General features: G+C 54.0%; 48 protein-coding genes and 1 tRNA gene (1 of these 49 cut by a window edge). 25 read left to right on the forward strand and 24 right to left on the reverse strand.

Annotated features, from left to right (window positions below; translation table 11 throughout):
• On the forward strand, positions 1–6004 hold the 3' portion of the coding sequence (locus tag HW115_RS08665) for an alpha-2-macroglobulin family protein (protein ID WP_178932227.1). 107 nt of this gene lie to the left of the window's left edge; 6004 of the gene's 6111 nt are visible here — the last part of the coding sequence; the start codon falls outside the window, past its left edge; the stop codon is at positions 6002–6004.
• Positions 6005–6187: 183 nt separating this feature from the next.
• Complete coding sequence (locus HW115_RS08670) at positions 6188–7603, forward strand: B12-binding domain-containing radical SAM protein (protein WP_178932228.1); 1416 nt, start codon at positions 6188–6190, stop codon at positions 7601–7603.
• 427 nt (positions 7604–8030) lie between these two features.
• Here HW115_RS08670 and atpC read toward each other — a convergent pair whose 3' ends face one another.
• The 9 genes from atpC to HW115_RS08715 form a co-directional block, all read right to left on the reverse strand.
• Positions 8031–8447, reverse strand: a complete 417-nt coding sequence (gene atpC, locus HW115_RS08675) for an ATP synthase F1 subunit epsilon (RefSeq protein ID WP_178932229.1) — start codon at positions 8445–8447, stop codon at positions 8031–8033.
• A 108-nt stretch (positions 8448–8555) separates the two neighbouring features.
• Positions 8556–9977, reverse strand: coding sequence for a F0F1 ATP synthase subunit beta (atpD, locus tag HW115_RS08680; RefSeq protein ID WP_178932230.1), 1422 nt, complete (start codon positions 9975–9977; stop codon positions 8556–8558).
• An 80-nt stretch (positions 9978–10057) separates the two neighbouring features.
• Entirely contained in the window at positions 10058–10939 is an 882-nt protein-coding gene (atpG, locus tag HW115_RS08685) for an ATP synthase F1 subunit gamma (RefSeq protein WP_178932231.1), read from the reverse strand.
• A gap of 66 nt (positions 10940–11005) precedes the next feature.
• Entirely contained in the window at positions 11006–12538 is a 1533-nt protein-coding gene (atpA, locus tag HW115_RS08690; protein ID WP_178932232.1) for a F0F1 ATP synthase subunit alpha, read from the reverse strand.
• A gap of 57 nt (positions 12539–12595) precedes the next feature.
• Entirely contained in the window at positions 12596–12988 is a 393-nt protein-coding gene (locus HW115_RS20060; RefSeq protein ID WP_178932233.1) for a F0F1 ATP synthase subunit delta, read from the reverse strand.
• 39 nt (positions 12989–13027) lie between these two features.
• Positions 13028–13576: a F0F1 ATP synthase subunit B gene (atpF, locus tag HW115_RS08700; protein WP_178932234.1), complete on the reverse strand. Its 549-nt coding sequence runs from the start codon at positions 13574–13576 to the stop codon at positions 13028–13030.
• An 87-nt stretch (positions 13577–13663) separates the two neighbouring features.
• Positions 13664–13861 carry an ATP synthase subunit C-like protein gene (locus HW115_RS08705; protein WP_178932235.1) on the reverse strand — a complete coding sequence of 66 codons (198 nt, stop codon included), beginning with the start codon at positions 13859–13861 and terminating at the stop codon, positions 13664–13666.
• Positions 13862–13962: 101 nt separating this feature from the next.
• Positions 13963–14850 (reverse strand): F0F1 ATP synthase subunit A, encoded by an 888-nt coding sequence (gene atpB, locus HW115_RS08710; RefSeq protein ID WP_178932236.1) that lies wholly within the window; start codon positions 14848–14850, stop codon positions 13963–13965.
• A 121-nt stretch (positions 14851–14971) separates the two neighbouring features.
• A complete protein-coding gene (locus tag HW115_RS08715) occupies positions 14972–16375 on the reverse strand; it encodes a YiiX/YebB-like N1pC/P60 family cysteine hydrolase (protein WP_178932237.1) in 1404 nt (467 codons plus the stop codon).
• Positions 16376–16565: 190 nt separating this feature from the next.
• Here HW115_RS08715 and HW115_RS08720 point away from each other — a divergent pair, with 190 nt between their 5' ends.
• The 3 genes from HW115_RS08720 (at position 16566) to msrB (ending at position 18525) form a co-directional block, all read left to right on the forward strand.
• Positions 16566–16841 (forward strand): HU family DNA-binding protein, encoded by a 276-nt coding sequence (locus HW115_RS08720; protein ID WP_178932238.1) that lies wholly within the window; start codon positions 16566–16568, stop codon positions 16839–16841.
• Positions 16842–17128: 287 nt separating this feature from the next.
• Positions 17129–17920, forward strand: coding sequence for an MlaE family ABC transporter permease (locus HW115_RS08725; RefSeq protein WP_178932239.1), 792 nt, complete (start codon positions 17129–17131; stop codon positions 17918–17920).
• Positions 17921–17970: 50 nt separating this feature from the next.
• Positions 17971–18525, forward strand: a complete 555-nt coding sequence (gene msrB / locus HW115_RS08730; RefSeq protein ID WP_227021384.1) for a peptide-methionine (R)-S-oxide reductase MsrB — start codon at positions 17971–17973, stop codon at positions 18523–18525.
• A gap of 52 nt (positions 18526–18577) precedes the next feature.
• Here msrB and HW115_RS08735 read toward each other — a convergent pair whose 3' ends face one another.
• Positions 18578–19495, reverse strand: coding sequence for a sugar phosphate isomerase/epimerase family protein (locus tag HW115_RS08735; RefSeq protein ID WP_178932240.1), 918 nt, complete (start codon positions 19493–19495; stop codon positions 18578–18580).
• Between the two features lie 373 nt (positions 19496–19868).
• On the opposite strand from HW115_RS08735, the gene HW115_RS08740 reads away from it, so the two are divergent.
• Together HW115_RS08740 and HW115_RS08745 are read left to right on the forward strand one after the other, a co-directional pair.
• Complete coding sequence (locus tag HW115_RS08740) at positions 19869–21923, forward strand: DUF1549 domain-containing protein (RefSeq protein WP_178932241.1); 2055 nt, start codon at positions 19869–19871, stop codon at positions 21921–21923.
• A 36-nt stretch (positions 21924–21959) separates the two neighbouring features.
• The gene (locus HW115_RS08745; protein ID WP_178932242.1) at positions 21960–23288 is read left to right on the forward strand and encodes a DUF1501 domain-containing protein; all 1329 of its coding nucleotides are present in this window, start codon (positions 21960–21962) and stop codon (positions 23286–23288) included.
• A gap of 62 nt (positions 23289–23350) precedes the next feature.
• Here HW115_RS08745 and HW115_RS08750 read toward each other — a convergent pair whose 3' ends face one another.
• A complete protein-coding gene (locus HW115_RS08750) occupies positions 23351–23929 on the reverse strand; it encodes an ArsR/SmtB family transcription factor (RefSeq protein ID WP_178932243.1) in 579 nt (192 codons plus the stop codon).
• A gap of 128 nt (positions 23930–24057) precedes the next feature.
• Between HW115_RS08750 and thrC the strand changes: the two genes are divergently transcribed.
• The 5 genes from thrC to HW115_RS08775 all read left to right on the forward strand — a co-directional run bounded on the left by thrC (position 24058) and on the right by HW115_RS08775 (position 30677).
• The gene (gene thrC / locus HW115_RS08755; protein ID WP_178932244.1) at positions 24058–25347 is read left to right on the forward strand and encodes a threonine synthase; all 1290 of its coding nucleotides are present in this window, start codon (positions 24058–24060) and stop codon (positions 25345–25347) included.
• 88 nt (positions 25348–25435) lie between these two features.
• On the forward strand, positions 25436–26932 hold the full coding sequence (locus HW115_RS08760; RefSeq protein ID WP_178932245.1) for a sulfatase: 1497 nt from the start codon (positions 25436–25438) through the stop codon (positions 26930–26932).
• A 128-nt stretch (positions 26933–27060) separates the two neighbouring features.
• On the forward strand, positions 27061–29010 hold the full coding sequence (locus HW115_RS08765; protein ID WP_178932246.1) for a DUF1549 domain-containing protein: 1950 nt from the start codon (positions 27061–27063) through the stop codon (positions 29008–29010).
• Positions 29007–30329: a DUF1501 domain-containing protein gene (locus tag HW115_RS08770; protein WP_178932247.1), complete on the forward strand. Its 1323-nt coding sequence runs from the start codon at positions 29007–29009 to the stop codon at positions 30327–30329. Before HW115_RS08765 ends, HW115_RS08770 begins: the two co-directional genes overlap by 4 nt.
• A gap of 262 nt (positions 30330–30591) precedes the next feature.
• Positions 30592–30677: transfer RNA gene (locus HW115_RS08775), tRNA-Tyr, on the forward strand.
• 593 nt (positions 30678–31270) lie between these two features.
• On the opposite strand, the gene HW115_RS08780 is transcribed toward HW115_RS08775, so the two are convergent.
• The 5 genes from HW115_RS08780 to HW115_RS08800 all read right to left on the reverse strand — a co-directional run bounded on the left by HW115_RS08780 (position 31271) and on the right by HW115_RS08800 (position 37711).
• Positions 31271–32734 (reverse strand): tetratricopeptide repeat-containing sulfotransferase family protein, encoded by a 1464-nt coding sequence (locus HW115_RS08780; protein ID WP_227021385.1) that lies wholly within the window; start codon positions 32732–32734, stop codon positions 31271–31273.
• A gap of 164 nt (positions 32735–32898) precedes the next feature.
• The gene (locus HW115_RS08785; protein ID WP_178932249.1) at positions 32899–33648 is read right to left on the reverse strand and encodes a PEP-CTERM sorting domain-containing protein; all 750 of its coding nucleotides are present in this window, start codon (positions 33646–33648) and stop codon (positions 32899–32901) included.
• A 288-nt stretch (positions 33649–33936) separates the two neighbouring features.
• A complete protein-coding gene (locus HW115_RS08790) occupies positions 33937–34533 on the reverse strand; it encodes a PEP-CTERM sorting domain-containing protein (protein WP_178932250.1) in 597 nt (198 codons plus the stop codon).
• A gap of 268 nt (positions 34534–34801) precedes the next feature.
• Positions 34802–36241, reverse strand: a complete 1440-nt coding sequence (locus tag HW115_RS08795) for a Gfo/Idh/MocA family oxidoreductase (RefSeq protein WP_178932251.1) — start codon at positions 36239–36241, stop codon at positions 34802–34804.
• Between the two features lie 180 nt (positions 36242–36421).
• Entirely contained in the window at positions 36422–37711 is a 1290-nt protein-coding gene (locus HW115_RS08800) for a Gfo/Idh/MocA family protein (RefSeq protein WP_178932252.1), read from the reverse strand.
• A 386-nt stretch (positions 37712–38097) separates the two neighbouring features.
• On the opposite strand from HW115_RS08800, the gene creC reads away from it, so the two are divergent.
• Entirely contained in the window at positions 38098–39558 is a 1461-nt protein-coding gene (gene creC / locus HW115_RS08805) for a two-component system sensor histidine kinase CreC (RefSeq protein WP_178932253.1), read from the forward strand.
• A gap of 106 nt (positions 39559–39664) precedes the next feature.
• Here the strand turns inward: creC and HW115_RS19770 are convergent, their stop codons facing one another.
• Positions 39665–40405: a PEP-CTERM sorting domain-containing protein gene (locus HW115_RS19770; protein ID WP_227021386.1), complete on the reverse strand. Its 741-nt coding sequence runs from the start codon at positions 40403–40405 to the stop codon at positions 39665–39667.
• 99 nt (positions 40406–40504) lie between these two features.
• Here HW115_RS19770 and HW115_RS08815 point away from each other — a divergent pair, with 99 nt between their 5' ends.
• Positions 40505–41560, forward strand: a complete 1056-nt coding sequence (locus HW115_RS08815) for a GntR family transcriptional regulator (protein ID WP_178932254.1) — start codon at positions 40505–40507, stop codon at positions 41558–41560.
• Between the two features lie 24 nt (positions 41561–41584).
• Here the strand turns inward: HW115_RS08815 and HW115_RS08820 are convergent, their stop codons facing one another.
• Positions 41585–42799: an MFS transporter gene (locus HW115_RS08820; RefSeq protein ID WP_178932255.1), complete on the reverse strand. Its 1215-nt coding sequence runs from the start codon at positions 42797–42799 to the stop codon at positions 41585–41587.
• Between the two features lie 165 nt (positions 42800–42964).
• Here HW115_RS08820 and HW115_RS08825 point away from each other — a divergent pair, with 165 nt between their 5' ends.
• Complete coding sequence (locus tag HW115_RS08825) at positions 42965–43303, forward strand: hypothetical protein (RefSeq protein WP_227021387.1); 339 nt, start codon at positions 42965–42967, stop codon at positions 43301–43303.
• 66 nt (positions 43304–43369) lie between these two features.
• Here HW115_RS08825 and HW115_RS08830 read toward each other — a convergent pair whose 3' ends face one another.
• The gene (locus HW115_RS08830; protein ID WP_178932257.1) at positions 43370–43828 is read right to left on the reverse strand and encodes a hypothetical protein; all 459 of its coding nucleotides are present in this window, start codon (positions 43826–43828) and stop codon (positions 43370–43372) included.
• Between the two features lie 39 nt (positions 43829–43867).
• Here HW115_RS08830 and HW115_RS08835 point away from each other — a divergent pair, with 39 nt between their 5' ends.
• The 4 genes from HW115_RS08835 to arsJ all read left to right on the forward strand — a co-directional run bounded on the left by HW115_RS08835 (position 43868) and on the right by arsJ (position 48136).
• On the forward strand, positions 43868–45466 hold the full coding sequence (locus HW115_RS08835) for a cation:proton antiporter domain-containing protein (RefSeq protein ID WP_178932258.1): 1599 nt from the start codon (positions 43868–43870) through the stop codon (positions 45464–45466).
• Positions 45467–45528: 62 nt separating this feature from the next.
• Positions 45529–45840, forward strand: a complete 312-nt coding sequence (locus HW115_RS08840; RefSeq protein WP_178932259.1) for an ArsR/SmtB family transcription factor — start codon at positions 45529–45531, stop codon at positions 45838–45840.
• Between the two features lie 72 nt (positions 45841–45912).
• A complete protein-coding gene (locus HW115_RS08845; RefSeq protein WP_178932260.1) occupies positions 45913–46920 on the forward strand; it encodes an ArsJ-associated glyceraldehyde-3-phosphate dehydrogenase in 1008 nt (335 codons plus the stop codon).
• 22 nt (positions 46921–46942) lie between these two features.
• Entirely contained in the window at positions 46943–48136 is a 1194-nt protein-coding gene (arsJ, locus tag HW115_RS08850; protein WP_178932261.1) for an organoarsenical effux MFS transporter ArsJ, read from the forward strand.
• A gap of 87 nt (positions 48137–48223) precedes the next feature.
• Here arsJ and HW115_RS08855 read toward each other — a convergent pair whose 3' ends face one another.
• Positions 48224–49477 carry an alginate export family protein gene (locus HW115_RS08855; protein WP_178932262.1) on the reverse strand — a complete coding sequence of 418 codons (1254 nt, stop codon included), beginning with the start codon at positions 49475–49477 and terminating at the stop codon, positions 48224–48226.
• A 250-nt stretch (positions 49478–49727) separates the two neighbouring features.
• On the opposite strand from HW115_RS08855, the gene HW115_RS08860 reads away from it, so the two are divergent.
• The 3 genes from HW115_RS08860 (at position 49728) to HW115_RS08870 (ending at position 52152) form a co-directional block, all read left to right on the forward strand.
• Complete coding sequence (locus HW115_RS08860; protein WP_178932263.1) at positions 49728–50171, forward strand: RrF2 family transcriptional regulator; 444 nt, start codon at positions 49728–49730, stop codon at positions 50169–50171.
• A 100-nt stretch (positions 50172–50271) separates the two neighbouring features.
• A complete protein-coding gene (locus tag HW115_RS08865) occupies positions 50272–50739 on the forward strand; it encodes a NanQ anomerase/TabA/YiaL family protein (protein ID WP_178932264.1) in 468 nt (155 codons plus the stop codon).
• A gap of 72 nt (positions 50740–50811) precedes the next feature.
• Positions 50812–52152, forward strand: coding sequence for an NAD(P)/FAD-dependent oxidoreductase (locus HW115_RS08870; protein ID WP_178932265.1), 1341 nt, complete (start codon positions 50812–50814; stop codon positions 52150–52152).
• A 40-nt stretch (positions 52153–52192) separates the two neighbouring features.
• Here the strand turns inward: HW115_RS08870 and HW115_RS08875 are convergent, their stop codons facing one another.
• The 4 genes from HW115_RS08875 to HW115_RS08890 are packed head-to-tail and all read right to left on the reverse strand — an operon-like array spanning position 52193 to position 55369.
• Complete coding sequence (locus tag HW115_RS08875; protein ID WP_178932266.1) at positions 52193–53293, reverse strand: hypothetical protein; 1101 nt, start codon at positions 53291–53293, stop codon at positions 52193–52195.
• 20 nt (positions 53294–53313) lie between these two features.
• Entirely contained in the window at positions 53314–54126 is an 813-nt protein-coding gene (locus tag HW115_RS08880; RefSeq protein ID WP_178932267.1) for a hypothetical protein, read from the reverse strand.
• Complete coding sequence (locus HW115_RS08885; RefSeq protein ID WP_178932268.1) at positions 54123–55019, reverse strand: ABC transporter ATP-binding protein; 897 nt, start codon at positions 55017–55019, stop codon at positions 54123–54125. The genes HW115_RS08880 and HW115_RS08885 overlap by 4 nt, the downstream gene beginning before the upstream one ends.
• Positions 55016–55369, reverse strand: coding sequence for a GntR family transcriptional regulator (locus HW115_RS08890; RefSeq protein WP_178932269.1), 354 nt, complete (start codon positions 55367–55369; stop codon positions 55016–55018). Before HW115_RS08890 ends, HW115_RS08885 begins: the two co-directional genes overlap by 4 nt.
• A gap of 275 nt (positions 55370–55644) precedes the next feature.
• Here HW115_RS08890 and rplU point away from each other — a divergent pair, with 275 nt between their 5' ends.
• The 3 genes from rplU (at position 55645) to HW115_RS08905 (ending at position 57584) form a co-directional block, all read left to right on the forward strand.
• A complete protein-coding gene (gene rplU / locus HW115_RS08895; protein WP_319609286.1) occupies positions 55645–56034 on the forward strand; it encodes a 50S ribosomal protein L21 in 390 nt (129 codons plus the stop codon).
• Positions 56035–56102: 68 nt separating this feature from the next.
• A complete protein-coding gene (rpmA, locus tag HW115_RS08900; RefSeq protein WP_178932270.1) occupies positions 56103–56357 on the forward strand; it encodes a 50S ribosomal protein L27 in 255 nt (84 codons plus the stop codon).
• A gap of 207 nt (positions 56358–56564) precedes the next feature.
• A complete protein-coding gene (locus HW115_RS08905) occupies positions 56565–57584 on the forward strand; it encodes an AAA family ATPase (protein WP_178932271.1) in 1020 nt (339 codons plus the stop codon).
• Positions 57585–57671: the final 87 nt, after the last annotated feature.

A 57671-nucleotide genomic window follows, 5' to 3' on the forward strand; every position in this document is an offset into this window, starting at 1 on the left:
CCAAAAACAAGGAAACTACAAGGAAGCCTTGGCGATTTATCAAAAGCTCATCAAGCAAGCAGACAACCCGCATCCCGAGCAAGACCTTGAGCGTGCAGAGGTCTGTCTGGACAAACTTAAACGCATCGACGAGTTCGACCAGGTCCGTGAACAAGCGGTCTCCACCCACCCCAATGACCCGAGCTTACTACGTCTGGCAGCCGTCCGCTACCTCTATAACGCCCACGACGGCTCGATCATCGCAGGCGAGTTCAAACGCGGCCCCCATCGAGGTGACCACCTCTATGCCGACGCGACGGAAAGAGATCGCATCCGGGCACTTCAGTTGCTGCTCAGCTCAATCAAACAGGCAGACAAGCCCACTGGGGTCAGCTACCAGCGACTTGCGGAAGCATCCGCCTACAATCGAACCGGGCGGCGATCGTGGAAGCTTCAAGAGCTCAGCAATCTCGATCAACTCCCCGACTACCGAACAGGTGACCGCTGGGGGTATGGTGGCCGTAACCCGGAGGGTGCACCCGTCCGTCCCGATGGAACCCCGCTTTTCTATTCCATCCCCGAATCCTGGCAGGCCGCCACCAACGATGGAGAACGCTGGCGCTGGGCACTCAACCAACAGATCCAGATCAACGCCGGACAAAAAGATATCGTCATCAAACAATGGGCTGATTTCCTCCACAGCCAGTTTGGCGTCCAAACACTCGCTTCCTATTCATGGTTCCACCGAAGCAATGAAGAAAATGAACAGAAAGGCATTCTCCAAGTGCATACGCTCAAGGACGATGAAACCATCGCCAAACTTGCCAGTGGCGTAAAACGCTTCAAGCTGCCTGACGACCAAAATTTCATCAAGATCTATCAAGACCTCAGCACACGCGACCCCTACACCGCTGACCACCTAGTTGGTATTTACCTAAACCGCCGCCAACACGACCGGGCAGCTCAATTGCTCATCGATACCTTGGAACGGTTCCCGAAAAACAACTCAAACAAAACCAGAAAAAAAAGGCTGCAGCACATCACCGGTGACTGGGGACGCTTCGACACCAGCTCTGGCTCATTCGCCGCAGGCAAAGAGGCCAAGCTCGACTATGTTTTCCGCAATGCGAAGTCCGTCACACTCACCGTTCGCCCCATTGACACCCGGAACATGGTGGATAACCTGTGGAAGTACATCGAAGGCAACCCAAGCAAACTCAAATGGGACCTGATGAATTGGAGCAACCTCGGTGAACAGGTCGTCAATGACACCCGCAAAAAATACGTTGGCAAAGAGATCGCCCGTCGCAGTCATGACCTCACCCCCCGCCCCAAACACTGGGACACCCGCAAAAGCCTCAGCGTGCCCGTCAGCAAACCCGGAGCGTATCTGGTCACAGCGAACCTTGATCAAGGGGTAAGCAGCCACACCGTCATCTGGATCGATTCCCAGGTCATCATCAGTAAAAGCCTAAAAAACGGAACCCTTTACCTTGTCACCGATGCCGTCACCGGCAAGCCGGTTCCTTCAGCGACGCTTGAATTTTTCGGCTATCAACAAAAGTACCGCAAGGAACCCAGTCGATTTCGCAAGTATGACGTCCTCAGCCAGCGTTTCACTAAAACCACAGGCGATGATGGCTCCCTGATGCTGACCAAGACAGATCTTGGGACGAACTACCAATGGATGGTTCGAGGCTCATCCGATCTGGGCACCTGCCTGCTCGGATTCTCGCGTTATCGACAGCACCACTACGGAGAAAGCACCCTCAAGGCGCTCAAGTCTTTTGGCATCACAGACCGACCAGTCTATCAACCGAAACAAACCGTCTTCGGTAAATTCTGGGTGAGAGAAGCTCGCTACGATCTCGGCGACCAATCCACCTACGCCGGAACCAGTTTCACACTGCACATCCGTGACGCCGCCGGAAACGACCTCATCAAAGACCACAAGCTCGAAGCCGATACCTACGGTGGTGTTGAATACAAACTTGACCTCCCCGAAGAAGCCAAACTCGGCACTTACCGGGTCAGACTCACACACAATAAGAGGCACATCGGCTACCACAGCTTTCAGGTGGAAGAATACAAAAAACCGGAATACGAAGTCAGTATCGATGCCCCGACCGACCCCGTCATACTGGGAGAAACGTTCAAAGCAACGGTCAAGGCACGCTACTACCATGGGGCCCCCGTCACTCACGCCAAGGTCAAGGTCAAGGTCACGCGCAACCGCCACAACGACCTCTGGTTCCCTGCCGGACGTTGGGACTGGCTCTATGGCAACGGCTACGGCTGGTTCGATGTCGAACGTCCGTGGTTTCCAGGTTGGAAGTCCTGGGGCTGCTTCTGCCCCCGGCCATCCTGGTGGCACCGAGGTAGTGAAGCCCCGGAAATGATACTCGAGCAAGAGTTCGACATCGGAGCCGATGGCACGGTCAAGGTCGAGGTCGACACCACTCTGGCCAAAACCATGCACAGTGACACCGACCACCGCTACAGCATCACTGCCGAGGTCGTGGATGCCTCACGACGCATGATTGTAGGATCAGGACAGGTTATCGCTGCCCGAAAACCCTACCAAGTCAGCGTCTGGCTTGACCGCGGATACGCCCGCAGCGGTCAAGCTATCCAGGCAAACGTAGCCTGCCGAAGTGCCGATGGAAAAACAGTCAATACCAAGGGCCAATTTGTTCTCTATCAAATCCACATCAAGAAAGAAAAAGTGGAAGAAAAGGAAATTCAACGTTGGCAAACAACCACCGAAGGCGAACGTAACGGCCAGCTCAAGTTTCAAGTCCAACACGCTGGACAATTCCGTCTGGCGGCCATCATGAGAGATGACAAAGGAAGAGAGATCGAAGGCGCTATCCTATTCACGGTCCGCGGAGACAAAGCAGCAAACGAAGCCGGCGGCCCCATTCCTTTCTCCGATATCGAACTGATCACAGATAAGCGCACCTACATCGATGGCGACACGGTTCAATTACTGATCCAAACCAAACGACCAAACAGCACCGTGCTCCTCTCATTGCGCGGTGGGCAGTCCCATCGCTTTGTCAAAGTTCAGGGGCAAAGCAGCGTGGTCGAGATCCCCGTCACTAAAAAAGACATGCCCAATTTCTTTGTCGAAGCCGCCACCGTTTCCAATGCCAAGGTCCACACGGCCGTGCGCGAAATCATCGTACCACCTGAAAAACGCATTCTCAAAGTCGAAGTCATCCCTAACGAATCACGTTACAAACCAAGGGCCAAAGGCAAAGTCAAAGTCCGCGTCACCGATCAAGTGGGCGAGCCAGTCGAAGGATCACTCGCACTCACGATCTATGATAAGTCGATCGAGTATATCTCAGGAGGCAGTAATATCAGCGACATCAAATCTCACTTCTGGAAATGGAAACGGCACTTCCGCGGAGGATTTCACGACTCGCTCTCTCACTACGAACCGAACGTGCTGAAACGAAGAACCGAATCCATGCGCAACCTTGGCGTCTTTGGCCACTCACTCGCGGATGCCGAATTCGGATACTCCAATAGTGCCGGAAGCGGGGGGGGTGGATTCGGGCGCGTCATGAGGAAAAACAATAGCCTGCGTTCTGGAGCAATGCCCCTAGCAGCCCCCGCGCCAGCTGTGGCCATGGAGGCGTCCGCCGACATGGCCTCTGACGACTCCTTTAGTGGTAGCGGGGCAAGCGACGGAGGCGCTGCCGATGCCCCCGCCGTTATGATCCGCAAGGATTTTGCCGATCTGGTCAAGTGGATAGGCGCCGTCGAGACCGATGCCCAGGGGGTCGCCGAAATTCCGGTCACCTTCCCTGACAACCTGACCACTTGGAAAATCAAAACCTGGGCCATGAGCCACGGCACACGCGTTGGCGAAGGGACTGCTGAAGTGATCACCAGCAAGGACCTGATCATCCGCTTGCAAGCACCCCGGTTTTTTGTCGAAAAAGATGAAGTCGTGCTCAGCGCTGTGGTCCACAACGATTTGAAAACCGACCAACAAGCCACGGTCTCACTCGAGTTGGAGGGAGATACCATCCGAAGCGACTCGCCACTGACTCAAAAACAAACCATCAAAGCCGGTGACGAAGCCAGGATCGACTGGCGTTGCCAGGTGCTCAACGAAGGAGAGGCCGTGGTGCGAATGAAGGTCATCACCCCTGACGACTCCGACGCCATGGAGATGCGCTTTCCGGTCTACGTGCACGGCATTCTCAAACAGTCAGCCTGGAGCCGTGTGATCGCCCCCGAAGAAAGCAAGACCAAGATCACGATCGAAGTCCCTGCCGAGCGACGTCCAGATCAGAGCCGACTCGAAATCCGCTACTCACCGACGATTGCCGGAAGTATCGTGGACGCCCTCCCCTACCTCGCAGACTACCCCTACGGCTGCACCGAACAAACATTGAACCGCTTTGTGCCCACCGTGATCACTCAAAAACTGATCCGTGAAATGGGGATCAATCTCGAAGACGTCAAAAACAAACGTGCCAACCTCAATCCGCAGGAAATCGGAGATGACAAAACCCGCATGGCCCAGTGGAAACGCTGGCAACGCAACCCCGTGTTCGATGCTCAGGAAGTGGCCAAGATGACCCGACAAGGTGTCGATCAACTCGGTAAAATGCAGCTCGGCAACGGTGGCTGGGGGTGGTTTTCGGGATACGGAGAACGCGCCTACCCTCATACTACGGCGGTCGTGGTGCATGGCCTGCTTATCGCCAAACAAAACGATGCCAAGATCCCGGAACGTATGCTCAACGACGGCATCCAGTGGCTCCAACAATACGAAGCCACCCAAAGCGAACACATCCGGATGTGGAAAAAGCGGAAGAAACACACCAAACAATACGCCGATGCTCGCGATGCTCTGGTCCGAATGGTGCTTGCCGAAGCTGGCCACGCCAACAAAGAGATGCTGGGCTATCTCTTCCGCGATAAAAATCATCTCTCGGTTTATGCCAAGTCGCTCGCGGGTATGGCTTGCCATCTCGCCAAAGATGAAGCCAAACGAGACGCCCTGATCCGTAACATCATGCAATTTCTCGTCTACGACGAAGAAAACCAATCGGCCCACCTCAAACTCGGCAACGAAGGCTACTGGTGGTTCTGGTATGGATCAGAAATTGAGGCCCACGCCTGGTTCCTGAAACTACTCTCTGCCACCCAAGCCAAAAGCAAAGAAGCTCGAGGGCTGGTGAAGTATCTGATCAACAACCGTAAACATGCCACCTACTGGAAATCCACCCGGGACACCGCCTACTGCATCGAGGCCATCGCCGACTACATGCGGGCCAGTGGAGAAAACCATCCCGAGGCCGAAATCACCGTCAGTCTCGATGGCAAAAAGATCAAAACCGTTTCGATCAACAAAGAAAACCTCTTCAGTTATGACAACAAGGTGGTGATCAACGGTGATGCCCTCAGCGCCGGCACACACCTGGTCGAAGTCAGCCGGAAGGGGCCGGACAATCAAACCGGTCCACTCTACACCAACGCCTACCTCACGGTGTTCACCAAAGAGGACAACATCAAAAAAACCGGACTCGAAGTCAAGGTCGATCGCGCTTACTACAAACTGGAACGCATCGACGCGAGTGAAACCACCGCCGGAACCGAGGGTCAGGTCGTGGAACACAAAATCGAAAAATACAAACGAATCCCACTGAAGTCCGAAGATGTGTTAGTCAGCGGCGATCTCGTCGAGGTCGAGCTGCACATCCACAGTAAAAACGACTACGAATACCTGATGTTTAACGATTGGAAGCCGGCCGGTCTGGAAGCCGTCGAGATGCGCAGTGGTTACACGAACAACGGCATGGGAGCCTACATGGAAATGCATCATGAAAAGACCTCCTTTTTCGTCCGCCGACTACCACGCGGAGAACACAGCCTGAGCTACCGCCTTCGCGCCGAGATCCCAGGCCGCTTCAGCGCCCTGCCCACTCAGGCCGAAGCCATGTATGCCCCCGAACTCAAAGCCAACTCGGATGAGATCAAAATCCAGGTGAAAGATCGGTAAGCTCCTTTCATCGAAAACCAGAAAACAACAAGATTAGCCCGAGAAAACCAAAACGATTGACTCATCCTTGTAAGCCGTTGGTAAATCATTTTGATCTACCGCAAAGGGAGTGAAAATTCATCTAATTTTCACAAGCACCTCATTCCTTCTTCACACTCGGCTGACACCTTATCGGGCAGAACTATGAAATTTAAATTCATCCTTCCTTCGCTGACCGAAGCCGAAAGCCCTTTTTGGCGCCCCATCAAATACTCGCTCTTTCCTCCGCTTGGTCTCGCCACGCTGGCGAGCTATCTCCCCCCTGAGTACGAAGCTGAAATCATCGACCAGCACGTGCAAGCACTCAGTCTGGACGACCGCCCGGATGTCGTTGCCATCCAAGTCTATATCACCAATGCCTACCGCGCTTATCAAATTGCCGATCACTACCGCAATAAAGGATGTTATGTCATCCTTGGCGGACTGCATGTCACCTCACTTCCTGACGAGGCACAACAGCATGCGGATACCATCATTCTCGGCCCTGCTGAGGAGGCATTCCCCCGGTTTTTAGAAGACCTGAAAAACAACCAGCCACGTGAAAGGTATTTTTCAAACAAGAGAACTCTGAACAACACACCACCTACCCGCCGTGAACTCATCGATAGAAAGCGTTACCTCGTACCCAACTCCATCGTTGTTACCCGCGGCTGCCCCCATCACTGCGACTTCTGCTACAAAGACGCTTTTTATCGTGGCGGAAAATCATTTTATACCCAACAACTCGACGATGCACTGCAGGAAATCGAACGCCTCCCCGGCAGACATCTCTATTTTCTCGACGACCACCTACTGGGCAACAAACGATTTGCCAGAGACCTCTTCAACAACATGAAGGGGATGAACCGGATCTTTCAGGGCGCCGCCACCGTCAACTCTATCCTCGACGGCGATCTGATTGATCTCGCCGCAGAAGCCGGATTACGCAGTGTCTTTGTCGGCTTTGAAAGCCTCAACCCTAACAACCTAAAACAAAGCAATAAAAAGCAAAATCTGGGGAGGGACTACAAGCGACTCACGAACAGACTGCATGATCTGGGCATCATGATCAACGGCAGCTTTGTCTTCGGACTGGATGACGACGACCCCAACGTGTTTCAACACACGGTTGACTGGGCTATCGAAGCGGGTATCACCACATCCACCTTTCACATTGCAACCCCGTACCCAGGCACCGCATTTTACCAAAAAATGGAACAGTCCAAGCGCATGCTGACCCATAACTGGGATTTATTCGACACCCGGCATGCAACCTACCAGCCCATGAAAATGAGCTGCCCACAACTCGAACAAGGGTACCGCCAATCTTACCGTGAGTTTTACCGGTGGAGTGCCATCACCAGAGCCAGCCTCTTCCACGGATCAGCAAAACATCAACTTAAACATTTCTTCTACACCAGCGGATGGAAAAAATTTGAGCCACTCTGGAACCTTGCCATCCAAATGAAAAAATTAAACCTCATGACTCCACTGTTAGAAACAGTTCTCGCCAAAGTTACCCCGCGGCAAGCACCAGCGTCAACCCGTCCGATAACCATAACAAGCCCCTCTACCCCGTAAACCCTGACATGGCATCACCCAAGCCATTTCGAACGAGGGCTGGATTCAAAGAGTTATCCCCTTCTCCCAGTTCAATGGTATGACTTATACCATCCTCCCAGTTAAATTGGCAGAATGGTTTGAGTTTAAGATGATGAGTCAGTCAGCAAGCTGAATGGCAAGGGGGCACTGAATCTTTTAGATTTTACCGTTGTTGCGCGTCGGTTGCATAGCCCGCTATGCGCCTTCATTGCGCCTAGTTAAAATCGAAAACCTTCAGTGCCATTCAGCCAATTTAACTGATCAAATGGCATTATGGCTATTTCTGTCATTCCCAATCTATCTACACAATGCAAAGGTCAGTTAGGAATAATACCAATGAGGAAAAACCCTCAAGGGCCGTGAAGCACCTTGAGGGTTTTGAAATCGATCGGGTTGGATGAATCTCCTACTGAAGCCCTTTGTATTTGCCCTTGAGTTTGAGCTGGGCGAAGGACTTGGCCAGAGCGGCTTCGAGCATGGCGACTTCCTCGAGGTCGTGGTCGTGGTCGAGTTGGTCGAGCTGCTGCTGGGCCCGCTCAATCGCAGCCTCGGTGGCGGCTTCATCAATCTCAGCCTCACCTGCTGCCATGTCGGTCAGAACCAGCACCCGCTCCTGAGTGACTTCGGCAAAACCGGTTCCGACGGCAAGCGCCTCGGTTTTACCGTCCACCGTGTAACGCAGTTCGCCAGGAACCAGTGAGGTCACCAGTGCGGCGTGCATTTCGAGCACACCCATCTCCCCTTCGGATCCGGGCAGATAGACATCATGGACCGGACCGGAGTAGATTTTTTTCTCGGGTGTGACGATTTCGAGTTGGAGCATGGTCTTTAAAGTTTGTTCGTTAGAAGTGTTCAGTATTCAGAATCAAATGACATTCAGTGCCCGGCTGGTTTTCTGATTCCTGCCAACTGGGCACGAGCCATCTTCACCTTACTTGGCCTCGCCGAGATCCACAGTGTCGAGTCCGCCCTTCATATAGAAGTTACTTTCAGCAACGTGGTCACAGTTTCCTTTAAGGATTTCGTCGAAACCTTTGATGGTGTCTTCAGTCGAAACGTATTCACCGGGGGTTCCGGTAAAGATCTCAGCCACATGGAACGGCTGGGAAAGGAATCGCTGGATTTTACGGGCACGGTGCACGGTCAACTTGTCATCATCGGAGAGCTCGTCCATACCGAGAATGGCAATGATGTCCTGCAGGTCCTTGTAGCGCTGAAGCACTCCCTGGACACCACGGGCGACGCGGTAATGCTCTTCTCCGACAACGTCGGGAGCGAGCGCGCTGGATACGGATGCCAGAGGATCCACAGCTGGGTAAATACCGATGTCAGCGAGTGCACGCTCAAGCACCACGGTGGAGTCGAGGTGGGCAAAGGTGTTGGCGGGTGCGGGGTCGGTCAAGTCATCAGCCGGCACATACACCGCCTGGAACGAGGTGATGGATCCCTTTTTGGTGGAGGTAATTCGCTCCTGCAGGGCGGCCATTTCCTCGGAGAGGGTTGGCTGGTATCCCACAGCGGACGGGGTGCGGCCGAGAAGGGCGGACACCTCGGATCCTGCCTGGGAGAATCGGAACACGTTATCGACGAAGAGCAGCACGTCCTGGTTTTCTTCGTCACGGAAATATTCAGCCATGGCAAGTGCGGAAAGGGCAACCCGGAGACGGGCTCCTGGAGGCTCGTTCATCTGACCATAGACCAAGGCCACTTTCGACTTGGAAAGGTCATTCTGGTCGATCACGCCGGCCTCGGACATCTCTTCATACAGGTCGTTACCCTCACGGGTCCGCTCACCCACACCGGCAAAGACGGAATAACCACCGTGGCCTTTGGCGATATTGTTGATCAACTCCATGATCACCACGGTTTTACCCACACCGGCACCACCGAAGGCTCCCACCTTACCACCTTTGGTGAATGGGCAAATCAGGTCGATCACCTTGATCCCGGTTTCGAGAATTTCAGCCGATGTCGCCTGCTCAACGAGTGATGGCGCTGGACGGTGAATCGGGTATTTCTTTTCAAAAGTAACGTCACCCCGCTCATCCACAACATCACCGGTGACGTTGAAAATGCGTCCCAGCACGCCACTACCGACAGGCACCGAAATAGGGGCTCCGGTGTCGAGAATTTCCATACCCCGCTTCAGACCATCCGAAGTGCTCATGGCCACGGTGCGGACCCAGCCGTCACCAAGGTGCTGCTGCACCTCAAGTACGAGAGTAGTCTGCTCACCGTAGAGCTCATAGGAGACTTCCAGTGCGTTGTAGATGGCTGGCAAGTGATCTGCCTTGGAGAAATCGGCGTCAATAACAGCACCGATGACTTGGACGATAGTTCCTTTGTTGGACATTAGGTTTGGTGGTTGGGTTGAAGTTGTTATTTAAAAAATGATAGATAAAAATGGGTGAAATAATGGGCTTGGTTCAGCGATTATTCCATGGCTTTCTGGGCCGTTGTGATCTCAAGGAGCTCAGCCGTAATCGCGGCCTGACGCGCCTTGTTGTATTCAAGGGTAAGATCTTTGACGATCTCCTTGGCGTTGTCGGTGGCGGCCTTCATGGCTACCATCCGGGCCGAGTGCTCGGACGCACGGGATTCAAGCAAGACCTGATAGACCATGTAATTAATGAATAATGGCAGCAGGGACTCGAGCACCGAGTCGACATCCGGCTCGAAAACGTAGTCGAAACTGGCAGCCGGCTCCATGTTGTCCGTTTCTTTCTGGTACTTGGCGGAGACAGAAGCGACGAGTTCCTGATCAATCGGCAACAATTGCACGACCCGCGGCTCCTGGGTCAAGGTCGTGACAAAGCGGTTGTAGACGATGGTCACCTTGCCGTAATCCTCGGAAAGGAACTTTTCGGTTAACAGCTTGGCAATGGGACGCGCATCCTGGAAGGGCACGGGGTCCTTGACTTGCCAGTCAGCGGTAATCTCACCACCGGTCCGTTGCAGCTGCTGACGCAGTTTGCTACCGACGGTCACAAAGTGGGCGTCCTCACTGACTTCGGCGCGAAGTTTTTTGAGCAAGTTGGTGTTCAGGCCACCGCAGAGACCGCGGTCGGTACTGACCACAAGCACGAGTTCGCGCCCCTCACCCGGATCACCGAGCAGTGGGTGGCATTCCTCGTCTGCGGTGCCGCGCAAATCGGCGACAAATCGCAGCAATTCAAACGCGTAGTCACGACTGGACAAGGCCTGATCCTGCGCTTTTTTCATCTTGGCAGATGCAACAAGTTGCATCGCCTTGGTGATTTGCGAAGTATTGTTGACCGACTTGATACGTCGGCGGATGTCGCGAAGGTTGGCCACGGTTTCGTTATCAGTTACGAGTTATCAATGATGATGGATTCCGGAAGATTCCGGGAAGTCGGTTCTCTATTTCCAGCTGGTCTTGAAGTCCTTGAGTGCCTGGTTCAAGCCATCAACCACCGCATCGGTGAGAGATTTCTCATCGGCAATCAACTGCAGCAAGTCAGCCTTGCGGTTGGCAAAGAATTCTTCGAGTGCATTCTGACACTCCTTGATACGGTCGACATCGACATCGTCGAAGTATCCGTTCTGCATGGACCAGAGCACGGCCACCTCCACCTCGAGAGGTTTCGGGCTGTATTGACCCTGCTTGAAAAGTTCAACAATCCGCTGACCACGGTTGATCTTGGACTTGGTAGCCTCATCAAGGTCAGAGCCGAAGGCGGCAAATGCCTGAAGTTCGCGGAACTGCGCCAAATCGAGTTTGGTGGTTCCGGACACCTTCTTGATGGCCTTGGTCTGCGCTGCGGATCCCACACGGGAAACCGAAAGACCCACCGAAATCGCAGGACGGATGCCCTGGTTAAACAAGTCGGTTTCGAGGAAAATCTGACCGTCGGTGATGGAAATCACGTTGGTTGGAATGTAAGCGGAAAGGTCACCGGCCTGGGTTTCAATGATCGGCAGAGCGGTCATGGATCCACCACCAGCATCCTCGGATAGGCGGGCGGAGCGCTCAAGCAAGCGGCTGTGCAGGTAGAACACATCACCAGGGAAGGCCTCACGACCGGAAGGACGACCAAGAATCAAGGAAACCTGACGGTATGCCACAGCGTGCTTGGAAAGATCATCAAAGACAATCAACACATCCTTACCCTGATCCATCAGATACTCACCAATCGCACAACCTGTGTAAGGAGCGAGATACTGGTTAGCTGCGGAGTCAGACGCGGAGGCGGCAACAATACAGGTGTTCTCCATGGCCCCGGCATTTTCGAGGGTCTGGATGGTCCGGGCGATGTTGGAACGTTTCTGTCCAACCGCGACATAAATACAGTAAAGTGGTTTGTGATCCTTCAGGCGACCTTCAGCGGCTGCCTTGTTCTGCTGAGCCTGGGCAATCATGGCATCCACAGCAATGGTGGTCTTACCGGTCGAACGGTCACCAATGATCAACTCACGCTGACCACGACCAATCGGAATCATCGCATCAACGGCCATGATACCTGTCTGCACAGGAACCGAAACCGACTTCCGCTTAATGATACCCGGAGCAATTTTTTCCACAGGGTAAACGTCGGCAGCTTCAATTTCACCTTTGCCGTCGATCGGCCGACCAAGGTTGTCAACAACACGACCAAGCATGTTTTCACCAACGGGAACGGAAAGCAGCTTGCCGGTCGTCTTACACTCGTGCCCTTGGGCGACATGAGTCGAATCACCGAGAAGCACCACACCGACCTCACCTTCCTCAAGGTTGAGGGCCAGACCGAACAGGCCGCCGCCGAAGTCGATCATCTCGTTGAGTTGCACATCGCTGAGACCTTCCACGCGGGCGACACCGTCACCAATTTCACGGACCGTTCCGACGTTGCTTTTTTCCACCGACGATGAAACGTTGGCGATTTGTTCTTCGATTTCCTGGAGGATGCTGCTCATGGCTAGTTAATTTAGAAGTTGGCTGTTAAAAATAGGGTAAAATTGAAAAAATGGATTTTAGAATGCTTCAGCGAGGCGGTTGAGGCGCGATTGCACACTGCCATCGAGCACGTCGTTACCGACTCGAATACGCAGACCACCCAAAAGGGAGGCATCGGTGCGGTAAACAAAACTCAAACCTTCACCGTAAGTTTGCGTCAGATCTTTCTCGATCTGAACCCGGGTCGGAGTATCAAGCTCGACCGCGCTTTCAATCACCGCGCGGCGGCTTTCGACGTCCAGACGCACCAGACGCTTCAGGGCATGAAGGATTCCGCGGTAGCCCCGTGGCTTTTGATCCACAATTTTCTGGATGGCTGAACGAAGAAGCTCTTCGTCTACTCTGCCTTCCGCTGTGCAGAGACGGAAAATCCGTCTGGCGTCACGGGCTGCGTCCTTGGAAACTTTCACTGTGCGTTATCCGTTAAATGGTTATCAGTGCGCGGGAGACTAGCTTTCGACAGCAGTGAGGGCCTCGTCGTTGATTCGTTTCTGATCGACATCGGTCAGCACCTTGCCGGTGACATTGGCTGTTGTTGCAGCCACCAATCGACCGAATTCCTGCTTGAGCTCGGCAGACATTGCCTTGCGCTCTGCTTTGGCGGCCTCGTCGGCCTTGGCCAGGATTTGCTGGGCTGAAGCCACGGCCTCCTGGGCCTTCTTCTCGGAAAGGGCCGCAGCGCTCTCCTTGGCTTCGTTGATCAGGCGTTGAGCCGAAGCATTGGCTTCATCCAAGGCTTCCTGGGTGCGCTGCTCACTTTCAGCGAGCTGCTGTTCAATGCGCTTCAGCTTTTCTTCACCTTCAGCGATACGTGCGCGTCGCTGTTCAAGCATCTGCTGGACCGGACCGAAGGCGAATTTCTTCAGCACAAAAATCACGATGACAAAGTTGATGAACTGAGCAGTCAACAAAGCCGGATGCACTCCGAAGGTGTCAAAAAATCCCTGCTCTGCACCGGCGTCCGTGGCCGCTGCCAAAAATGTTGTAAAATTGATCATGTTTTTTGTGGAAGTGGTTTTTAAAGTCGGGGTGCCGCCGCAAAACGGGTGGCGACACCCTGACTGGTGATGTTTTTATCGCTCCTATTAAAGACCGGCGGCGAACACGGTGATAATGAAGAGACCCTCGATGAGAGCGGCCAAAATAATGGCGATGGTCAGAACCTGACCGGAGGCTCCGGGGTTACGTCCGGTTGCTTCAGCGGCCTTGGAGCCGAGAATTCCGATACCGAGTCCGCAACCAAGGGCTGCAAGGGCAACTGCGAATGCTTTAGTGAATCCCATAATATTAGTTGGTTATTTGTTGTTTGTGTTGTTTTCGAAAGCCCCCACCGTCTTTGCTATGGTCAGACTCCAAAAGTGTTGTTGAAGTGTTATTGAAAAATTTAGTGTTCTTCGGCGTGCTCACCGTGGTCGTCGTGTTCGCAGATCAGCTTGAGGAAGACCGCACTCAGCAGAGTGAAGACCAGCGCCTGCACCAGACCGACGAGCAATTCCATGAACATAAAGGGAAGAGCAGGCAGAAATGCCAACCACTCGTGAATCCCCGTCTTACCGAGATACGCCAAACCCTCCAAGGTCTGCTCACCACCATAGATGTTACCAAATAAACGGAAGGTCAACGCAATCGGACGAATACCAATGGAAACCACCTCGAGAATACCCACCAGGAAGAAAATCACAATCATCCCCACCTTCATGGCTCCCTTGAAATCCCCCTTGGGTGCAAAAATGTGGGCGAGGAAATCTTTCAGGCTGTTCTCGGTCAGCGCCCAGTAGAACCAGAGAATTGCAAAGGTAAAGGACATGGCAGCAGTCATATTAAGATCCGCGTTACCACCACGCAACAACCCAACCCAGTGACCATTTTCATCATAGCGACCAATGGTGCCGACACCCGGAATCAATCCCAGATAGTTCACCGTCACGATCAACAAAAAGGTGCCACCGAAAAACCAAAAGGTGCGTTTCACCAGATGATCCCCGAGGATCTTGCCAAAGAAATCATACAGCGACTCAATCAACCACTCGGCAAAGTTCTGAATCCCGGTGGGAATCATCGCCATTTTTTTAGTCGCAGCCTTGCAAAATAGGAAAATCAAAATGGCCGCAATCCAGACCATGATCATCGAGTTGGTCACCCAGAAAAACGGAGTGCCATCAAATGGCGATTCAGCCTTCAGAGGCAACACATGCGCTTCTCCGGCGGCACTTGCTACACCGGGTAGAAAAAGAAGAAAAAAAAGTGTCGATATGAGAGAGCGAAATGCCATGGATCGTGTGCCGAACCTTTGTCGGTGGGCGGGGGCTATATCGTTTTGACCGAGGCTTCGCAAGTCTATTTGTGAAAAAATGTGCGGTGTATTTGTCATAATCCGGTCAGTGCCTGTTTTTCTATTGCAACATTCTAACATCATCACCAGCAACTCCATAATCAAACACCTTTTCAAAATCACCCGAATCCAAGGCCTGCCCGATCAGATCCTCCGCCGATATACACATCCTTCCACTATGCCGCTCCAAGGTAAAACGTATCGGACCGACACTATGAAATCCGCGGTAAATCAGCTCGGTGCAAGCCAAGCGCTCAGCCATACAAAAATCGAAGCTGAAATCGTAGAGTTTTCCCGCATGCGCCATCGCCCGCTGCAAGGCTTCACTCAAATCCTTCCGGCCCAACTTTGGCCGCAACACCATCAAGGCGTCCACCTGCATGGTGTCGTCCATGGGACGGAACAACACGCCATCTTTTTTTGCCTCTAGAAAACAGGTTTCATCCCGGCAACACCAGCATTCACCCACTCGTGACGACACGCATGGCACCCCGAGTTCCTGCCGCTCCTCCACCGAGCCAATATACAGCGCTACATGAGGCCAATAGCCAGGGAGAAACAGATTGCTCATCGCATCATCGTGACGCGTCACCAACACATCCCCAGGCTCCATCAATGGCCGAACCCGCCTCATCACCTCGGGCGTCACCCGCTTCCCCTGCCCCATCGGCTTAACAAAGGGTTGCCTCAACTCCGCTATGGTACTCCCACTCAGCTTGAACATGTGAAACATCACCTGCTGATACCCCGATACGTGACGCCGGACAAACGAGTGAAGACTATAGTCGAGCTTACGTTTGAGGTAATCGCGTTTCCGGTATTGCAAAAACGGCTCTTCCGCACGCAACAGCGGGACCAACTCTCCCACCACCTCATCATCCGCCATCGCGATAATGTCATCCTTGTGGACTTCACAAAACAACAAAGCCTCGTGAAATCTCCACATCCGGCGCGTCGAACCCAGTTTCTTATATACCTCGGTAAAACTCTTACGCGGAATCCCACAGCCCGACTCCGCTTCGTCCAGCTTCTTCCAAACCACCGGCCGTTTCGCCGCCAAATCCACCACATACGTCCCCATGCGAACCAACACCGATGCAGCCGTAAACCCCACCACAAACGCACGCAAACACTGCCGCCAAACCTCCACTCCGAGCTCATCCGCATCCCCCGTCCGACCATCCACCATGCCATACACCGGCTGCATCGCATCAATCGCCTCCAACATCAACACCCGCACCCCCAAATACCGCGCAAACATCGCCCGCACCCGCTCATCCTCATCAGGTAAAAAATACCCCCGCTGCTGCGCAGCCTCGGCATCCCGTAACTCACGATCAATCATCTCACGCGTCGGCGCCGCCATCACCAACGCTCTGACCGACCTCGCCGAATTCCGAATCGCCTCATCCGCACTCCTCTGCATGTCACCTATCTGCCACAAGCCAAAATCCTCGTCAACCATTGATTATCAAGGAAAAAGGCCAACTCTAACAATATCTAACACTTGAAACCTACTGAAAAACAAGCGATTAAGCTAATCAACTATTCGAATCTGGCAAGAAAAAAATCGCTGGAAGTCGCATAAATACTAGGAAAAAAGATGATTATTTAACTTTACATAATCATCTATTTATGGGAAAAGCTTTTCCGTTATGAATAAATCCGAACTCGTCGAAGCCATTCAGAAGTCCCTCGGAGCAGATGCCACCAAACGCTCTGCTGAAGATGCCCTTACCGCAGTCCTTGAAGGAATCGCCAAAGGCGTCAAAAAAGACGGCAAAGTCCAACTCATTGGTTTTGGAACCTTCTCCGTGAAGAAGCGTGCAGCTCGTCAGGGCCGCAACCCTAAGACTGGTGAAGCCATGAAGATCAAAGCATCCAAGACTGTTGGATTCAAGTGCTCTTCCAGCCTCAAGGACTCCCTCTAGGACCCGCTGAACGGCTAAATATAGTTAACATATATTAACCCAAATACACTTATGACCCGGCTCATTCACGAGTCGGGTCTTTTTTGTACCCCACTGTCCTCTATCCTCTATCCTCTATCCTCTATCCTCTATCCTCTATCCTCTATCCTCTATCCTCTATCCTCTATCCTCTATCCTCTATCCTCTATCCTCTATCCTCCATCCTCCATCCTCCATCCTCCATCCTCCATCCTCCATCCTCCATCTTCCATCTTGTATCTTCCCATCTTGCATCCTAGTCTCACACCATGCTTCTACGCGCACTCGGACGCCCCGCCATGGATTTTATCAATTACCTTGGCGAGTTGTCCGTGCTTTGTGCCCAGATGGCAGAGTCCATGCTCATCGGTAAAAAACGCTGGTATCTCTTCATGCAGCAAATTGTCGAAATCGGCTTTAAATCTCAGCCGGTGGTCATCATCACCGGTGCCTTTGTCGGGGCTGTCCTCGCCGCACAAGGGCTGTTCCAGCTCAGCGGCCTGAAAATGGAAACCATGGGTGGAGCCCTGGTCAGCGTCGGCATGCTTCGAGAACTCGGGCCAGCCCTTACCGGCGTTATGCTCGCCGGCCGGGTCGGAGCATCCATGGCAGCGGAAATTGGCACCATGAGGGTCACTGAGCAAATTGACGCCCTGCGCTCGATGAGCGTCCACCCGATTGATTACCTCGTCGCACCACGGCTCACCGCCATGGTCATTTCCGTGCCCCTCTTGATCACCGAAGCCGCTGCCTTTGGTATCGCAGCCAGTTGGGTGGTGGGCACCCAGGTGTTTGGCGTCTCGGAAGCCTGGTGGGCCCAACACACTCGCGATCACACCGCTCTGGCAGATATCTACATCTCGCTCATCAAAGGTTTTGCCTTTGGTTTATTAATCGTCCTGATCTCCTGTCACCAAGGGCTCAAGGCAAAGGATGGAGCCGTTGGCGTTGGCCAGGGCACCACCCGCGCCATGGTCTATTCCTCACTCGCCATCCTGATCACCAATTTTTTCCTGACGATGCTGCTCAATCTCGTCTTCCCCATCGGGCTCGCCGGCTAAACCTACGCCCAAGGGAATAAGCACCCTTGCCAAAGCCTCCTACCCCCACTATGAAAAACTCCCGAATCACTATCCTGCCCATGCTCCTCCTGGCCGCCGCGTGCACCGCCTGGATCCTGCAGGCGCAAACAGCAAAAAAACAAACACCGATGACTGAACTCAATACCGCTCCAGAACAACCGGAAAAAACCGTCACCAAAACCGACGCCGAATGGAAAAAACAACTCACCCCGGAGCAATATCGGATTGCGCGCCAAGCCGGCACCGAAGCCCCGGATGGAGAAATTTACAAACAGTTCAAAAAACAAGGCTCAGGCACCTACTACTGCGCCGCCTGCAATGCCGAACTCTTTAGCTCCAAGGAAAAATTCGATTCCCGCTGTGGCTGGCCGTCATTCTATGACCCATCCAAGGCCAAAAATGTCAAATCCCTGCCGGATCCGGACGGGCGCAGGGTGGAAGTGCGCTGCAACGTCTGTGATTCCCACCTCGGCCACGTCTTCACCGGTGAAGGCTTCGACACCCCGACCGACCAGCGTTACTGCATCAACGGCACCGTGCTGAAATTCGTTCCGGAAAAAGCCGCCGAAACAAAAAAGCAGTAACATTCAATCGGAGGCTCCCATCAACAGGCAGCATCCGGATCACCTGCCAAGATCAGGAGGCGATATAATTGCGCAAAAAGCGCCCGCTCTGGCGCAGGGAAGCCTTCCGGGTTTCCTCTGTCGCCTCATAGGCCCGGTCCTCCACCTCGATGCAAACCGGCCCGTCATAGCCGGTGTCAGTTAGTACCGAAAAAAAGCGTCCCCAGTCGATCTCACCCAAGCCCGGCAACTTTGGGCAATGATAGGCATTAGGCGGAGCCAGGATCCCAACCTCATTCAGACGATCCCGGTCGATCCTGACATCCTTGGCATGGATATGAAAAATTTTCGAAGCAAACTCCTTTATGGGCTGAACCGGATCCATCTGCTGCCAGACGAAGTGGGACGGATCATAGTTCAAGCCAAACGAATCACTGGGGATACGGGCAAACATTTCCCGCCAAATCGCCGGCGACACCGCTAGGTTTTTGCCTCCAGGATACTCGTCCTCGGTAAAAAACATCGGACAGTTTTCAATCCCGATCCGCACACCCTTCGATTCAGCATACTCGACAATCGAAGGCCAGCGCTGATCAAAGAGTTTCCAGTTTTCTTCCTGACTCAACGAAGGATCCCGGCCAATAAAAGTATTCACTTGGTTCAAGCCCAACATGGCCGAAGCATCGATCACCTTGTGCAAATGATGGATGTAAACCGAAGCCTCTTCCTGGTCCGCAGCGAGTGGGTTCGGGTAATATCCCAGACCAGACAGCGACACTCCGTATTTTTTAACCAAGAGAAGAATCCCATCGGCATCCTTCTGGGTAAAATCAGCGACATCAATATGAGTCACTCCGGCGTAACGCCTGACCTCCTTCTGGCAGGGCCAACACATCGGCTCCAAAGTGTCAAAATCGTTTTCGGAGGCAAAAGCGAGCAATTCCTCCAGGCTGAGGTCGGGTAAAATGGCAGAGACAAATCCTAGTTTCATAATCAATCCTGATGCAGTGGACCATGAGGTAATGACTTCGGCAAGTCCATCTGTCATTCTTGTTAAAAGCAGCAGCCCACTCTTCCGTTTTGGCTGGCACAGCGCAGATGGCAGAGAGAAATAACAGCCTGCGGCGCAGACAGGATTTATAAGATTATAGAGAGCCTGGCAGGCTCAGTAATGACGGATCACCGCTTTCTGGCTAACGCCTCCTCCGATACCTCATATCCTCCTGTAAATCCTCAAGCCATCCTGATCATCCTGTCTGCGCCGCAGGCATCATCAAGATAGCCTCACACTCAGCCCTCGGCCGATGAATAGTAATTTTCTTGCAACTATTTCTCAATAGGCGAGTTTTATCGGTCTGATCCTTATGAAACTCCCATCGATCATCTTCAAGCGCCAGAGCCTGCTTACCTTGGCTCTGACATCACTCGGCATCGCGGTGAGCGGGCCCCTCTTCGCCAAACCATTCACCCAGGACCAGGTTCGCAGCACCAGTCACTCGATCGACCAACTGGTCGCCAGCCACTTGCAATCCAAACAACTCAATGCCAATCCCGTAATCGATGACGCCAGTTTCGCGCGCCGCGCCTACGTCTCGATTGCTGGTAGGATTCCAACTGCGGAAGAAGCCGCTCGATTCATCGACGACCCCCAAATCAACAAAAGGCGTGAGCTGGTGGACTCTCTGATTCAATCACCCGGCTACCGGAGCCGGATGTTCAATTTCTGGGCCGATCTACTCCGGTTGCAAACCAACCAAGAGAAATTTGGTATCGGTTGGCACCTCTGGATCCAGGATGCGGTGAACAACAACATGCCCTACGACGAATTAGTCCGCAGCATGCTCGCCGCCGACGGCCTGGCAACCGAAAACCCGGCAGTGGGATACTATCTGCGCGACCGCAACATGCTCCTGGATAACGTCAGCAACACCGTCCAGGTCTTCCTCGGTAATCGCATCGGCTGCGCCCAATGCCATGACCACCCCTTCGACGACTGGACCCAAAAACAATACTACGAACTGGCCGCTTTCACCGGGGGGACCACCTACCGCAGCGACTCCGCCTCCAAGCGCCTGCGCGAACTGACCGCCTACACCATGAAACAACAAGGGGTCACTCAACCAAGCGGCACGGGCAAACAACGCTCAAAACAAGCACGACGCAACCAAAACAAAGCACGACAAATCGCACGTGACTACGGCAATCTCTTTCGGGATTTCCGCAAAAATGCCATCGCAGATGATACCCGAAAACAGCTCCGCCTGCCTGACGATTACCACTACAACGACGGCAAACCCGGCGATCTGGTCGAAGCACAAACCATCTTCGGAGCCTCCCTCGACCACGTGGAGCCACAAGACCGCCGTCAGGCATTCGCCGGGTGGGTCACCTCAAGTGATAATCCGTATTTTACCAAAGTCATCGTCAACCGGCTCTGGGCCGAGGTTTTTGGTCGCGGTATCGTCGATCCTCTCGACGACTGGTCTGAAACCACACGCATTTCCCACCCGGAATTGCTCGATCTGCTCTGCCAGGTCATGAAGGCCACCGACTACGATGTGCAGCAGTTCATGCGCGTCCTCTACCACACCCGCCTGTTTGAAAGTGCTGCAGCCGCAACCGCTCCAGCACGAGGAAAAGCCTACGCCTTCCAAGGCCCGGTGCTCCGGCGAATGAGCGCCGAAGAACTGCACGATTCCTTTCTCGTCATGGAATACGGCAACCGCGACGACATCGTCAACCAGGCGCTCACCCGCCGATGGGACAGCTATAAAACGAGTGTCGACCAACTATTCAACATGCCCCTGCCCCAACTGGTCGCTCTGAATAAAGCCGTCGACGCCAACGAGAAAAAACTCCTCGCCGTCCGGAGCGAAGCAAAAAAAATCCGAGAACAAGCACTCAAAGCTAAAGCAGAAGGTGACGAGGAACGAGCCCGCAAACTTCAACAAAAAGCACGCGAAGTCTACTCCCGATCGAAGAAAATGGAACGTCAGGGTGGAGACGAACTCATGAGCATGGTCATGCAACGCAACCTGCGCGTCCGCGGCCAGCAATCACTTCGCGCATCCGAACAACCCGCCCCCTACAAAGCCGGAAGCTTTATGCGCCAATTCGGCTCATCCGATCGATTAACCCCCGACGCAGGAAGTGAAGATGCCTCGATCCCGCAGGCACTCACACTGCTCAATGGTCAGGAAATCAACCGGGTGACTGATGGCAGAGGCAAGCTGGCCAGCGCCCTGCGTGATGCCAAAACCGATGCCGATCGACTCGAGGTTCTCTTCCTCACCATGTACGGCTGCCGCCCCAACACCGAAGAACGCCAACAATACGAATCACTCACCTCCACCGCCGCCGAGCTCAGAACCCTGGCGAGAGCCATGATGAACTCCAAACGCTTCCTCTTCGTCCAGTAAAACCACCCATCACCCATTTTAAATCAGTAAACTCCCATGAACCCGAACCATCTCGACGAACTTTCCCGACGCGGATTTCTCGCCACCACAGCTAAAACCTGCTTCGGCCTGACCATCGGCGGTAGCGCCGCCCGCTTCTTCAGCCAACAAGCGGAAGCCGCCGATCCCGCAGTGCTCGCCAGCGGTGGAGGCACAGCCAAAAGCGTGATCTACCTGTTCATGTCCGGAGGCATGACCCACCTCGACACCTTCGACCCCAAACCTGAGGCCGGAAGTAATGTCATGGGAGAAACCAAAGCCATTTCCACGAATGTCGACGGCATTCAGCTCGGCCATTGCTTACCAAAACTCGCCCAGCAAATGGACCAAGTCGCACTCATCCGCTCCATGAGCACCACCCAGGGCGCCCACGCCCAGGGCCGATACTACATGCGCACCGGATACGCCCAACGCTCAAGTATCGTCCACCCGGCACCCGGTGCCTGGGTAGAACGCCTGAGCGACCCGACCCGACAAAACCAACCATCCACCGACATCCCCAGCTACATCACCGTCAACTGCGGCAGCGGCCACCCCGGAGCCGGCTTCATGGAAGCCCGATACGCCCCCCTCCCGATCGGCGATGCCAGCACCGGCCTGCAAAACAGCCTGCGCCGCGGACTGAGTGAACAACACTTCGATCAACAACTCGCACTACGCCAACAACTCGACGCCGACTTCGACGCCCGCTACCTCAAAGGACAAAAAAAAGTCCGCGCCTACAACGAGGCCTTCGACGCCGCCGTTAAACTCATGCGTAGCAAAGACCTCGAAGCCTTCGACCTCAGCAAGGAAAGTCAAGCCGCCCACAAACTCTACGGCCCAAGCTCCTTTTCCAAAGGCGTGCTCCTCGCCCGCCGACTGGTCGAACGCGGCGTCCGCTTCATCGAAGTCGAATACGGTGGCTTCGACTGGCACGCCGACAACTTCGGCCTGATGGAAGAAAAAATCCCCACCCTCGACCAAGCACTCGCCGCCCTGTTACACGACCTCAAACTCAAAGGGCTGCTCGACAGCACGCTGGTTGTGCTCGGTACCGAGTTCGGACGCTCCCCAAAAATCAATGAAAACGCTGGCCGGAACCACTACCCGAAAGCCTTCTCCTGCCTCATGGCCGGCGGCGGCATCCGTGGCGGCCAAACCTACGGAGCCACCGATGCCAAAGGCGGCAGCGTCACCGAGGGCAAAATCAATGCCCAACACTTCAACGCCACCATCGCTCACGCACTTGGACTCCCCCACGATCAAATCATTTACTCCGAATCCAAACGCCCATTCCGCATGGGAGGCCGCGAAGGTAAACCCCTGACCCAGCTGTTTACCTAAACCACCCGCAGGCAGAGCCCACAAGCGATCCATCCACAGCCCCACCCACAGACCCCACCCGGTCAAAGCAGATTCGAAGGCAGCTGCTGGCTATCCTCCAGACCACTGTCACCTGCGACACGCTCATCGTCCCCTGACACTTCCGGAGTCGCCAAATCAGGGGCCTCCATATCAGGATCCTCCCACCCGGCATCCCGTGACTTGCGCCTTTTGCTCTGTTTCCGCAGCGGATGCTTCGCGCGTCCAGTCAAGGACTCCACTTGAGCCTCCCTCACCGTGGCATTCATCTGCACACTGCTTCCCCGCAAGATCAATTCCAACTCCCCCAACTCCGGCAGACAAATAACCCACTGCCGCAAAGCCGTAGCCTGCAGGCTACCATCAAGCACCGCCGGCCCAAGCCCGTAATACACCTTCCGACCACGCTTCCGTCGTGCCACCAGACCCACCCGCTCCATCACCTTAAGCTGCTTCGACACATTGTATTGCCGCTCCCGCAAGACCTTCACCCATTGGCTCACGGACCACCCCCGCTCTCCGACCCCCTCGGCATCCCCAGCCAGCATCAGCCGCAAAATCCGTAACCGCGCCGGATCCGACAAAGCTTTACACTGCTCAACCATGGAAAACAACTCACTCATACATGCTTACATGCGCATATATATCTAAATAATGATAAAAGTGAAGCAGAAACCATCTTCCATCTTCCATGCCGCACTTGACTCATTATGCCCTTGCGTAATGACATCATACACGCAGCATATCGCGCATGCGTTTCTACAGTACCAACACCCCTGACACCTTGGTTGATTTTGGTGAGGCGGTTCTCCGTTCCCTCCCTGCGGACAATGGACTCTACATGCCCGAAACCATTATTCCTCTCGACGATGCTTTCTGGAAGAGCTGGAAATCCATGAGCTTTTCCGACATGGCATACGAAGTGGTCTCCACTCTCTTACAGGGCGCGATTCCAACCGAAGATTTACGCAACATCATCGACGACGCCCTGAATTTCCCAGCCCCAACGGTCCGGCTTGACGACCAGCACCACGTGTTGGAGCTCTTCCATGGCCCCACCCTCGCATTCAAAGACTTTGGGGCCCGATTTATGGCCCGGGTCATGGCCTGGCTTACCCGCAATTCAGATGACCCCCTGACTGTGCTCGTTGCAACTTCGGGTGACACCGGAGGCGCCGTCGCCAGTGCCTTCCATCACGTCGAAGGCACCCGGGTCGTGATTCTCTACCCGTCCGGAAAAGTCAGTGGTCTGCAGGAAAAACAACTGACCGCACTCGGAGGCAACATCACAGCCCTGGAGGTCGACGGCAGCTTTGACGATTGCCAGCACATGGTAAAATCCGCCTTCCTCGACCAGGAAACGGCCCGCAAACACAACCTGACTTCGGCCAATTCCATCAATATCACCCGTCTGATCCCCCAGATGCTTTACTATTTCGAATCGGCCCGCCAGTTCGATACCCCTCCTGTGTTTGTTATCCCGAGCGGTAACTTCGGCAACCTGACGGCCTGCCTGATCGCCATGAACATGGGACTTCAGGTCAAGCAACTGGTCGCCGCCACCAACGTCAACGACGTCGTCCCGGAATACCTCGCCAGTGCAACCTATAACCCACGCCCCTCGGTGCCCACGCTCTCCAATGCCATGGACGTTGGAGCTCCGAGCAATTTCACCCGGATGCTGGAACTCTTTGGCAACGACTGGGGAGCCATGACCGAAACTGTCAGCGGCTTCGCCTTTGACGACCAGGAAACCCGTGATGCCATGCGGCAGGTGCACGAACAATACGGCTACACCATCGACCCCCACGGTGCCGTCGGCTACCTCGCCTCCGAGGCCTGGCTCACCGCCCACCCCGAAGATACCACCATCATCCTCGAAACCGCCCACCCCGCCAAGTTCCCCGAAACCGTCGGCGAAGAACTCGGCGCAAATGCAGTCGAAATCCCGGAACGTCTGGCCTGCCTGGCGAATGAGCCCAAAGTCTCCATCCCCATGGCCGCCAAACCCCAGGCCCTGATCGACTGGTTACAGGCGTAAAGCACGCTCGCTCCCCGAAAAGTGGTCGGTCCAACCGATCACTGTGCAGAACTCGACACGACACGCGTCAATCCGTACTCTTTGGATCATGAAACGATCCATCTTTACGGCCACTCTGGTATCTTCACTTCTTACCATTGGGGCCAGCCTGAATGCGGCGGTGCGCCCCAACATCCTGTTTATAGCCATCGATGACATGCGCCCCGAGATCGGCTGTTACGGGGCCTCTCACGTCAAGACACCCCACATGAATAAGTTGGCGGCCGAGGGCGTGCTGTTTCAGCGTGCCTATTGCCAACAAGCCATTTGCGGTCCATCCCGGGCAAGCATTCTCACAGGGATGCGCCCGGACACCATTGGCGTGCATGGTAACCACAGCCACTACCGGGACAAAAAAAAGAACCTGCTGACTTTGCCTCAATTTTTTAAAACCAAAGGCTACTATGCGGCGGCCTGCGGTAAAATAAACCACGGAGTGTTCCCCAAAGGCAAAGCCCCGAAGTGGGACACCATGGGAGACCCGGAAAGCTGGAGTGTCCCGGCATTCCGCCCGGGACCTCGCTATTATTACACCGAGACCGGTATCAAGGCTGCCCAGAAGGTCTTTAAAAAACGCTTCCCTCAACGCCCCTTGGATGAGTGGGATCAATACCTGAGCTTCGGACCACTAACGGAAGCTCCGGACGTCGAAGACCATGTTCTCTACGATGGTCAAGTGGCAGACAGGGCGGTCAAATATTTACGCGAGTTTGGCAAGGACAAGGATCAACCGTTTTTCCTCGCTGTAGGCATGATCAAACCTCATTCACCCTATATTGCTCCGAAAAAATACTGGGGCCTTTACCAACGGGATCAGATCAACTTGGCACCCAACCCTGATTTTCCGAAAAATGCCCCGAGCTATGCCGGACATTCCTCGGGAGAAAAACGCCGCTACACCGATCAGAAAAAAAGAGGAGCCTTCACCCCGGAAGACCAGCGCAAAACCAAACACGCCTACTACGCCTGCATCAGCTATATCGACGCCCAAATTGGCAAGGTTTTACAAGAGCTTGAAAACCAAGGGCTGAAAAACAACACCATCGTCATCCTCTGGAGCGATCACGGTTACCACCTAGGAGAGCAAAATCTCTGGGGAAAAACCACCAATTACGAGTTGGACACCCGGGTGGCTCTGATATGCCGGGCTCCAGGGAAAAAAGGCAACGGCCAACCGTCCCCAGCCTTGGTCGAATTGGTGGACATGTACCCGACGCTCGTGTCCCTCGCTGGGTTCGATGTCCCAAACGTCTGCGAGGGCAAAGACTTCTCGCCCGTCTTGGAGGAACCGACCCGGGCGTGGAAACCGGCTGCGTTTTCACAATATCCCCGAGGAAAGCTCAAAGGCTACGCCATGGCAACCCACCATTTCCGCTACATCGAATGGATCGCCGCCGATGGCAGCATCGCATCCCGCGAACTCTACGATCACCGCAATGATCCGATGGAAACGGTCAACGTCGCCAACCAAGCCCCATATGCCGAAGATGTCGCCCGCCTATCCAAGCTGCTGGATCGCGGACAAGGGTGGAAAAAGATGCAATAGCATTGGACCATCCACCCCTCGAGCCTGCGCCGCATCCCAGTAATCTCCCTTTATGTGAAAAAATCTGACAGCCTGCCTGTACTTTTCCTGTTGATGCCTGCTTCTTAAAATGGCATGGTGCTAAGCTTATGATGGATGTCCGACATAGCCTTAGCCCACGCCGCAGGGTGCTGACCTTACTCACCCTGTTGCTGGTGACGTCTACCAGCATCCCCGCGATGGCAGCCCCGGATTCCGGACCAGAAAAAAAAGAAACCGTCAGTGAAGAACAGTTGCTGCACGCTGCACGGCAAATCGACCTGAAAATTGCCAAACTTTACAAAAAGAAAAAACTCACCGTCCCGGCAGATGCCACCGACCCCGTCTTTTTACGGCGCAGTTTCCTACTCGTGGCCGGCCGCATCCCAAGCGTAGAGGAGGCCCGGACCTTTCTGGAGTCGGACGACACCAACAAACGTCAACTCCTCATCCGCTACCTGGTCAACTCTCCCGGCTACGACAGCCATATGGGCAACTGGCTACTTGACCGACTCCGGATCCGTGAACAGTTCGAAAACGGGCGCTCATCCACGCCCTACATGCAATGGATCCGCAAAGCCGTGCGTGAAAACCTTCCCTACGATGAATTGGTCCGGCAACTGCTCTCCGCCGAAGGAGCCATCTGGCAAAACGGGGCCGTCGGCTACTACATCCGCGACAAGGGAATGCCTCTCGACAACATGGCACATACCATGCGCCTCTTCCTCGGCACCCGCATGGAATGTGCCCAGTGCCACGACCACCCGTTCGATGAGTGGGAACGCATGGACTTCTACCAGCTTGCCGCCTTTACCAGTGGCCAATCGGAAATCAACCGCGGTGTTTGGAGCTCGCTCTGGAAAGAAATCCGTGACGCCAAAGAAGAGCGCAGCCCGCTCGGCAGAATGGTCCGGTTTTTAGGCGACGAAGTCTACTACCCCAGTCTGAGCGGGGCAGGCAAAGGCCGGATCCAACTCCCCGGCGACTACCAATACGGCGACGGCGACCCGGGCGAGTGGGTGGGCGCCCGCACCCCGCATAACAAAACCTTCGGCAAAAGCACCCGCATGTCCAAACGCCGCGACAGCGACGATGGCCTGGAGCGTTTTTCCACCTGGGTCACCCACCCCGACAACGAGCGCTTTGCCACCATCATCACCAACCGGATGTGGAACCGGATTATCGGCACGCCGCTATTCGATCCCGTCGACGAATATGTCCCCCCTGAAGACACCAGCTCACCTGAACTCACCCGCTATTTGGTGGATTTGATGCAGGAGCTGCACTTCGACCTCAAAGCCTTCCAACACGTGCTTCTGCTCACCCGGGTTTACGCACTGGAATCCGTCAACCACAAGCCGGCGCCCGGTGAAAAGCCCCTGTTCAACGGCAGAACCATGAAACGCATGAACGCCGAGCAATATTGGGATTCGCTGGTCACCCTGATCGCCGGCAACCCGGACAAACTCCCACTCCGCAACGAGTCCGATGCCATCTATTACGGCGGCCGGCCGGTTCTGATCGGCAGCCTGTCCATGCCCGAGCTACAACAAGAAGTCCTCGCCCTCGAATCTCCGGCGAAACTCCGCCGCTACGCCCAACAACTGCTGCAGCGGATCGATGATCAGAAAAACGACCAGTCTGCGCCTTCGATGATGAAAAAACGTCGGGGCGGACGCGGTGCCCTGTCCGGAATCGCCCGTGCATCCGAACTGCCATCACCCGCCCCCAAAGGCCACGTCCTCCAGATTTTTGGCCAGTCCGACCGCATCCTGCTCGACTCCGCCAGCATCGAAGCCAATGCCACCCAAGTGCTCGCCATGCTCAACGGCGAGGTAGAACGTCTGGTGGTTGCCAACGACCAGGCCCACATCCACAGCCAGTCCCGCGGCTCGGCCCGGGACCGGATCCGCTCACTCTTCTTTGGCACCTTGTCCCGGCCACCCCGACTCGCTGAGATGAAGCTCATGGAAAAGGAAATGGCCACCCGTGGAGATGCGGGATTCCGCAACATCCTCTCCGCCTTGATCAACACCCGCGAATTCATTTTTATCCCATGAAACAACCACTACCCCACTCCCGGCAAGCCGACGAAATCACCCGGCGCCACTTCATCGCTCACGCCGCCCGCACCTACCTCGGCGTCGGCCTGATGCCAGTGCTCGGTGGCGGACTCAGCCCCAGCAGCCAGGCCGCAGCCGAGACGACCAAGCCTGCCGACTCATCCGCTGAAGCCGTCATTTTCCTCAATATGAGTGGCGGCATGAGCCACATCGACACCTTTGACGTCAAACCTAGTAAAAAAAGTATCCAAGGCCCGGTTTCCGCAATCAAAACCAATGCCGACGGCATCCAAATCAGTGAGTATCTGCCAAAAACCGCCGAGGTCATGGATAAAATCTGTATCATCCGCTCGATGAGTTCCATCAACGGAGCCCACGACCGCGGCCAATACGTGCTCCACCGCAGCTACGCACCACGCGGAACCATCGTACACCCGACACTCGGAGCCTGGACAATGAAACTCAAAGGACGAAAAAATAAAGAAATCCCCGGCTTTGTCACCGTCGGTGGCGGTGCCGCCAATGCCTCAGCCGGCTTCTTTGGCGTCAAATACGCCGGCGTACCGCTCGGCCGACCGGATGAAGGGCTCAAGGACAGCACCCGTGCCGATACCGTTGCTGAACAGGATTTCGACCGCCGACTCCAACTTGCCGACGCCCTGAACCAAGAGTTCCATCGTCAACACCGCAATGTTGAAACCGAAGCTTACGACGAACTATATAAAGAAGCGGTGCGCCTGATGCGCAGCGAAGACCTGGTTGCCTTTGACATCAGCAAGGAGCCGCAACAATCGCGCCAGGCCTACGGAAACAACGCCTTTGGCCAAGGTTGCCTGCTCGCCCGTCGACTCGTGGAACACGGCGTGCGCTACGTCGAAGTCAACCTGGGCGGCTGGGACACCCACTACGATAACTTCACCGCGGTCGAAGCCCGCTGCCAGGTCCTCGACCGCGCCTACGCTACCCTCCTGCTCGAGCTCGAGGCCAAAGGCTTGCTCGACAGCACCATCGTTGCTCTCAGCACCGAGTTCGGTCGATCCCCGGAGATCGTCGCCGAGCACAACAGCGGGCGCGACCACCACCCGACAGCCTTTTCCAGCCTGCTTGCCGGTGGAGGCATCAAGGGAGGCATCGTACATGGCCAGACCGACTCCAAAGGTGCACGGGTCAAAAAAGACAAGGTCGGCATCGAGGACTTTAATGCCACGATCGCCCACGCGCTCGGCATGGACACCAGCGCCGTGCTGCTCTCCCCCTCAGGCCGCCCGTTCCAGGTTGCCCACAAAGGAAAACCTGTCAAAGCCATCCTCTCCTGACCCCACCGCTATAGAGCGGGGGCTTCCCGGTCCCCGACTGGATAATGAGCAGAGAGTCGGCCGCTGAAACCGGGCGGTATAAATCCACACCCTGAGGACAAAAGGTCATTTGAAAATCAAATCATGATTTTTTGTGATTTTTCCCTTGTCAGGATGAGCCAGCAGACGTAAGAACTCCCCGCCCTGCAAAGGAGCGCTGCTCCGGCTGACCACCGGACAGGAAAAACAAACCGATTCGTATCAATCGATACCAATCAACAATGGGTAGGTGGCCGAGTGGTTAAAGGCGGCAGACTGTAAATCTGCTCTCGTATGAGTACACTGGTTCGAATCCAGTCCTGCCCACCATCTTTCGAAAAGGCTCAGAGTTTTTACTCTGGGCCTTTTTTTGTGGGCAGGACTGGATGAGAACGCAGTTCGAGCGCACAACGAAGTGTCGTGGATCACGACATCAAAAGCTTAACAAAATCCGGAGGGGGATTTTGCATACTAGCACAGCCAGAGCGCAGCGACGGCAATCAAGAACCTCGCAACACATTTACAATGAAGGGTTTAAGTCGATCTGAAACTCCTTTTTTGTTGTTAGCGGATAAGCCGTTTGTGCCACTTTTGTGCCATTTTTTAAGTCCTGCATTCAACTACTCAAATTTACTAGTGTCTACTCCGTGCCGTTCGGCCACGGCAATGACTTCGAACCAAGTGTCTGATATTGTCCATCGGCTTCCCCCCGCATCTATCTTCTCGCTCAGCCCACCGTCAAGATCACCATCAAGCCCCCTAATAAAGGCCTCAAGGGCTGCTTCCATAACTCCAGACTGCCTCTGAACTAATATCGACGCTTTCGCCGAAATCTTTTTATGCCCTGAAAAAGCCGATCTAAAATCTTCCAGGAATCTACATCAAAGCTTTAGAAGTTAAGCAATAAACAACCATGCTCTTAACTAACTATAACCAAGAGCTTCAAGAGTATCCTCAAGTTCACTCATTTGAGGGTCTAGCCATTGAGCGTAGTTTTGCCAACGTCCGACAGATTTGGAATGCACGGGCTCGCGGATCGCGGCATAAGTAGGTGACTGCACAACCTTTTCTGCAGCACGTTGAGCGGGGTTACCGCATTGTTCATGCCAATCCAGCCCGATGTGCCCCAAGGCACGCTTCACCTCTGGCTGGAAATTGCGGACGACATCCTCATACTTTAAAATGCATGCAGCCTCGGGTAGATTTTCACGCAGTTTGATCCATAGACCCAGTCGCTTTGCGACAAATTGAGCAGACGATTGCAAAGACAAATGACAGATCGCGTTATGGTTTGGTGGTAATGGCTGTGAGAAAATAGAAATCAAAATATCGCGTGGGTCTCGTAAGGCCATGAGGATGCGCGCCTCGGGTAACACGCGTATGACACTTGGAAGAAGCTGTAATAAATCAGGGTTTTTATCAATCACCATGCGTCCGTTTGTTTTTTCCCCCAAAGCAAGCTCAATGAAAGTGCGATAAACGCGTCGGTATTTCATGAGTTGTGGTTTGGTGAGTTCATCTAAGATATGAGATTGAGGCATGCCGCCCGGCTTTCCTTCAAACAACGGACCGTGAACTGTGGCACTGAATATGCTGGTTTCTTCCGCTGAAATAGCGTCTGGATGAGCGTCCAGAGCTTGTTCTAGCAGGGTAGTTCCGCTTCGAGGGTGACCCGCTAGAATGGTCAATCGCTGTTGATGGGGGAGGCTTTTTGCACCTTGCAACCAATGGCTTAAATGATTGTTGGTTAGAGAGTCGAAGACACGGTCAGGATGATGGATAATGAATTGAGCCTGTTTTTGATAGAGTGCATAATTGCCATCCGTCGGGTAATACTGTTTGGCGGTTTGCCAAGCCCGCATGGCATCTGCATACTCGCCAATCTTGTCGTGGATGTGGCCTTTTTCATACCATGCCCTGGCCGCTTCCCAATGCAGGGGCACTGACTTTTTATCCATGGATGCCAGCATCTGCAACGCTTGATCAAGCTGACCATTTTGGCGGGCAGCCGAAGCCGCAAGACGGTGTGCCGGAATCGAGTTCGGGTGATACTTGAGTATACGCTCCACCAGTTCTTGTACTTTTTCGAGTTGCCCAAGCCGCTCAAAGACATCGGCAAGTAGGAGTGGCGCGCGGATGTCATCTTTAGCCAATTGTGCATTGGCAAGTTCCAGAAATTCTACTGACTCTTGATAGCGGGAGTGCCTCGAAAGAGTAAACCCAATATCGAGTGCCACCTCGCCTATGTGTTCCTTGGTCAGGGATAGCGCGACTCGGAATGAACGCACAGCAAGTTGCCAATCATAGATGCCCAGTTGTTGTTTGGCTACTTCGACTAAAACCCTAGGTTGCCTAGTCGCTTTTGCTTGGCTGGCAAGTTTACGCAACCTGCGCATCGCAGACATCGCCTGACCATCGGCCGCGAGCTGCTGGCATTTCTGGAGTTCAAGAGTAAATTGCATGACGATAATCCGTGTGACTGCCCATAGAACAAAACACCCCAGCCGGAATTCGGCTAGGGTATTTTGAAGAGATTTGTTTTTTGTTAAAACTAACGCTTACGTCTCAAGGCAAAACCGAGAACCCCAAGACCCAGTAACGAGATACTCGAAGGCTCAGGGACTACGTTGATCTGAAAGCCGCCCGTGGCATCACTGTTCGGACCAAAAACAGTGTAGGTAATTTCACCACCTGTGGCGGTCACATTGTTGAAGGTTACGAACTGACTGGGATTGCTTGTGCTATTCCAGGTTTCCATACTGAGAGTCGTCCCGTTGACATCTACATCCGTGGCATCACCAGCTCCGATGACAGTGAGGTTATACAGTCCGCCCACTGTCAGACCTGAAATGGTAACACTGCCAATGCTGGTATTATTATTACTTGTAAAAAAGCCGTCACCGTTGGGTCCATTTGTTTTGGTATTGCCGAGACGGTTGTTGCCGTAGTTGTTGTAAGTGAAGTTAAATCCAGACCATGATACGTTCACACTTGTAGTACCTCCGGTAGAATCAAGCAGGCTGTTAAGACTCCCGGAAGTAGCATCGACTGTACCATTCCAAGTGTCGTTCCCAGCAGTGCCATCCACCCAATTAATGCTGTCGGCAGTAGCTGGTCCATTTGCAAGGTCACCATCGAAAGTTCTCGGTGTTGGTGCCGCTCCAATGCCCCCAGTACCGTCAAAATCGACGTTGACCAGCTGACCTGTGACGGTTGAGGCAGCCGTAGCGGAGACCGCGGAGTAGGCAAGAGCCGCTCCGGCGAAGGCTCCTGATTTAAGTAGATGATATTTACTATTCATTGGTATGACGGTTGTTTTTTATAATAGGAGCTATCATCCTGATCATAACGCAAAGTCATGTAAAGCATTCATTTAACAATAAAGTAGGTATTCCTCAGGGCTCCCTCACATTGGATCACGGGTAAAAGCGAACCATCAACCGAATCTTTTCATGAAATACCCGAGCTAGTCTCCGAGTTTGCCCCCTCTTTTCAACTTTTTTAACCGACCCTATAACCAAAAGATAGGGATAAAAGCGGACATGCTTGATAGGGTGCCAGTCTAAAATCGCACTCTCTCCAGCATTGCTCATTTACGGCGGCGCAAAATAAGAGCAAGTCCACCGAGCCCAAGAAGAGCGGAGGAAGAAGGCTCTGGAACAGTATCGACGGCAAAAGTCACACTCTCACTTTCTCCCCAATTCCAGTAATGACCAAACTCGAAAGTGACCGTTTTAGCAGCACCAGCGGTCGACCCATCTACCGTGTAGCTCAATTGATTCACATTGCCCGCACCATCATCCCCCATATCGAGTCCCTGCGCCACTTGAACTCCGTTAATAAGAATTCGAAAAGCATAATCATAGCCCGCGCCGCCACGTGCCGTATTAATGGTCGCATCCATTGTGATAGTATCACCCACCAGCAGGTCAGTTGCATGGTCACGAGATAAAGTCAGTGAGTTTGCTGACGATCCCGAGCCATAGCCATAAAGACGACCATTAAAGCCGAAGCCATTGGAGGAATTGTTTGTGACGGAAGTCCAACCGTTCCCAAGAAGAGCGTTACCAGCGTCAGAACCTGTGAGACCTGAAGTATAAGCGGTAAAGTCATCGGTAAAAACGGTAGCTGCTTGTGAGACCATAGCTGTGGCTACAAACAAACTGGCGGCGGTTATAATTTTCATATGAGTATTTTGTTAATGTTTAATCATAGAGAAAGAGCCTCAACAGGTCGTAGACCTATACTCATCTCGTAAGACAACCTATAATTTCAAAAAATAGAGGGCAAGCGAAAAAAAGGCGACCTTTTTTGGCTGTGTAGCCTCGTTGAAGCAGGCACCAAAAAATATAAAAGCGGTGCGCATGATGGGATCACGCGCACCGCTTGGGAAAATGGTATGAAGCTAAACCTGGAGAAGTGAGGCCAATCCCCCCTGGCTAAGCCGCAAAATATTAGACCTTGTAGTATTCCTCCCAGCCTTTGCGTGGTGGTGGGCCAATCAGGAGTTGGTTGGCAATTTTGTTATCGGGGATGGATTCGGTTTTGCGGTCGAATTTGAAGGAGGTTTTGAGGCGCTGGGCAATGCAGCCGAGGGTGAGCACCTTACTGAGTTCGCCACCAACGGCGAAGTTCGAGTTACAGGTCTTTTCTCCTTTGACACCGAGGGCGAAGTCCATGAAGTGGTTCGGTTTCCCCTTTTCGTAGCTAGGAAGTTTTCCGGCCTTCTCTGCGTGCTCGTTGTTCACCACGACCAAGGTTCCTGAATGGGATCCACCTTTGAACGCAACGCCATCGGCACGGTGGATACACTTGCCCGGAGGCAGGGACTTCACCTTGTTACCGCTGCCGCCTGACGGTGGCGCCGAGCTGCCGTCCGATTTCGTGCGGAGGAAGCCCTCGGGGAACTCGGGCAGGTTACCAACCCCTTCACTCCAGACGATGTCCATCGCCGGCATGGTTTTGCTGCGCTCGGGGAAGGAAAACTTCAGCGTCGAGCTCATAGGGAAGACGTAATCGTTGTGGCCCTTGATCATTTCCAAGGAGACCGACTCGGGCATGCCGAGCTTAAGGAACTGGTGCACGGAGTCGATGATGTGGGCTCCCCAGTCACCGAGTGCACCGTTACCGAAGTCATACCAACAACGCCAATCACCATTGATGTAGTCTTTGTGGAAAGGATGGAATGGCACCTGACCAAGCCAGGTATCCCAATCCATACCCTTGGGCATTTCCTCGGCTTTGTTCAGCCACTGCTCCCAGCTCATGCCTTTGGTGGGAACCTCACCATTCCATTTATGCCATCGACGGCCTTTGGTCATGTGGGCGTCCATACGAGTGATGTTGTTCATCACGCCGGAGTCAACCATGGCGCGGAATTGATAGTAATTGGAACCGGAGTGACCCTGGTTACCCATCTGGCAGGCCACTTTGTATTTGGCCTCGGCTTTCATCAAGAGGTCGCATTCCTGATAGGTGTGCGCCAGTGGTTTTTCCACGTAGACCCCCTTGCCCAGAGCCATCGCATGCATACAGATGGGGAAATGGGTGTGGTCCGGAGTGCCTACCGATACCGCATCGATTTCCTTTTCCATCTTATCGAACATCTTGCGGAAGTCGTGGAAACGGGCAACCTTCGGGTATTTTTTGAGAATCCGCTGAGTGTGGCTGTCTCCGATCTGGGTGTCGCAGAGGGCCACGACATTGAACATGCCGGTCTTCATCAGCTCATCGATGATTGCGCCAGCACGGTTCCCCACCCCGCAACAGGCAAGGTTGATGCGCTCGTTAGGTTTGATTTTTGCCGCCTTGGCAATGTAAGGGAAGGCAGAAAAGGCAGAGGCTCCAGCAGCCAGCCGGATGAAATCGCGTCGGGATGTATGTGTGTGTGACATGGTTATTCGATGGTTTGTTCGATGATTTGCTTAGATGGGGCCATCCCCCATACGAATCATACCCACAGGTACCTATCACACGATAAGGCGTCAAGGAGCGAGCCCCCACCCACTGTCCAAGTATGGATAAAAGTCGAGAAGTCGAGAAGTCGAGAAGTCGAGAAGTCGAGGGGGCGACCTTTAGCTTCTCAGGTCAGCGAGCGTGACGGGTTCACCACCGGCCAGACGTGATTGTTCGGCAGCAAAACCGATGATGTGACCTTCCACGGAGCAGGAAATGGTCGAGCTTTCGCGACCATCGCCACGGAACACGGCATCCATGGAGTCGACCAGACCGTAGTCGCCACCACCGTGCCCTTGGTAACCATTGTCATCCATCTCAGCGAGGCTGATCATTTCGATCTCGCCGCTGTCGTGATCACGGATGGAGAAGTGTGATCCGCTGAGTTGCTTGTGAGCATCACCGCCACGCAATGTCGCTTTCGTGCCGTAAATCTCAATCGATCGACCGAAATCAAAGGCGGTCATGGTCAGGCTCGCGGTGGCTCCATTTTCAAAATCCATGTTGACCACCTGATGATCGACCACATCGTTATCGCACTTCCATGCACAACGTCCCCAGGGCGAATGATCCAACCAGGCAAGCACCTCCTCATCGGGGCGTTCATTCGGGTTCGGATACACCATATCCAGCCAGCGGCTGTGTTTGCCAAGGTACTGGTGGGTATCATACATGCAGGAACCTCCTTGGGGTGCGGCGTGCGGGCAGCCGGAAGTGCAACGTGCGGTGGCCCCTTCAGGGGCATTTTCAGGGGTGAAATACGAGAGTCGCCCGTAAGAGCTGACGCTTTTGCACCGGCTCTGCATCAGCCAGGCAATGTAGTCGGTATCGTGACTACACTTGGCGACAATCATCGGGGTGGACTCGGAGGATTTCCCCCAGTGACCACGGACAAAGGAATGCGACTGGTGCCAGGCGTCCACTCCTTCGGTCGCATGCATGGAAATCACCTCACCCAGCCGTCCCGAACGGAGAATTTCGTTCACTTTCGAATAGAAGGGTGTGTAGCGGAGGACAAAACAAAGCAGGATTTTGCGGTCGTATTTTTCTGCAAGCCGGGCCAGTTCCATCGTTTCCTCCAGCGTCTGGGCCGCTGGTTTTTCCAAGAGAAGATGGTAACCGAGCTCGAGGGCTTTTTTCGCAGGCTCGTAGTGGTAGTTGTCCTGGGTACCGATGATCAGGACATCCGCCATTCGCTCCTGCTCCAGCAGGGCGTTGGCGGAATCAAAGCTACGAAAATCCGGGTTCTGGGAAATTTCCCGCAGCGCCTCCACTCGGTCCGGGATGGGGTCGGCACCAGCAACCACGCTGTATCGCCCCTCCATCGACATTGCAATACGGCTGTAGGTCCGGGCACGTGAACCGCATCCCACGGCGGCCAAGGTAAGTGGTTGGGAAGAATCAGACATGGATCAAAAGAAAGGTGTGAACAAGTCCATTGACCCTTGATTCGGAGCAAACTTCAATCATTTTAGACCAAGTAGGACTTTTAACGCTCATGAGTTAAAAATGAGGGTGAGCCAGCTAAAAGACCACAGACAACAGATTCGCGGCGCAGCGTATTCAACACCAGCACCAAAACCATCGCAGCAAACAGGCTATCCCTTATTATGTCGCCCCTTCAGGGCTCTTTCATTCTCACACCCATATCCCGGGGCGTTGCCCCGGGCTACGTTTATACGCCCCTTCAGGGCAACCAGACACCAGACCAAAGACATCTTCCGCCTTGTATCTTCCATCTTCTCATCTTCCATCTTCTCATCTTGTATCTTCCCATCTTCCAACTTTTCCTCCCATGCGTTTTACCCGTGTTACCCTCTTCATTCTCGCCCTGATCATCGGATTCGGGTTTTACGAACTTGGTGTCTACCTGCTTGATGACGTCGATGCCCAAACTTTTCAGGCAACCGAGGAGGTTATGGTGGATACAGCCCATGTCATGGCCGGCATGATTGAAAGTGAGATCGAAAACGGACAGATGGGACCGGATGCCTTACGCCGCGCATTCAATCGCGCCCATCAGCACCAATTCGAGGCCAAGATCTACCGCCATACCAAAACCAAGCTCGGACTGCACGCATACCTAACCGATACGGATGGCATGGTCCTCTTCGATTCCGATCATGGACGGAGGGAGGGCCAGGATTTTTCCAAATTCAATGATGTGCGGCTCACTCTGGCCGGACAATACGGGGCGCGCTCCTCCCGGCTCGATGAGAGTGATTCCACCAGTTCCGTCCTCTACGTAGCGGCCCCGGTCCGGGCCAAGGCCCTTGATGATGGCTCACCCGGCCCGATCATCGCCATCCTCACCATCTACAAACCACAGGCTGACGTCCTCACCTTCATCACCGACCGCCGACGGGACATTCTTTCAGCCACGCTTTCGATTGGTGCCGGCCTGATTCTCCTTACCGGAGCGGTATTTATCTGGCTGTTTCGACCGATTGGCCGACTGACCCGCTACGCGCAATCGATTTCCCAGGGGGAGCGCCTGCCGATGCCCCACCTCGGCAAGGGCAAAGAGGTCAATACCCTCGGCTCGGCACTGAAAAACATGAAGGAAACACTGGAAGGCAAACGCTATGTGGAAAACTACGTCTCTACCCTGACCCACGAACTCAAAAGCCCACTCGCCGCCATCCAGGGGGCGGTCGAACTGCTCGATGAGAACATGCCTGCCGAACAGCGGCAGAAATTCCTCCACAACATCCAACACGAAACCTCCCGCTGCCAAACACTGGTGCGCGACATGGTCCAGCTCGCCGAACTCGAAGGTAAACCCCACCTCGAACACCAGTCCGTGGTCGACCTCTCAAAGCTCTGCCAACAAGTCGCCAACACCTGCAAGGAACGACTCGCAACACAACAACTTGATCTCAAACAAGAGATCACCAGCGACATCCAGGTCATCGGCGACCCCATGCTCATCGAACTCGCCATTGCCAACCTGATCGAAAATGCCAGCGGCTTCTCTTCAGCTGGCGACAGCATCACGCTACGGCTGAGTGTGGACGGTTCCATGGCGCTCATCGAAATCGACGACGAAGGGCCGGGTGCTCCGGACTACGCTCTCGAGCGTGCCTTTGACCGTTTCTACTCACTGCCGCGCCCCGGAACCACACACAAAGGAACCGGGCTTGGTTTGGCACTGGTGCGGGAAGCCGCCGTCCTACACAAAGGCGAGGCCCATTTGCAGAACCTTCCCGGCAAAGGGTGCCGAGCAAGTATCCATATCCCTTTGAACCAAGACTGAAGCCTCGCAAAATCCTTTCAAAAGAATCTCAAAACAAGAAAAAAGCGCCCGGACCGAAACCGATCCGAACGCTATAACACACAATGAGATTTTTTCGATAGCGGCGCTACTTACGACGACGCAGCGCAAGAGCCAGGCCTCCGAGGCCGAGCAAGGCACTCGAGGATGGTTCGGGAACAACAGCACCCATCACCGTCATGTTGTCGAAGCCGGTACGTCGGCCTGATGATTTGCTAGAGTTCGTGGCATTGGTACAACTAACATACAGACGAAAAGTCAAATCGGAAAACTCTTGCCCGTCCAGATTGGTCCCCCAAAGGTCAAAAGTCATGTTTTTCCAAATGGCTGACGAGGTGTATTTATTTTGCCCAGCGGGTGAGGCCAAATCCCAATGCTGATCTTGGTTAAATGTCCCAAGAACTGTCGTATAATTGTCCGCACTACTCGCTAACTGATATGTCCCGATCGCATGGTAGGTCTGACCACTCTGCTTCCAATAAACCGAATCAAATACCAACGATTCAACGCTGAAGGATTTTCCGGCATCTGCACTGATTGAAAACTCAAAGTAATCCTGAGTTCCCCCCACCGTGCCCTGGGCTTGGAAACTCTGCGCTGCAAATACTTGGGATCCCATATTGGCATCACCACTACGATCATAGCGTTGAACAAGATTCAAGCCGTTGCTGCTAAATCCTCCACCCGTGATTCCTGCTGCATTTGTCGATGCGCTGGCCCCACTTTCAAAATCATAATCCACCAGCATACTCGCGCCCATGGAACTGGAGATTGCACATAAAAGGCTCGAACAAACAATAAGACTCGGTTTCATCGCAATCGTTTTCATATCATCAGTAGAATCACTTTCTACACCCCATAGCTATATGCTCGACCTGACATGAAAAACAGGTTTACAAAAAAAGATGTGTGTCACACTATAGCACACATGAAATCGACGCCATCCGATCGATCCCGCCCGGTGAGCAAAGAGAGCCTCTCCCACTCTGTGTTTACCAGCATGCAGGACGACCTTCGACATGGCGTCTGGAGCAATCATCTTCCGGGCATCCGCAACTTGATGAAGCGCTATATGGTCAGCCGACCTCCGGTGGAGGAAGCACTACGACAACTTGAATCACTCGGCTGGGTCGGGCCAGCAGCCAAAGGGGTTCCGAGAACCATTCTCCGGACACAGACAAACGACACAAACACCTCGATCATTCTGGTGCGTCCGCCAAGCGAGAAGCTGACACGATTGAGCAGCGAAGTTCTGTCCAGCTTTCTCACCATCCTCCATAGCCGAAACGTCGAAGTTCAACAAATCCCTCTCAATGAGCACCTCCTCAACGATGAAACCCGGCAAAACATCCGAACTTCCCACTTGGAATCGGGTTGCAAACGCTTGCTTGGCCTCGATATGACTCATCACATCATGCGCGATTTGTTTCCCTCAAGTATGCCCCTATTGCAAATTGGAGCCCGGCAATTCGAAGACCCGCACTGCGCCTCCATCTCTCTGAATATGTCGAAGGCGGTTAAAATTGCTTGCCTCTATTCCCTGCAAAACGGCTGCCGGGACATTTCTCTCGCCGAAATAGGTCTCCCCCCAGGGATGAAGCATCGGTTTGCCCCTGCGGTTGAAGACGCCTACGCTGAAATGGGACGCCGCTTCCAAGCTCATATTCACACTCCGGTACTCGAACCCTCGAAAATAGGATCCACTCTACGCTCCGTCGCTCAGAAAGAAACCGTCGATCTCATCCTGACAGTCAAAGCTCCCGCATGGAATCGAACAGTCTATGAACTCCAGAAAGCAGGTATCACCTGCCCGGTAAAAAACATCCTCACGGGAGACAACTTCAAGCTGTTTGATTCCCCTCCTGCCCTCATCTCCCCTATCTATGATGACTACGACAAGGCTCTGACTGATTGGTTAGACCAACTCGACCGCGGTGCCGTTCCTGATTTCTCCCGCTTCGTCAAAATGACGCCTTTGGATTAATACCAACAGTTGGAAAAACCAGCGTCAACGCTGACCCCGGGCCTCCTCAATCAGTTCGGGAAGCAACATCAGTGAAGAGACCACAACCAGCACACCTCCTGCCAGCGCCACCACTCCAGGGCCCATACTTCCCGCCACGGAAAAAGCAATCACGGGCGCAAGCACGCCACGCACGCCGGTCAGGCAAGAATGCACACTCATGTATTCACCGACGTGATCCGCCGGGGCGAATTTCGTCACCCAGAGGCTCCAGATGACATTCCCACCTGCCCGGGCGATACCGTGTAGGGCGATACCAACACACAAGGCCCAATAGGATCCTCCGAGGTAATACACCAGAATGCCGGTAAGAAAAAAAACGTTCACCAGAATACGCACCCGGTAAAAAGGCACCCGGTCAAACACAATACCCCAAGGGACCACACACACGATAAATGCCAGCATCGGAATCGTGCTGGTGATCATTCCCGCCTGGGCCGCATCCAGGGCATAGCCATAATCCGGATTGGTGATGTATTCCACAAACAGGGCGAAGCCCAACAGGTTCCCCATCCCGAGCAGCATCCAGCAAATCAAGAGCTTGCGAAATGCCCGGTCCTCACTGACATGGCTGAAGGCATCAAACAGCTGAAGCTGAACCGAGCGACGCAAGCGCACCCGCGCCATCGCCAACACGCACAGCGCCATCGCCAGACAACACACACTATAAAACCAGAACAAAGGGTGAAAATCCACGCCTTTACCCGCCAGCCAACTGCCGACGCCGATCCCCGCAAGCGCAGCCACCACCGCCCGGACCAAGCCCGCCAAGGAAAACAACTTTCCCCGAGCCCGGTTGGTATAATGCTTGCGATAAATCTGCGACATCAAGGGGATCCCCAGGGCCAAAAAGACGGCTGCGAGACACACTCCGGAAAAATACCACTCCGCCGAATCTCCACTCATGGCCGCCATGGCAAAACCCATCGCTGCCGCCAGCCAGACAGCCACCGAGGCGCTGTTCACCGAACATCCGAGCCGGCGCACCACCTGCACCGCAAACAAACTGAGTAGCAGCCCGACACTCGCGGCCGCAGCAATCGACATCTTCATCCACACTGGAACCTCAAACACCTGGATCGCCACATACATGGCAAAGGTAGTCCCCGATGTCTCCACAAAACCCTGGGGCACCGACCTCACTAACTCCAAGGCAAAGGTTTTGCCCTGATGCCTGATTTCATTGCTTTCCTCCATCATCGTTTCCCCTTCGGGTCTGAGACATAGGTGGCCACCCGGAAAGCTCAAGGGTATTCTCCAGCCAAACTTCTGCATTGTCAGCCCGCCAAATAGCTATTAAGGGTATCGCACACGTTTGTTCACCACCATTGGACAAACCGCCACACCCCAACCTGCCACCCGCTTATGCTCCGCACCTCGATTCCCTGCTTTCTTCTTGTCTCCTGCCTGCTGACGGCCATGACAGCCTGTACCAACACCCCGAAGGAAGAAGAACCACCGAGCAAGCCCGTGCCCGAAGAACCTGCGCAGCCCAGCCAAGCGGCACCCCCCGCCGACCCGACCGCCGGATGGAGACTGCCGTCAGGCGATACCAAGCTACCGACAGAATCGCAACTGGCCGACGGAGCGGAATCATCGATCGGCAGCGGCAGCCCCGCTGGAACGACCGACAACACAGCGCCAAGCACCAGCGTCAAACCTCCCTCAAACGCCCCGGAGGACCAACTCGACGCCGATCAGTAATGGGACACGTGGCCGACGAATGACACAGGGTCGACAGTCACCGGCCCAGCCTCTACCCGCCCAGACCTAACGGCCGATTCTGACTGACCATCCATTGCCATGGTAGCGGGCACGAATGCCATAGCTACCACGACCCCATATGCCTCCGGCCCCGTAATGACAAGGGCGGTGGTAACGACGGTATCCACCCCAAACGTAACCCGGTGAGTACCAACTGCTGTAGTAACGCTGCACCCGGCCGTAACTGCGCCGGCCGTCAGCATACCAAAAACGACCTCGCAAGGCGGCGTCCCGCTGGGCCTCGCGCTGCACCCAAGCCGGGACAAAGGGCTCTTTTTCCTCCTCCAACTCGGTGACCATTGCGACTTCACCCGTAGCGTTGTACCACACCTCCTGCTCCGCTTCCGCCCAGACTACAGAAAGCAGAGGGGCCACAACCATACAGAGGATCCAGGCAAAGAACTTCATCACACCTGAATGTTCCACACCCCGGTCCAGTTTGCAAGTGCAGTCATGGTCCATCATTTACAAAGTAAAAAAAGCAGATAGAGTGGCATCTTCCCAATGGAAACAACCCACGCAGCAGCCATCACCATCGCCTTTCTCCTGGGTCTTGGAGCTCGATCCTTGAAGCTCCCCCCCATGGTGGGACTACTTGCCGCCGGATTCATCCTCGGAGGCCTCGGCTTCGAATCCGGAAAATTCATCTACATCACCGCCGACCTCGGCGTTACGCTGCTACTGTTCACCATCGGGCTGAAACTCAAGGTCAAGGACCTGCTCGCAACCGAGGTCTGGGCCAGTGCCAGCTCCCACATGCTACTGATGGTGGCAATGATGACTCTGGGCATCAACGTGCTCGGCGTCACCGGCCTCACGATGCTGGCCAACCTCGACCTTTCAACCTCCCTTTTGATTGCTTTTGCCCTGAGTTTTTCAAGTACCGTTTTTGCGGTCAAAGTGCTCGAAGACCAAGGGGAAAGTTCATCGCTTCACGCCCGGGTTGCCATCGGCATGTTGATCATCCAAGACATCGTGGCCGTTCTCTTTATGGCTTGGTCCAAGGGGGAACCGCCCTCACCCTGGGCCATCCTTCTCATCCTACTCATCCCTGCCCGCGGCCTCCTCAATAAACTTGCCGTCCGCTGCGGCCACGGAGAACTGCTCATCCTCTACGGTATGATGCTCGCCTTTCTCGGCTCCTGGGTTTTTGAGTTTCTCGGCGTCAAAGGAGACTTTGGGGCGCTTCTGCTGGGCATGCTCCTGGCTCCCTACTCGAAAGCCGAGGAAATGTCCAAGATCCTAATGAGCTTCAAGGACATCATGCTGGTCTGCTTTTTCCTCAGTATCGGTCTGGATGAGGTACCAACGCTGCAAGACTTCGCCATCGCCGCCCTGCTGCTGCTCTTCATCCCCATCAAAATGGTCGGCTACTTTGCCCTTCTCACGCTCTTCAAGCTACGCGCACGCACCGCCCTGCTCTCGACCCTGGCACTGGCGAACTACAGTGAGTTCGGCCTGATCATCGCCACCGTTGCCATCAAAGCCGGCTGGCTTGACAGCGACTGGATCACCATTCTCGCCATCAGCGTTTCCCTCTCCTTCATTATTGCCGCTCCCCTCAACAACTACGGCAAAGAACTCTACCGGAGATGGCACAAGCCCCTGATGCGCTTCCAGCGAAAACAACGCATCCCCGGAGATGAAATCCTCCACCCCGGCAACGCCGAAATCCTCATCTTCGGTATGGGCAGAGTGGGAGCCAAGGCCTACAAAACCATGGCCGACCGCTACGGCGAAGATAAAGTCATCGGCATCGACAACGACCACGACGTCGTCAAAAGCTTTTGCGCACAGGGGTGGAATATGATCCTCGGCGACCCGACCGACGTCGATTTCTGGGAACGCAAATCTGGAACGTTCGAGATCAAGGTGATCATGCTGGCGATGAAAAACCACCAGGAAAACAAACAGGCCGCCTCCTTGATCCGCAAGCAAGGCTTCCCCGGTTGTCTCTCCGCCACTGCCAGCCACGAAGATGAAATCCAGGAACTCCGTGATCTCGGAGTCGACGCCGCCTACAACATCTATGGCAGCGCAGGTGAGGCCTTCGCCAATCACATCTGCACATACCAGGGAGACACAAAAGAACCCAAGGCCTAGCCCAACCCCCGTGACAACCCTGTCACTTGACAACACGATAACAGTTTGATAATTTCACAACAATGAAAACAACGCAAGCTGTCGAAGCTCTCTCCGCCCTGGCCCAGCCATCTCGGCTGGAAGTGTTCCGTTTACTTGCAAAACTTGGGGAACAAGGTCTCTGCGCCGGTGATATCTCGCAGCAGCTTAACATTCCCAAACCCACCCTCTCTTTCCACCTCAAGGAACTTCATCAGGCCAAACTCATCGATTCAGAACGCCAAGGTCGCACGATCACTTACCGCTTGAATGTTCCAACCATGCAACACCTGCTCGCTTTCCTCAGCGACGATTGCTGCAACGGCCAACCTGAACGCTGCAGACCACGCCAATAAATAGCATTCACCTTTTTTCCTCAAGACGAACCAAGACGTCGAACAACGCAATTCCTCATTCTTAATTCCACCATGAACATCGCAATCAACGGATTCGGCCGGATGGGCCGACTAGGCTTCCGCGCCGGCTGGGACAACCCGGCATACAACATCACCCACATCAATGAGCTGCACGGCACGGCCGAAACCGCCGCCCATTTACTTGAATACGATACCGTGCACGGTCGCTGGGACCGCAACATCAGCCATGACGAGCACCACATCTATGTCGATGGCAAACAGATCAGCTTCAGCAATATCCCGAGCCCTGCGGAAATGCACCTGGCCAACATCGACGTTGATATCGTCATCGATGCCACCGGAGCCTTCCGCACTCCGGAACTCCTCAGCCCCTACCTCGACGCCGGCATCAAAAAAGTCATTGTCGCGGCACCAGTCAAGGATCAGGCGCTCAATGTTGTCATGGGATGCAACGATCATCTATACGACCCGAAAGAACACGACATCGTCACTGCCGCCTCCTGCACCACCAACTGCATCGCTCCCGTAGTCAAGGTGATCGATGAACACCTCGGCATCGAGCACGGCATGTTCACCACCATGCACAACGTCACCAACACCCAGGTCGTGGTGGACGCCCCACGCAAGGACCTCCGCCGGTCCCGCTCCTGCCTCAACTCGCTGATCCCGACATCCTCCGGATCAGCCACCGCCATCACCATGATTTATCCGGAACTGGACGGTAAACTCGACAGCATGGCGGTGCGCATCCCCCTGCTCAACGCTTCACTGACCGACTGCGTCTTCGAACTCGTCAGACCCTCTAACATCAAAGAAGTCAATCAACTGCTCAAGGAGGCCTCTGAAGGTGAGCTCAAAGGTATTCTCGGCTACTCGGACAAGCCACTGGTGTCCACCGACTACACCAACGACCCGCGCTCGGGCATTGTCGATGGCCTCTGCACCATGGTCACCGATGGCACCCAGCTCAAGCTCATGGTTTGGTATGATAACGAACTCGGTTATGCCACCCGAATGATGGAACTCACCGCCAAGGTGGCCAAATCATTGGGTTCCTAACACCCGACCATCTTCACCCCCCATGAACCACCGCTCTTACGCGATTGTCACCGCGTCCTACTGGGGCTTCACCCTAACGGATGGAGCCTTGAGGATGTTGGTGCTGCTGCACTTCCATGCGCTGGGTTACTCCCCGGTGCAGCTGGCCTTTTTGTTTCTGCTGTATGAGTTTTGCGGAGTGCTCACGAACCTGCTCGGTGGCTGGATCGGATCGAGGGTCGGGCTGAAGACGACGCTTTTTGCGGGTTTGGGTCTGCAGGTCTTTGCGCTGGTCATGCTTTCTCTGGTTCATCCGGCGTGGACGGCCGCGCTGTCCGTGAGCTACGTGATGGTTTCCCAAGCGCTGTCAGGCATCGCCAAGGACCTCACCAAAATGAGTTCGAAAAGTGCGGTCAAGTTACTGGTAACTGACGACAGCGAAACCGGTGGAGCACTATTCCGGTGGGTCTCCATCCTGACAGGCTCGAAAAACGCCCTCAAAGGTGTCGGCTTTTTTCTTGGCGGTTTTCTCTTATCTTGTTTCGGATTTGTGCACGCCCTCTGGATCATGGCAGCAGGTCTGGCCATGGTTCTCGTGGCCGCTCTGACCTTCCTCAAGCAGGACATGGGCAAAAGCAAACGCAAGGTCAAATTCACCCAGTTGTTTTCAAAAAGCCGGGAAATCAACTGGCTTTCAGCCGCCCGCTTTTTTCTCTTTGCATCCCGAGATGTCTGGTTTGTCGTTGCCCTTCCGGTCTACCTCACTGAGATTTTCGGCTGGGGCTACAATGGTGTCGGAACCTTCATGGCGGTCTGGGTGATTGGCTATGGCCTGATCCAGGCCAGCGCCCCCAAGTTCATCCGCAACCGCGACCCGCGCCGTGCAGCCGTATCCTGGGCCGGCTTCCTAGCCATTCTCACCGCCATGCTTGCTCTGGCCATTCAGCTCGACTTCCACCCGATGGCGACCATCCTGATCGGACTCGGTCTATTTGGTTTTGCCTTTGCCATCAATTCAGCCGTGCACTCCTACCTCATCCTCTCCTTCACGGATGATGATCAGGTGGCACTCAACGTCGGATTCTACTACATGGCCAATGCGTGGGGTCGACTGATCGGCACCCTGCTATCCGGAACGATGTACCTGCTCGGAGGACTCACACTTTGCCTCTGGACCAGTGCCGCCATGATTGCCATCGCCGCCATGTTAAGCACGGCATTCCGGCAGCGAGCCTGAAAAAACGGCTGGCACCCGAACAGGGAGCCAGCCGCCAATGAAAACCATCCGAACTCACCCGGATGAATAGGGGGTAGGGCAAAAGAATTAAAACGTGACGTTCACCTCAGCCGAGGCCCGGGTGATGTCAAACTGATCGCCCTTGCCGTCGAGGTAAGCCCCCTTGAGGATCACTTTCGTGTATTCCCCGATCTGGCGGGCTGCCACGTAATCAATTTCCCAACCCAACTCTGACGAATCATGCTGCGTGGTGAAATAATGCAAGGCCATGGTGTGGTTAAAACCGAGGAACTTGGTTCCTACCCAACTGTAGTAATCCACCAAACCATCAACCGGTGTGGTAAGAAAAGCATCGGAAAATCCATTGAACTTATGGTTGGTGCCAAGAGGGAAGAGGAAACGGCCACCCTCGCCATCGCTGGTCATACACTCGGCGCCCAGGCCGTAGTTCAGACAATCGTTTTTCACACCCACCTGACCACGGAAGTAATATTCTTCATAATCAGCGGTGTTCTCTCCCGCATCACTCTGAATCGCAGCCGTCAGGAGGTAGTTCAGTTTGCTATCGGTGAACACTTCGGTGTCGCCCTGCAACTCCAAACCATAGGTGTCACATGAATTGCTTGCCGCATTGTCAAAATCCAACAAATACGCAAAGCCGCGAGCTGCCAGACCATCACAAATATCATAGTTCAAATGAATCAAGTGACTATCACCCTCAAAGGTTTCCAAAGAATCAAGAGGAGCATCCGAACCAAAAATACGGTTCACCTGATCCACGTATGCATAGGTAAACGTGAGCTTGTCAATCGACTTGTTCTGCAGCACCGCCGCATCAAAAGTCTGATCGTTCTGACGCCATCCAACCGCGCCAATAAAACGCTGGTCATCGAAGGTGATATACTGTCGTCCCACCGTCACCACCGTATCAATCGGCTTGGCATTGTACGAAAGCTGCAAGCGGTTCAAGAGCACACTGTCGGGGTCCGCGATCACCGCCCGACCATTGTTGTTCGGCGGAGGAAAAGGACCATACTTATCCTTGTCTGATAGAATACCTGTTGCCTCACCTTCCACTAAGAATTTAAACCCGTAAATCTCATCGGTTTTCACCCCCAGCCTCGCACGCAGGGAAAGCAGATTCGACTCCTTTACGTCCACTTTGTTGAAGTCCGCATATTCATAACGCAAACGCGCGGTTCCAAACAAATGAATGCTGTCCAATACGGAGCCGGAAGCCTCCGGCTCTACAGGTGGTGGAGTGGCTGGGCCCGCCGTCGCCGCTGCTGTCATCACGGCAGACATCGCGCCTACCGCCAGTTTACTTTTGGTTTTGATCATGATTTTTCGGGTTGCATTGCTTGTTGTATCAAAGAAAGCCCCATGACCAACGACATCGATCATGACGATTCCCCCTGACTCATCAACAGCACATGCCATAGCATAGTCAACTGAAAACCCAAGAATTAAATAATTTTTTTTCTCTAATTCGCCCCGCTAAAAAGAATAAATATATTTTTTTCTCGATTTTAGATCTTGATCTCGTTATGAGATCGGTGCTTTTTCTTAAGAGGAACTGATTCACCCAGAGATGCAAATTGGAAAGACAGCACAGAATGCCATTGCCGTAATGAGCTATCTCGCGGAATGCTACCGAGATGACCAAGGTCTGGTCAGTTCCCAAAATGTGGCCAACGCGCGCATTCTTTCAAAACCTCTCGCGGCGAAGATCCTGACCACCTTGTCACAAGCTGGCTATGTCCGCGGGTCCACCGGGCCGGGTGGTGGTTATGCCCTGGCAAAAAAACCAGAGGACATTCGATTCATTGATGTCGTCCATTGCTTCGAGGTAAAAAACCAAATCATGCAGTGCCCCTTTGGCCACGGCTGGTGTGGCAACCATGACCCCTGCCCGATGCACGATGAAATCGAGCGGATGACCGAGGAAATGCAACACTTCCTCGAGTCCAACCACTTTGGCGCTTTTGTCGAATCCGGATCCTCATCCAAGCGTCCCGACCCCCAGGAGTCATAGCACCAGACGTATCAAACTGGTTTTAGCTTCGGTCCTCTTGTCTCTCCTTGATGAGGCAAACGCAGCATGGCAATAATGGGCATCCGTTATTTTACTGCCCATGATTATTACCAGTCTAAATGAAATTGATCTTCAGAGTGCTGATTCTGAATCCCTGCGTACAGCTCTCCGCTATCTGAAAGAGCACGGTCAGGATGAAAAAGCACTCGGCCGCTTTGAAATACCCGGCAGTGATATCTGGGGCGTCGCCCAGTCCTATACCACCAATGAAGAATCCGACGCCTTGCGTTACGAGGCCCACCGCAAATTCATTGATGTGCAATTCATCCTCTCGGGAAATGAAATCATGAAATGGCTACCCTTGAATGATCTAGTGACTACCCAGAGCTACGATGCCGACAACGACTGCCTGCTCGGCGTGGCCCAAAATGGCAACCATGGCGATATTCCATTTTGCTCAGGCCAGGTGATGATCCTCTATCCATCCGATGCCCACGCTCCAGGGGTAAGCCAAGGCAAACAAACCCAGGAGGTTCGCAAGCTGGTCATCAAAGTTCCAGTGGACTAGACGTCGTCCACACCAAATCCCAAAAATGGTTTTTGTCGTTTGACGAAGTGCGGATCGAGTCAACCTTGACTCATGACTCCCCCTGCCCAGCCATCAGGCTCCAGCGACAAACGTAAACAAACAAAACCAAACCAGCCAGCAAAGGTGCTGATCATTGGTGGAGGTTTTGCAGGATTGAACTGCGCCAAGCAACTGGCCAACCGCAATGAGGTTGAGGTCACCCTCGTCGACCGTGAAAACCATCACCTGTTTCAACCCCTCCTCTATCAGGTGGCTACGGCCTCGCTGGCAGCACCGGACATCGCACGCTCACTACGCCAAATCCTTTCGTATGCTTCGAATGTCACCGTGTTGATGGATGAAATCCTCAACATCGATGCCGAACAACAACAAGCCCATTCGGAACAGCACAGCTACGATTACGACTACCTGGTTCTGGCAGCCGGAGCGCAAACATCCTACTTCGGTCACGACGACTGGCAACAACATAGCTTCGGCATGAAAAATCTTCAGGACGCCCTGAATGTTAGACGCGCTGTTCTCAAATCCCTTGAACAAGCGGAAAAGACCGATGACCTTGAACTGAGAAAAGAACTCATGACCATTGCCATCATCGGTGGCGGCCCCACCGGCGTGGAACTCGCTGGTGCTTACTCCGACCTTGCACGCAAGGCCATGAAATCCAATTTCCGCCGACTCGATATCTCCCGACTCCGGATTGTATTGATCGAAGCTGGTGACCGACTCCTCGCCGCCTTTGAGCAGGAGCAATCGGAATACGCCAAACATAAACTTGAGAAGCTCGGGGTTGAGTTATTGCTGGGCACCAGCGTCACGGCCATCCAACAGCACTGTGTGCAAATTGAAAACGGCCAAGCCCTCCGAGCCCGCACCATTATTTGGGCAGCGGGAGTGCAAGCCAATCGACTCACCCGGTCACTACCGAGCCAAACCGACCGCGCTGGACGCATCAGCCCGGAACCGGACCTCTCCCTAACAGGATACCCCGAAGTGTTTGCCGTCGGTGATCTGACTGCCCACACCGATGCCAAAGGACAAGCCGTTCCAGGACTCGCCCCCGCCGCCAACCAAATGGGTATCTACGTCGCCAAACGCATTCTTTCCTCCATCGAGCACGGTGATGACTCTGCTTATCCTCCCTACACGTATCTCGACAAAGGAATCATGGCCATTGTGGGAAAAAACTCAGCCGTAGTGAAATCGAAACGAATGCAACTTCAGGGATGGCTGGCCTGGCTCGCCTGGCTGTTCATTCACCTGGCATTCCTGATCGGTTTCCGCAACAAACTCTCAGTGCTACTGCAATGGGGCTGGAACTACATCAAAGATAAACCAGGAGCCCGGGTGTTCAGCGCACAGACGGAAACCTGTGAAAAAGAGCCCGCATCATAAATACTGCTATTGGCTACAAACCACCACACGCTGCAATCGATCAATCCTTCAGCGGGAGTTCGACCTTTCCGCGACGGACCACATCCAACATCACTTCATCGAACCCCTCGGTGTTGGCTGAATGAAATGCTTCGGCAGCTGTCGGCTTCCAAAAGAAACTCGAACGCAAATGCTGCATTGCCAGATAACGCGTAACAGCGGATTTGCGACTGTCCTGGCTCATCTCGGAGGCAAACTGCACACGCCACCGGTCCAGTGCGATGGATGTCAGGATGCAGAGCACCAAAGCAGCGGTGAATGTGTAGCTAAAGCGCCACGGGAACAGATAGGATGCCATAACAAGCGCTCCGATCATGACGAGCACCGCACCCCCCAAAGAACCCAACCACTGCACCCCCATCGGAGCACGCTGCCCGAAACGATCCATCGGTAAATTAATTTCCAACAAATAGTCATTCCTGCTGAGCTCACCCAGCTCGGGCGTCAACGCATCCACCGCGAGTTCCTTCAAAGGATCATCTTTATGAGTCAGAAAAAAATACAAGCGACTCTCTTCCCTGACCTCCGGCACGCCGATCAAAACAATCGACATCGGCAGAGAAGGATTCAATCTATGCAAAGGATAAGGCTGCAGCACCTGACTCAACGACTGACCACCGGATGATCCGGAAGCACTTGAATGGCTTGTTTGAGTGGCATAGGTGTAATCCAAGGCTCCCCGGCTGATATGATAGGTATCGAGAGAGACTTCCAAGTCCCCACCGGCGCGGAAACTGGAAAACCCCTCGATTGCAGGAACCCTCCACTGCCGAACCTCCCAGTCGCTGGCCACCAGGGACCCCTTGGTATCCACACGAACCAAGTGCACATCCAAATCGGAAAGCGTCACCTTCTCCGGGTCAAGCTCTTGACTCGCCACAGCCACCTTCACGGATTCCTCTGGACTCAAATCAGCCAAGTCACGCTGCACCGTAAACACCGAGTTAAGCACCATCGCTAGAAACACCACCACCCCCAGCACCCCGACCACCTTTGGTAGCCATTTGCGGAAACCTTCTGGCATTTTAGCCATCCATCGCTTCCCAAACACAGGCAGCAAAACCAAACCAAGAACAAGAAGTAATAAAATGAAAATTTTCATGGATTCGAATTGTTAGTATATCAGGCGACCGAGAGCAACAACGAGAGGACCACCCACACAGCCAGCACAATCAATGCTACCCGCCAGCCACTCCCGCCGGATGCTCCCCCTTCGCTGGAGGGAGCACTCTTCCCCACATAAGATCCAAAGCACTTGTAAAGCACCAGTGCGGAGATCAAGGCGGAAACAATCAGGAAGGGCATCCCCTTCAGATCACTGGAATGCGAGCGTTGATCAACAAGCGACCAGACTCCGAAAAGGATCGCAGGCAAGGCATAAGTAAGAAACAAACCCACAAACCAGGAAGCCGCCAGGATGTTTACTTTACGGACATTCGCAGCCATACAGTAACTGTTACTGTATCCAAGCAAGGCACAAAGACTGAACATCCCCAATGGCTTTTCCGGATAGGGAGCTCGACGCGTCTCCGCCAAACCCGACTCACAAAACAAACCCCAAAAATAGCGGTGTAAATCATAGTGATTCATCACATAAGCCGAGCCTCCCATCAAAACTAACAAAACCAATCCGGCCAGGTACCTTGCCCAGAAATAATCCGCCCTCCTCAGGGGCATCACAAAAGCATAACGCTCAGCCCCCTCGGACAAGTCACTCCCACCGAGAGTCACCGCCAACAACTGCCCGGCTAACAACATCCCCACCAACAACATCACCCCGTTGGGATCAATCGGGATCAGTAAAAAAATAAGCACAAAGGAAAACAGCAGCAACCTCACCGCTGCTTGCGATTTCTTCCACTCCCGCCATAGGATCGGTCGCCATGTATCCGGACACAGAGCCGTCGGAGCTAACAAATTTTCTTGTTTCATCATGATTGATTGCGAATCAGTTCAATAAATAAATCTTCCAAGTTCAGGCTGAACACCCCGACTTGCTTGTCCGTCTGGCGCCGGTAGGTTTCGCGCTCTTCCACGGAGGCAAAACGAGCCATGCCACTCACCACACTGCCCTCACGCTGCAAACGGCCAATCTGGCCCGGAAGGGTGAAATCAGAAGGAACCGGCTGATCGTCCCGGAAAATCACCTGCACCTTGCGCACCGTCTCGGTCAACTCAGCCACATTTTCCTCCAGCATGATGCGTCCCGAGTGCAAAAAGCCAATATCATCGGCAATCCGCTCCAAATCACTCATGATGTGCGTGCTGAATAAAACCGTTGTCTCCTCACGCTCCGCCAATACATCCGCAAGCTCCTCGATAAATGCACGCCGCGCCACCGGATCCAGGCCCGCCGCCGGCTCATCGAACAGAAGCACCTCGGCCCGTGTCGCCATCGCCAGTAAAATCGCGGCCTTACGCTGCTGCCCACCGGATAAAAAACGAACCGGGTAAAACAAAGGCAAGCCGAACTTCGCAGCCAAGTACCCCGCCAACTTGGCATCCCACTTCGGATACAGCTGCGCAAAATAATCAAAATGCTCGGCCAGAGTAAACGATGGAAAGGTCGTGCCCGACTGCGAAACAATCGCTACCCGACTCCGATGAGAGGGTGTGGCATAGCGAAACGGCGCGCCCAACACATGGGCAGAGCCACTGTCCGCCTGCTCCAACCCCGCAAGAATATTAAAGGTCGTGCTTTTGCCACACCCATTCTCACCGAGCAATCCATACACCTGACCAGCACAAACCGATAAATTCATCTGGTTCAATACCGGGAACCCGGGATGGAAACTTTTGCTCAAATTGCTGATTTCTATACTCTTCATATCGACTCCTTTTCATCTTGTTTCCCGCGCGCCCGTTCGTCGTTCCATAAATGCTCCAGCCCCTCATCACTCAGACCCATCCTCCGCGACAAGAGAAGCACCTGCTCGATCGCTTCCCTCACCGGCCGTTCGCGCTCCTCCTTGCTCATCCCCTCCGCATCAGGTAAAGCCGCAACAAACACCCCCTTGCCGTGCTGACTGAAAATCACCCCGTCATGCTCCAACTCCTGATACGCCTTCACCACCGTGCCCGGATTGACCGCGACCTGCTTGGCCATCGCCCGAATCGATGGCAGCTTGTCCCCCTCCTTCAATACACCTGCATGACGGTATTCACTGATCTGCTCCATAATTTGACGATAGGCAGGAACACCCGTCTGATGATTGATCTGTAAATATAATCCCATAATTGCGCTGCGCCCCTGTGATGTTCACTGTATTACAACACCGATACAGTTAAAGCAAGGGCAATCTTCTCGATTTAAGCTTTGAGACTGTAAATCAATTGCTTACATCTGATTGAGGCGGTACATTCCCGTAACCTCCTGTCTGGGCTGAAGATTTTCAAGGATGGCAAAACTTTTTAAAATAAGCCAAAAAATCTGCTTGCCCGTTTGGCATTATTGTGGTGAATTCCCGCCCCCGCAAGGAGCGCAAGGTGTGTTCCGACGGATTTTACGCATTTAAGCAAGGAGATATTCCCATGGCATACGCAGTTTTCAAAACAGGTGGTAAACAATACCGCGTTCAAGAAGGTGACAAACTCGACGTCGAAAAAATCGACGCTGAAGTGGGTTCCGAAGCTACATTTGAAGAGGTTCTGCTCGTCAACGACGGCAGCGCTACCACCGTGGGGACACCGACTGTTGACGGTGCCAAGGTGACCGCCAAGGTGGTTGACCAGTTCCGCGGCAAAAAAGGCGTTGCCTTTAAATTCAAGCGTCGCCAAGGTTACCACAAGACCAAAGGCTACCGTCGTCACCTCACCAAACTGGAAATCACCAGCATCAGCTAAGCTAGCATCTGGCGCATCCCCTGAGGGAAGCGCCACCATTATCATCAACCTCAACCAACTTTTATTCCATGGCTCATAAGAAAGGACAAGGTTCCGTTAAAAACGGTCGCGACTCACGCAGCAAACGCCTCGGTGTGAAAAAATTCGGCGGTGAGAAAGTCGTCGCCGGCAATATCATCATCCGTCAGCGTGGCACCAAGTGGCACCCCGGCACCAACGTTTACATCAGCAAGGATCACACGATCCACGCTCAAGTTGAAGGCAACGTCTACTTCGACAAAGGTGGCCGCCGCGTCAACGTCAAGCTTGCCGAAGCGGTCTAATTCGACCCGCTTCAATCATACCATTTTCAAGATCCCTGTCGGCACTGTCCGGCAGGGATTTTTTTGTGCTGTTTTCTCCGCTTTGACCAGCCGAAGATGAAGCTTCCGCAAAGAGTCGGATGTTTTTGAAACTCCGATGAAAGAGACAAAGGAGAGCCCACGGTATAGGTAACGTTAGGGCTCATTTTTACACAGCACACCAGCACCATGACCACACCCACTGAAGCCGGCGACAAGGAAGCCGTAGAAAAACTGCACAGCGCTTACGAGCGCATGAAGGAAGAAATCTCACGCATCATCGTTGGCCAAAGCGAGGTGGTTGAACAGGTCCTGATGGCCATCTCCTGCCGGGGGCACGCGCTTCTGGTCGGTGTCCCGGGACTCGCCAAAACCTTGCTGGTCTCCACACTCAGTGAAGCCCTCCACCTCAGCTACAAGCGGATTCAATTCACCCCGGACCTGATGCCCTCCGACATCACCGGCACCGACGTCCTGGAGGTGGACCAGGCAACCGGACGCCGGGACTTCCGCTTTGTCCACGGTCCGATCTTTGCCAATATGGTGCTCGCCGATGAAATCAACCGGACGCCACCCAAAACCCAGGCATCCCTGCTCGAGTCCATGCAGGAACACCATGTCACCGTCGGTGAAAGAACCTTCCCTCTACCCAACCCCTTTTTCGTGCTCGCCACCCAAAACCCGATCGAACAGGAGGGCACCTACCCACTACCCGAGGCCCAGCTCGACCGCTTTCTGTTTAACATCGTCGTCGATTACCCCAGCGCCGAAGAAGAACGCGAAATCATTCGCAGGGTGACCAGCCCGAGCGAGGCCCGCGTCGAGCCCCTGATGACGGCCGAGGACATCATCACCCTGCAGTCCATCGTCAAGCGGGTGCCGGTCGGAGATCACGTCATCGACTTTGCCGCGGATCTCGCCCGTGCCACCCGCCCGAAATCCCCGGAATCTCCATCCTTCGTCAAAGAAATGGTTGGCTGGGGAGCAGGCCCACGTGCCGGCATCAGCCTGATCGCTGCCGCCAAGGCGCATGCCGTGCTCAAAGGTCGATTCCATGCCACCACCGCGGATGTCATTGCGGTAGCCAAGCCCGTGTTACGCCACCGGGTGCTGACCACCTTCAATGCCGAAGCCGCAGGTGTGACGAGCGACGAGATCGTCACCATGCTGCTGAAAGAGCTCGCCCCCAAAGAGGACCTGCACGTTTAAGCACCCAGGAGGCAGACCACGGATCCACTACCCACACTTCCCGCACGCTTTCCACGCACGCAATTGATGCCAAACACTCTGGAAATT

Origin of the sequence: Oceaniferula marina (genome assembly GCF_013391475.1) — a bacterium.
Taxonomy (GTDB): domain Bacteria; phylum Verrucomicrobiota; class Verrucomicrobiia; order Verrucomicrobiales; family Akkermansiaceae; genus Oceaniferula; species Oceaniferula marina.

Coding starts and splice junctions, on each gene's coding strand:
- HW115_RS08670 (WP_178932228.1), top strand. CDS start 6,188: ATGAAATTTAAATTCATCCTTCCTTCGCTGACCGAAGCCGAAAGCCCT.
- atpC (WP_178932229.1), bottom strand. CDS start 8,447: ATGCTCCAACTCGAAATCGTCACACCCGAGAAAAAAATCTACTCCGGT.
- atpD (WP_178932230.1), bottom strand. CDS start 9,977: ATGTCCAACAAAGGAACTATCGTCCAAGTCATCGGTGCTGTTATTGAC.
- atpA (WP_178932232.1), bottom strand. CDS start 12,538: ATGAGCAGCATCCTCCAGGAAATCGAAGAACAAATCGCCAACGTTTCA.
- atpF (WP_178932234.1), bottom strand. CDS start 13,576: ATGATCAATTTTACAACATTTTTGGCAGCGGCCACGGACGCCGGTGCA.
- HW115_RS08705 (WP_178932235.1), bottom strand. CDS start 13,861: ATGGGATTCACTAAAGCATTCGCAGTTGCCCTTGCAGCCCTTGGTTGC.
- atpB (WP_178932236.1), bottom strand. CDS start 14,850: ATGGCATTTCGCTCTCTCATATCGACACTTTTTTTTCTTCTTTTTCTA.
- HW115_RS08715 (WP_178932237.1), bottom strand. CDS start 16,375: ATGGTTGACGAGGATTTTGGCTTGTGGCAGATAGGTGACATGCAGAGG.
- HW115_RS08720 (WP_178932238.1), top strand. CDS start 16,566: ATGAATAAATCCGAACTCGTCGAAGCCATTCAGAAGTCCCTCGGAGCA.
- HW115_RS08725 (WP_178932239.1), top strand. CDS start 17,129: ATGCTTCTACGCGCACTCGGACGCCCCGCCATGGATTTTATCAATTAC.
- msrB (WP_227021384.1), top strand. CDS start 17,971: ATGAAAAACTCCCGAATCACTATCCTGCCCATGCTCCTCCTGGCCGCC.
- HW115_RS08735 (WP_178932240.1), bottom strand. CDS start 19,495: ATGAAACTAGGATTTGTCTCTGCCATTTTACCCGACCTCAGCCTGGAG.
- HW115_RS08740 (WP_178932241.1), top strand. CDS start 19,869: ATGAAACTCCCATCGATCATCTTCAAGCGCCAGAGCCTGCTTACCTTG.
- HW115_RS08745 (WP_178932242.1), top strand. CDS start 21,960: ATGAACCCGAACCATCTCGACGAACTTTCCCGACGCGGATTTCTCGCC.
- HW115_RS08750 (WP_178932243.1), bottom strand. CDS start 23,929: ATGAGTGAGTTGTTTTCCATGGTTGAGCAGTGTAAAGCTTTGTCGGAT.
- thrC (WP_178932244.1), top strand. CDS start 24,058: ATGCGTTTCTACAGTACCAACACCCCTGACACCTTGGTTGATTTTGGT.
- HW115_RS08760 (WP_178932245.1), top strand. CDS start 25,436: ATGAAACGATCCATCTTTACGGCCACTCTGGTATCTTCACTTCTTACC.
- HW115_RS08765 (WP_178932246.1), top strand. CDS start 27,061: ATGATGGATGTCCGACATAGCCTTAGCCCACGCCGCAGGGTGCTGACC.
- HW115_RS08770 (WP_178932247.1), top strand. CDS start 29,007: ATGAAACAACCACTACCCCACTCCCGGCAAGCCGACGAAATCACCCGG.
- HW115_RS08785 (WP_178932249.1), bottom strand. CDS start 33,648: ATGAATAGTAAATATCATCTACTTAAATCAGGAGCCTTCGCCGGAGCG.
- HW115_RS08790 (WP_178932250.1), bottom strand. CDS start 34,533: ATGAAAATTATAACCGCCGCCAGTTTGTTTGTAGCCACAGCTATGGTC.
- HW115_RS08795 (WP_178932251.1), bottom strand. CDS start 36,241: ATGTCACACACACATACATCCCGACGCGATTTCATCCGGCTGGCTGCT.
- HW115_RS08800 (WP_178932252.1), bottom strand. CDS start 37,711: ATGTCTGATTCTTCCCAACCACTTACCTTGGCCGCCGTGGGATGCGGT.
- creC (WP_178932253.1), top strand. CDS start 38,098: ATGCGTTTTACCCGTGTTACCCTCTTCATTCTCGCCCTGATCATCGGA.
- HW115_RS19770 (WP_227021386.1), bottom strand. CDS start 40,405: ATGAAAACGATTGCGATGAAACCGAGTCTTATTGTTTGTTCGAGCCTT.
- HW115_RS08815 (WP_178932254.1), top strand. CDS start 40,505: ATGAAATCGACGCCATCCGATCGATCCCGCCCGGTGAGCAAAGAGAGC.
- HW115_RS08820 (WP_178932255.1), bottom strand. CDS start 42,799: ATGATGGAGGAAAGCAATGAAATCAGGCATCAGGGCAAAACCTTTGCC.
- HW115_RS08825 (WP_227021387.1), top strand. CDS start 42,965: ATGCTCCGCACCTCGATTCCCTGCTTTCTTCTTGTCTCCTGCCTGCTG.
- HW115_RS08830 (WP_178932257.1), bottom strand. CDS start 43,828: ATGATGGACCATGACTGCACTTGCAAACTGGACCGGGGTGTGGAACAT.
- HW115_RS08835 (WP_178932258.1), top strand. CDS start 43,868: ATGGAAACAACCCACGCAGCAGCCATCACCATCGCCTTTCTCCTGGGT.
- HW115_RS08840 (WP_178932259.1), top strand. CDS start 45,529: ATGAAAACAACGCAAGCTGTCGAAGCTCTCTCCGCCCTGGCCCAGCCA.
- HW115_RS08845 (WP_178932260.1), top strand. CDS start 45,913: ATGAACATCGCAATCAACGGATTCGGCCGGATGGGCCGACTAGGCTTC.
- arsJ (WP_178932261.1), top strand. CDS start 46,943: ATGAACCACCGCTCTTACGCGATTGTCACCGCGTCCTACTGGGGCTTC.
- HW115_RS08855 (WP_178932262.1), bottom strand. CDS start 49,477: ATGATCAAAACCAAAAGTAAACTGGCGGTAGGCGCGATGTCTGCCGTG.
- HW115_RS08860 (WP_178932263.1), top strand. CDS start 49,728: ATGCAAATTGGAAAGACAGCACAGAATGCCATTGCCGTAATGAGCTAT.
- HW115_RS08865 (WP_178932264.1), top strand. CDS start 50,272: ATGATTATTACCAGTCTAAATGAAATTGATCTTCAGAGTGCTGATTCT.
- HW115_RS08870 (WP_178932265.1), top strand. CDS start 50,812: ATGACTCCCCCTGCCCAGCCATCAGGCTCCAGCGACAAACGTAAACAA.
- HW115_RS08875 (WP_178932266.1), bottom strand. CDS start 53,293: ATGAAAATTTTCATTTTATTACTTCTTGTTCTTGGTTTGGTTTTGCTG.
- HW115_RS08880 (WP_178932267.1), bottom strand. CDS start 54,126: ATGATGAAACAAGAAAATTTGTTAGCTCCGACGGCTCTGTGTCCGGAT.
- HW115_RS08885 (WP_178932268.1), bottom strand. CDS start 55,019: ATGAAGAGTATAGAAATCAGCAATTTGAGCAAAAGTTTCCATCCCGGG.
- HW115_RS08890 (WP_178932269.1), bottom strand. CDS start 55,369: ATGGAGCAGATCAGTGAATACCGTCATGCAGGTGTATTGAAGGAGGGG.
- rpmA (WP_178932270.1), top strand. CDS start 56,103: ATGGCTCATAAGAAAGGACAAGGTTCCGTTAAAAACGGTCGCGACTCA.
- HW115_RS08905 (WP_178932271.1), top strand. CDS start 56,565: ATGACCACACCCACTGAAGCCGGCGACAAGGAAGCCGTAGAAAAACTG.